At 72.7% G+C, this 55977-nt stretch carries 54 protein-coding genes and 2 pseudogenes (1 of these 56 only partly in view); 19 read left to right on the forward strand and 37 right to left on the reverse strand.

Going from position 1 to position 55977, the window contains the following annotated elements:
• Window positions 1-622: maltotransferase domain-containing protein (locus tag IE239_RS28275; RefSeq protein ID WP_190152243.1), on the reverse strand; the 622-nt coding region annotated here is incomplete at its 3' end.
• Between the two features lie 74 nt (window positions 623-696).
• Complete coding sequence (locus IE239_RS28280) at window positions 697-996, reverse strand: DUF5133 domain-containing protein (protein ID WP_190152244.1); 300 nt, start codon at window positions 994-996, stop codon at window positions 697-699.
• 294 nt (window positions 997-1290) lie between these two features.
• On the opposite strand from IE239_RS28280, the gene IE239_RS28285 reads away from it, so the two are divergent.
• A complete protein-coding gene (locus tag IE239_RS28285) occupies window positions 1291-1803 on the forward strand; it encodes a pep a2 (protein ID WP_190152245.1) in 513 nt (170 codons plus the stop codon).
• Window positions 1800-3956: a glycogen debranching protein GlgX gene (gene glgX, locus IE239_RS28290; RefSeq protein WP_229878360.1), complete on the forward strand. Its 2157-nt coding sequence runs from the start codon at window positions 1800-1802 to the stop codon at window positions 3954-3956. Before IE239_RS28285 ends, glgX begins: the two co-directional genes overlap by 4 nt.
• Window positions 3957-3968: 12 nt before the next feature.
• On the opposite strand, the gene IE239_RS28295 is transcribed toward glgX, so the two are convergent.
• Both IE239_RS28295 and IE239_RS28300 read right to left on the reverse strand, forming a co-directional pair.
• The gene (locus IE239_RS28295; RefSeq protein WP_190152246.1) at window positions 3969-4772 is read right to left on the reverse strand and encodes a VOC family protein; all 804 of its coding nucleotides are present in this window, start codon (window positions 4770-4772) and stop codon (window positions 3969-3971) included.
• Window positions 4773-4987: 215 nt separating this feature from the next.
• A complete protein-coding gene (locus tag IE239_RS28300; RefSeq protein ID WP_190152247.1) occupies window positions 4988-5809 on the reverse strand; it encodes a SigB/SigF/SigG family RNA polymerase sigma factor in 822 nt (273 codons plus the stop codon).
• A 568-nt stretch (window positions 5810-6377) separates the two neighbouring features.
• Here IE239_RS28300 and IE239_RS28305 point away from each other — a divergent pair.
• The gene (locus IE239_RS28305) at window positions 6378-6899 is read left to right on the forward strand and encodes a hypothetical protein (RefSeq protein ID WP_190152248.1); all 522 of its coding nucleotides are present in this window, start codon (window positions 6378-6380) and stop codon (window positions 6897-6899) included.
• A 33-nt stretch (window positions 6900-6932) separates the two neighbouring features.
• Here the strand turns inward: IE239_RS28305 and hemC are convergent, their stop codons facing one another.
• From hemC to IE239_RS28330, 5 genes are all read right to left on the reverse strand, one after another.
• On the reverse strand, window positions 6933-7868 hold the full coding sequence (gene hemC / locus IE239_RS28310; protein WP_190152249.1) for a hydroxymethylbilane synthase: 936 nt from the start codon (window positions 7866-7868) through the stop codon (window positions 6933-6935).
• Between the two features lie 69 nt (window positions 7869-7937).
• Window positions 7938-8402, reverse strand: a complete 465-nt coding sequence (locus IE239_RS28315) for a GNAT family N-acetyltransferase (RefSeq protein WP_190152250.1) — start codon at window positions 8400-8402, stop codon at window positions 7938-7940.
• A 241-nt stretch (window positions 8403-8643) separates the two neighbouring features.
• A complete protein-coding gene (locus IE239_RS28320) occupies window positions 8644-9420 on the reverse strand; it encodes an NPP1 family protein (RefSeq protein WP_190152251.1) in 777 nt (258 codons plus the stop codon).
• A gap of 146 nt (window positions 9421-9566) precedes the next feature.
• A complete protein-coding gene (locus tag IE239_RS28325; protein ID WP_190152252.1) occupies window positions 9567-10547 on the reverse strand; it encodes an ATP-dependent DNA ligase in 981 nt (326 codons plus the stop codon).
• Window positions 10548-10936: 389 nt separating this feature from the next.
• Entirely contained in the window at window positions 10937-11209 is a 273-nt protein-coding gene (locus tag IE239_RS28330; RefSeq protein WP_190152253.1) for a hypothetical protein, read from the reverse strand.
• A gap of 136 nt (window positions 11210-11345) precedes the next feature.
• On the opposite strand from IE239_RS28330, the gene IE239_RS28335 reads away from it, so the two are divergent.
• The 3 genes from IE239_RS28335 (at window position 11346) to IE239_RS28345 (ending at window position 14646) form a co-directional block, all read left to right on the forward strand.
• A complete protein-coding gene (locus IE239_RS28335) occupies window positions 11346-11744 on the forward strand; it encodes a DoxX family protein (protein ID WP_190152254.1) in 399 nt (132 codons plus the stop codon).
• On the forward strand, window positions 11741-12208 hold the full coding sequence (locus IE239_RS28340; protein WP_308435430.1) for a peroxiredoxin: 468 nt from the start codon (window positions 11741-11743) through the stop codon (window positions 12206-12208). Before IE239_RS28335 ends, IE239_RS28340 begins: the two co-directional genes overlap by 4 nt.
• A 98-nt stretch (window positions 12209-12306) precedes the next feature.
• Window positions 12307-14646, forward strand: a complete 2340-nt coding sequence (locus IE239_RS28345; RefSeq protein WP_190152255.1) for a SpoIIE family protein phosphatase — start codon at window positions 12307-12309, stop codon at window positions 14644-14646.
• On the opposite strand, the pseudogene IE239_RS28350 reads toward IE239_RS28345, so the two are convergent.
• Window positions 14647-14825, reverse strand: a pseudogene (locus IE239_RS28350) (cupin domain-containing protein); the annotation flags it as partial.
• 202 nt (window positions 14826-15027) lie between these two features.
• Here IE239_RS28350 and IE239_RS28355 point away from each other — a divergent pair.
• Window positions 15028-16023, forward strand: a complete 996-nt coding sequence (locus IE239_RS28355) for a TauD/TfdA dioxygenase family protein (protein WP_190152257.1) — start codon at window positions 15028-15030, stop codon at window positions 16021-16023.
• A 62-nt stretch (window positions 16024-16085) separates the two neighbouring features.
• Here IE239_RS28355 and IE239_RS28360 read toward each other — a convergent pair whose 3' ends face one another.
• The 11 genes from IE239_RS28360 to IE239_RS28410 all read right to left on the reverse strand — a co-directional run bounded on the left by IE239_RS28360 (window position 16086) and on the right by IE239_RS28410 (window position 27517).
• Window positions 16086-17591, reverse strand: a complete 1506-nt coding sequence (locus tag IE239_RS28360) for a metallophosphoesterase family protein (RefSeq protein ID WP_190152258.1) — start codon at window positions 17589-17591, stop codon at window positions 16086-16088.
• Between the two features lie 266 nt (window positions 17592-17857).
• On the reverse strand, window positions 17858-19048 hold the full coding sequence (locus IE239_RS28365) for a glycoside hydrolase family 64 protein (protein ID WP_190152259.1): 1191 nt from the start codon (window positions 19046-19048) through the stop codon (window positions 17858-17860).
• Between the two features lie 251 nt (window positions 19049-19299).
• Window positions 19300-20055 carry a dienelactone hydrolase family protein gene (locus tag IE239_RS28370; RefSeq protein WP_190152260.1) on the reverse strand — a complete coding sequence of 252 codons (756 nt, stop codon included), beginning with the start codon at window positions 20053-20055 and terminating at the stop codon, window positions 19300-19302.
• A gap of 130 nt (window positions 20056-20185) precedes the next feature.
• Window positions 20186-20806 (reverse strand): L-threonylcarbamoyladenylate synthase, encoded by a 621-nt coding sequence (locus IE239_RS28375; RefSeq protein ID WP_190152261.1) that lies wholly within the window; start codon window positions 20804-20806, stop codon window positions 20186-20188.
• A gap of 337 nt (window positions 20807-21143) precedes the next feature.
• Window positions 21144-22376, reverse strand: coding sequence for a cytochrome P450 family protein (locus IE239_RS28380; RefSeq protein WP_190152262.1), 1233 nt, complete (start codon window positions 22374-22376; stop codon window positions 21144-21146).
• Complete coding sequence (locus tag IE239_RS28385) at window positions 22373-23647, reverse strand: cytochrome P450 family protein (RefSeq protein ID WP_190152263.1); 1275 nt, start codon at window positions 23645-23647, stop codon at window positions 22373-22375. The genes IE239_RS28380 and IE239_RS28385 overlap by 4 nt, the downstream gene beginning before the upstream one ends.
• A complete protein-coding gene (locus IE239_RS28390; protein WP_190152264.1) occupies window positions 23644-24270 on the reverse strand; it encodes a GTP-binding protein in 627 nt (208 codons plus the stop codon). The genes IE239_RS28385 and IE239_RS28390 overlap by 4 nt, the downstream gene beginning before the upstream one ends.
• On the reverse strand, window positions 24239-24604 hold the full coding sequence (locus IE239_RS28395; protein ID WP_190152265.1) for a DUF742 domain-containing protein: 366 nt from the start codon (window positions 24602-24604) through the stop codon (window positions 24239-24241). The genes IE239_RS28390 and IE239_RS28395 overlap by 32 nt, the downstream gene beginning before the upstream one ends.
• Window positions 24601-25023 (reverse strand): roadblock/LC7 domain-containing protein, encoded by a 423-nt coding sequence (locus tag IE239_RS28400; protein WP_190152266.1) that lies wholly within the window; start codon window positions 25021-25023, stop codon window positions 24601-24603. Before IE239_RS28400 ends, IE239_RS28395 begins: the two co-directional genes overlap by 4 nt.
• Window positions 25020-26471 carry an ATP-binding protein gene (locus tag IE239_RS28405; RefSeq protein ID WP_190152267.1) on the reverse strand — a complete coding sequence of 484 codons (1452 nt, stop codon included), beginning with the start codon at window positions 26469-26471 and terminating at the stop codon, window positions 25020-25022. Before IE239_RS28405 ends, IE239_RS28400 begins: the two co-directional genes overlap by 4 nt.
• Before the next feature lie 578 nt (window positions 26472-27049).
• The gene (locus tag IE239_RS28410) at window positions 27050-27517 is read right to left on the reverse strand and encodes a hypothetical protein (protein ID WP_190152268.1); all 468 of its coding nucleotides are present in this window, start codon (window positions 27515-27517) and stop codon (window positions 27050-27052) included.
• A gap of 338 nt (window positions 27518-27855) precedes the next feature.
• Between IE239_RS28410 and IE239_RS28415 the strand changes: the two genes are divergently transcribed.
• Window positions 27856-28050, forward strand: a complete 195-nt coding sequence (locus tag IE239_RS28415; protein ID WP_229878361.1) for a S1 RNA-binding domain-containing protein — start codon at window positions 27856-27858, stop codon at window positions 28048-28050.
• Between the two features lie 8 nt (window positions 28051-28058).
• Window positions 28059-28355 (forward strand): hypothetical protein, encoded by a 297-nt coding sequence (locus IE239_RS28420; RefSeq protein ID WP_373308161.1) that lies wholly within the window; start codon window positions 28059-28061, stop codon window positions 28353-28355.
• 352 nt (window positions 28356-28707) lie between these two features.
• Here IE239_RS28420 and IE239_RS28425 read toward each other — a convergent pair whose 3' ends face one another.
• The 6 genes and pseudogenes from IE239_RS28425 to IE239_RS28450 all read right to left on the reverse strand — a co-directional run bounded on the left by IE239_RS28425 (window position 28708) and on the right by IE239_RS28450 (window position 35016).
• Window positions 28708-29076: an ArsR/SmtB family transcription factor gene (locus IE239_RS28425; protein WP_190152355.1), complete on the reverse strand. Its 369-nt coding sequence runs from the start codon at window positions 29074-29076 to the stop codon at window positions 28708-28710.
• Between the two features lie 211 nt (window positions 29077-29287).
• Window positions 29288-29662, reverse strand: a complete 375-nt coding sequence (locus tag IE239_RS28430) for a hypothetical protein (protein WP_190152270.1) — start codon at window positions 29660-29662, stop codon at window positions 29288-29290.
• Between the two features lie 498 nt (window positions 29663-30160).
• Window positions 30161-32296, reverse strand: a complete 2136-nt coding sequence (locus tag IE239_RS28435) for a beta-galactosidase (protein ID WP_190152271.1) — start codon at window positions 32294-32296, stop codon at window positions 30161-30163.
• A gap of 35 nt (window positions 32297-32331) precedes the next feature.
• Window positions 32332-32850, reverse strand: a pseudogene (locus tag IE239_RS28440) (carbohydrate ABC transporter permease); the annotation flags it as partial.
• Window positions 32851-33070: 220 nt separating this feature from the next.
• Window positions 33071-34213 (reverse strand): LacI family DNA-binding transcriptional regulator, encoded by a 1143-nt coding sequence (locus IE239_RS28445; RefSeq protein WP_190152272.1) that lies wholly within the window; start codon window positions 34211-34213, stop codon window positions 33071-33073.
• Window positions 34214-34431: 218 nt separating this feature from the next.
• Complete coding sequence (locus IE239_RS28450) at window positions 34432-35016, reverse strand: hypothetical protein (RefSeq protein WP_229878362.1); 585 nt, start codon at window positions 35014-35016, stop codon at window positions 34432-34434.
• 194 nt (window positions 35017-35210) lie between these two features.
• On the opposite strand from IE239_RS28450, the gene IE239_RS28455 reads away from it, so the two are divergent.
• Window positions 35211-35663, forward strand: a complete 453-nt coding sequence (locus tag IE239_RS28455; RefSeq protein ID WP_190152273.1) for a flavodoxin family protein — start codon at window positions 35211-35213, stop codon at window positions 35661-35663.
• Between the two features lie 48 nt (window positions 35664-35711).
• Here IE239_RS28455 and IE239_RS28460 read toward each other — a convergent pair whose 3' ends face one another.
• A complete protein-coding gene (locus IE239_RS28460; protein WP_190152274.1) occupies window positions 35712-36185 on the reverse strand; it encodes a hypothetical protein in 474 nt (157 codons plus the stop codon).
• Between the two features lie 163 nt (window positions 36186-36348).
• Window positions 36349-38277: a CASTOR/POLLUX-related putative ion channel gene (locus IE239_RS28465; protein ID WP_190152275.1), complete on the reverse strand. Its 1929-nt coding sequence runs from the start codon at window positions 38275-38277 to the stop codon at window positions 36349-36351.
• A gap of 457 nt (window positions 38278-38734) precedes the next feature.
• Here IE239_RS28465 and IE239_RS28470 point away from each other — a divergent pair, with 457 nt between their 5' ends.
• The gene (locus IE239_RS28470; RefSeq protein WP_190152276.1) at window positions 38735-41002 is read left to right on the forward strand and encodes a M4 family metallopeptidase; all 2268 of its coding nucleotides are present in this window, start codon (window positions 38735-38737) and stop codon (window positions 41000-41002) included.
• Between the two features lie 168 nt (window positions 41003-41170).
• On the opposite strand, the gene IE239_RS28475 is transcribed toward IE239_RS28470, so the two are convergent.
• Entirely contained in the window at window positions 41171-41875 is a 705-nt protein-coding gene (locus IE239_RS28475; protein WP_229878363.1) for a hypothetical protein, read from the reverse strand.
• Between the two features lie 188 nt (window positions 41876-42063).
• On the opposite strand from IE239_RS28475, the gene IE239_RS28480 reads away from it, so the two are divergent.
• The 4 genes from IE239_RS28480 to IE239_RS28495 all read left to right on the forward strand — a co-directional run bounded on the left by IE239_RS28480 (window position 42064) and on the right by IE239_RS28495 (window position 44526).
• A complete protein-coding gene (locus IE239_RS28480) occupies window positions 42064-42336 on the forward strand; it encodes a hypothetical protein (protein ID WP_190152277.1) in 273 nt (90 codons plus the stop codon).
• 92 nt (window positions 42337-42428) lie between these two features.
• Entirely contained in the window at window positions 42429-42758 is a 330-nt protein-coding gene (locus IE239_RS28485; protein WP_190152278.1) for a hypothetical protein, read from the forward strand.
• Between the two features lie 283 nt (window positions 42759-43041).
• Complete coding sequence (locus tag IE239_RS28490) at window positions 43042-43878, forward strand: chitosanase (RefSeq protein ID WP_190152279.1); 837 nt, start codon at window positions 43042-43044, stop codon at window positions 43876-43878.
• Between the two features lie 198 nt (window positions 43879-44076).
• On the forward strand, window positions 44077-44526 hold the full coding sequence (locus IE239_RS28495) for an ATP-binding protein (protein ID WP_229878364.1): 450 nt from the start codon (window positions 44077-44079) through the stop codon (window positions 44524-44526).
• A 110-nt stretch (window positions 44527-44636) separates the two neighbouring features.
• On the opposite strand, the gene IE239_RS28500 is transcribed toward IE239_RS28495, so the two are convergent.
• Window positions 44637-45146: a molybdenum cofactor biosysynthesis protein gene (locus IE239_RS28500; protein ID WP_190152281.1), complete on the reverse strand. Its 510-nt coding sequence runs from the start codon at window positions 45144-45146 to the stop codon at window positions 44637-44639.
• 45 nt (window positions 45147-45191) lie between these two features.
• On the reverse strand, window positions 45192-46517 hold the full coding sequence (locus IE239_RS28505; protein WP_190152282.1) for an alpha/beta fold hydrolase: 1326 nt from the start codon (window positions 46515-46517) through the stop codon (window positions 45192-45194).
• A 340-nt stretch (window positions 46518-46857) separates the two neighbouring features.
• On the opposite strand from IE239_RS28505, the gene IE239_RS28510 reads away from it, so the two are divergent.
• The 4 genes from IE239_RS28510 (at window position 46858) to IE239_RS28525 (ending at window position 51074) form a co-directional block, all read left to right on the forward strand.
• The gene (locus IE239_RS28510; RefSeq protein WP_190152283.1) at window positions 46858-47502 is read left to right on the forward strand and encodes a hypothetical protein; all 645 of its coding nucleotides are present in this window, start codon (window positions 46858-46860) and stop codon (window positions 47500-47502) included.
• A gap of 85 nt (window positions 47503-47587) precedes the next feature.
• Window positions 47588-48655 carry a helix-turn-helix domain-containing protein gene (locus IE239_RS28515; RefSeq protein WP_190152284.1) on the forward strand — a complete coding sequence of 356 codons (1068 nt, stop codon included), beginning with the start codon at window positions 47588-47590 and terminating at the stop codon, window positions 48653-48655.
• A gap of 325 nt (window positions 48656-48980) precedes the next feature.
• On the forward strand, window positions 48981-50531 hold the full coding sequence (locus IE239_RS28520) for an MFS transporter (RefSeq protein ID WP_373308159.1): 1551 nt from the start codon (window positions 48981-48983) through the stop codon (window positions 50529-50531).
• 96 nt (window positions 50532-50627) lie between these two features.
• Window positions 50628-51074: a hypothetical protein gene (locus IE239_RS28525; RefSeq protein WP_190152285.1), complete on the forward strand. Its 447-nt coding sequence runs from the start codon at window positions 50628-50630 to the stop codon at window positions 51072-51074.
• A gap of 155 nt (window positions 51075-51229) precedes the next feature.
• On the opposite strand, the gene IE239_RS28530 is transcribed toward IE239_RS28525, so the two are convergent.
• From IE239_RS28530 to IE239_RS28550, 5 genes are all read right to left on the reverse strand, one after another.
• Window positions 51230-52018 (reverse strand): polysaccharide deacetylase family protein, encoded by a 789-nt coding sequence (locus IE239_RS28530; RefSeq protein ID WP_190152286.1) that lies wholly within the window; start codon window positions 52016-52018, stop codon window positions 51230-51232.
• Window positions 52019-52242: 224 nt separating this feature from the next.
• Complete coding sequence (locus IE239_RS28535; protein WP_190152287.1) at window positions 52243-52818, reverse strand: AMIN-like domain-containing (lipo)protein; 576 nt, start codon at window positions 52816-52818, stop codon at window positions 52243-52245.
• A 145-nt stretch (window positions 52819-52963) separates the two neighbouring features.
• Window positions 52964-54721, reverse strand: coding sequence for an RICIN domain-containing protein (locus tag IE239_RS28540; protein WP_190152288.1), 1758 nt, complete (start codon window positions 54719-54721; stop codon window positions 52964-52966).
• A gap of 42 nt (window positions 54722-54763) precedes the next feature.
• Window positions 54764-55525: a carbohydrate ABC transporter permease gene (locus IE239_RS28545; RefSeq protein ID WP_190152359.1), complete on the reverse strand. Its 762-nt coding sequence runs from the start codon at window positions 55523-55525 to the stop codon at window positions 54764-54766.
• A 56-nt stretch (window positions 55526-55581) separates the two neighbouring features.
• Window positions 55582-55977, reverse strand: the 3' end of a protein-coding gene (locus IE239_RS28550; protein ID WP_190152289.1) for a carbohydrate ABC transporter permease. It continues 567 nt past the right edge of the window; only the last 396 of its 963 coding nucleotides appear in the window; the start codon falls outside the window, past its right edge — the gene reads right to left on this strand; the stop codon is at window positions 55582-55584.

Consider the following 55977-nt stretch of genomic DNA (forward strand, 5'->3'; position numbering starts at 1 on the left):
GGAAGAACTCGTACCAGGCCCCGTACAGGGCCCGCTCCCGCTCCACCAGCAGCGGCAGCGGCTCGGAGGCCGTGACCAGCTCGCGCAGCGGATGCCGGGCCAGGACGGCGTCCACCTCCGGCGCCAGCGCCGCGGCATGGCGCTCCGCCACCGAAGCCGAGTCGTCGAGCAGCTTCTTCGCCGCGTCCCGCAGCAGGGTGCGCTCCGGCCCGCGCGGGGCCCGGGCGGCGGCCCGTTCGTAGAGACGGCCCCCCTCCTCCAGGACCAGACCGAGGTCGATGCCCGCGGGGATCTTGACGTCCGCGTGCCGGCGCCACGTGGCGATCGGATCGCTCCAGGCCTCCACGGTGTACGTCCAGCGGCCCATGGCGTCCAGCGTCACATCGGCCCCCCAGCGGTCCGTGCCGGGGGCGAGCTCGCGCATCGGCGTCCAGGGCCCGCGGTCGCCGTCCGGGTTCTTGAGGACCACGTTGGCGCCGATGACGTCGTGGCCCTCGCGAAACACCGTCGCGGAGATCCGCACCGTCTCCCCGATCACGGCTTTCGCCGGCCGCCGGCCGCACTCCACGCGCGGTTCGACGTCCCGGACCGGGATACGGCCGATCGCCCTGGTGGACTTCACCTTTGCACCTCCGCTGACTGAAATTGGCTTGCTCCGCCCGGAGTTGGGCGAACGATCCGCGTCGGCGCGGGGTGCTAGGTCTCCGCGGGCAGGCGGGGGAGGGACGACGTCACCGACAGCCGCGCGACGCCGCTCCTGCGGCCGGCCCCCCTGCGGTCGCGCAGGCGCCCGTCGGCGGCGGCCCGCAGATACTGCTCGGCGGCGTCCGCGGCCTCCCGCGCACAGCGCTTGCCCATCAGCACGCACAGGGTGTACCCGCAGTCCTCGAAGGCGGCCCGTGCCGAGCGGTCGCCGGGGTGCGCGAGCATGGCCCGCTCCCAGGCACGGTAACCGCGCAGCGTCCTGGCGACTTCGGTCTTCGCTGGTTGCATCATCGCGCTGATCACCTTTCGGGAGTTCACGAGGTACGCCGCTCGAGACGAGCGGGTCGGCCCTTTCCGCAGAGGTGCGAAAACGTCCAACCTCCCGAGGCCTTCACTTATGGTGCACGGCGCATCACCCAACGTCCTGTTGGATCTTGGTTGTGGTTCGCTCGTGTTGCACGAATGGCGTAGCAGCCCCACTGTGGTTGTGACTCTGAAGCGATTACCGCTCACGCTTCGTGTCGGGGACCCCGGCCCGTCGGGCCGAGGAGGAGTGTGAGCCTCGCCGGTGAGGAGCGAACGACGATGAAGACCGCAGTCCCCTGCTACTACCACCTCGACGTGGACGTCAGCCCGGAACGGGTCGGACAGGTCAGGCGCATCCTGGCCGCCCACCTGACGTACTGGGACCTCGAGACGCTCGTGGAGCCCGTCTGTCGCGGGGCCGAGATGCTGCTGAAAGCCATCGACGAGCACGCGAAGGACAAGCACACCTCGATCGAGATGTGGTGGAACGGCCAGCACCTGATCACCGCGGTCGGGGGCGACGACCGCCACCTGCGCCCCGACCTCGACCTGCGCGCCTGCCTGGAGCGCATCGCCGCCATGAGCGACGGCTGGGGCTGCTGTGCCACCGGCACCGGCAGCAAGGTCATCTGGTTCTCCCAGCGGGCCCGCGCCGGAGAGCGTGTGCCCCGTGTGCCGACCGCCCCGTCGCCCAGCCTGCGGGAGGGGCTTCAGGTGCCCCGCAACCTCACGACGGCCGGCGTGGCCGCCGCGTCGGCGGACGAGGAGCGTGTCCTGGAGGCCGCCCGGTGAGTCAGCGCCCCAGCCGTACGCGCCGGAGCGCAGGGGTGCCCGCCTGGAGCGGGCACCCCTACCCGCTGGGCGCCGACTTCGACGGTCAGGGAACCAATTTCGCGTTGTTCAGCGAGGTCGCCGAACGCGTCGAACTCGTCCTCGTGGACGACGACGGCGCCGCCCGGACCGTCCCGCTGACCGAGGTCTACGGCTTCGTCTGGCACGCCTACCTGCCGGGGATCGGGCCGGGGCAGCGCTACGGCTTCCGGGTCCACGGTCCGTGGAACCCGTCCTCCGGCGACCGGTGCAATCCGGCGAAACTGCTCCTGGATCCCTACGCACGCGCCGTCGACGGCCAGATCGACAACCACGCCGCTCTCTTCGAACGGGCCGGCGACCGGCCCGATCCGGCTGACAGTGCCGGACACACCCTGCTCGGCGTGGTCACCGATCCCGCCTTCGACTGGGGCGACGACGAGCCGCTGCGCCGCCCCTACGCCGACACGGTGATCTACGAGGCCCATGTGCGGGGCCTGACCCGCACCCACCCAGACGTCCCGCCCCACCTGCGCGGCACCTACGCCGGGCTCGCCCACCCCGCGGTGACCGGCCACCTGACCTCACTGGGCGTGACGGCGATCGAGCTGATGCCCGTGCACCAGTACGTCCAGGACGGCGTCCTGACCGACCGGGGCCTGTCCAACTACTGGGGCTACAACACCATCGGCTTCTTCGCCCCGCACCAGGCCTATGCCGCCCGGGGCGCCCACGGTGAACAGGTGAGTGAGTTCAAGGCCATGGTGAAGGCGCTGCACGCGGCCGGCCTCGAAGTGATCCTCGACGTGGTCTACAACCACACCGCCGAGGGCAACGAGAAGGGGCCGACCCTCTCCTTCCGCGGCATCGACAACGCCTCCTACTACCGGCTCGTGGACGGCGACTGGGCGCACTACTACGACACCACCGGCACCGGCAACAGCCTGCTGATGAGGCATCCCCACGTCCTGCAGCTGATCATGGACTCGCTGCGGTACTGGGTGACGGAGATGCATGTCGACGGGTTCCGCTTCGACCTCGCGGCCACTCTCGCCCGGCAGTTCCACGAGGTGGACCGGCTCTCCGCGTTCTTCGATCTCATCCAGCAGGACCCGGTGATCAGCCGCGTCAAACTGATCGCGGAGCCCTGGGACGTCGGCGAGGGCGGCTACCACGTGGGCAACTTCCCGCCGCTGTGGTCGGAGTGGAACGGCCGCTACCGCGACGCCGTGCGCGACTTCTGGCGCGCGGAACCCGGTTCGCTCGGCGAGTTCGCCTCCCGCCTGACCGGCTCCGCCGACCTGTACGCGCACCACAGGCGCCGACCGCGCGCCAGCGTCAACTTCGTCACCGCGCACGACGGTTTCACCCTGCGCGACCTCGTGTCGTACAACGACAAACATAACCAGGCCAACGGGGAGGACAACAGCGACGGCGAGAGCGACAACCGGTCGTGGAACTGCGGGGCCGAAGGCCCCACGGAGCGTCCCGAGGTCCTCGCGCTGCGGGCCCGGCAGCAGCGCAACCTGCTCGCCACCCTGCTGTTGTCCCAGGGCATCCCGATGCTGTCGCACGGCGACGAGCTCGGCCGCACCCAGCTCGGCAACAACAACGCCTACTGCCAGGACAACGAAGTGTCCTGGATCGACTGGCGGTTGACCGACGAACAGCGGGCCCTGACCCGCTTCTGCCGCCGCCTCGTCGCTCTGCGCGCCGCTCATCCCGTGCTGCGCCGACGCCGCTTCTTCCGGGGGGAGGCCGACACCAGGGCCGGACAGCCGTTGCCCGACCTGGTGTGGCTGCGGCCGGACGCGGGCGAGATGAGGGCGCGCGACTGGCAGCGTGCCGACGCGCACAGCGTCGGCGTCTTCCTCAACGGCGACGCCATCGCCGAACCGGACCCCCGCGGCCGGCCCGTCGTCGACGACTCGCTCCTGCTGCTGTTCAACGGATTCTGGGAGCCGGTCGTCTTCCGGCTGCCCGACGCGCGCCACGGTGAGCGCTGGACCGTGCGCGTGGACACCGTGGACCCCGACGGCGGCCCCGACGAGAACGAGTACAAGGCCGGCGCTGAGGTGACCCTGGAGGCCCGGAGCCTGCTGGTGCTCTCGCGGCCCCCGCTCGGCCCGCGGTGAGGCGGGCGGCGCTCAGCGCTGCCGGTGCGAGGTCACCGTGAACTGGGCGCCGTCCGGATCCCGCAGCACCGCCTCCCGGGCGCCCTCCATGAGCACGCTGCCGCCGTGCTTCTCCGCCGCCCGGGCGCACGCGGTCACGTCCGCCACCGCGAAGTGGATCTGCCAGTGCGGCCGGATCGTCGGGTCCGGCGCCGCCTCGAGCGCGCCCGACACGATCCGGGCCACCACGTCGCCCCTGCTGCGCAGCACGACCTCGCCTGCCTCGTAGTGGACCTCGCAGCAGCCCGGCCGGTCGGTCGCCCAGTCGAGGATCTCGCCGTAGAAGATGGCGGAGTCGAAGGCGTCGCGGGTGTGCAGCCTGATGAACGCGGGCGCGGCCTGCCGCCAGGCCTCCCAGTTGCCGATCAGCTCGCCCTCCCAGACGCCGAAGGTCGCGCCGTCCCGGTCGGCCAGCAGAGCCGCCCGGCCCGGCGGCAGGGAGATGGGCCCCACGGCCACGGTCCCGCCGCGCTCCCGCGTCCGGGACGCCGCCTCGTCCGCGCTGGGCACGGCGAAGTACGGCGTCCAGGCCACCGCCATCTGCCACATCGATGCGACGGCGGCGATTCCCGCGACCGGCACGCCGCCCACCAGAGCGGTGCGGAAGTGGTCGCCGAGGGCGCCCCGGAGCCACTTCCAGCCCAGCACCGCCCGGTAGAAGTCCTGGGTGGCCTCCAGATCACGGCTGGTCAGGCTCACCCAGCAGGGAGCACCGAAGACGGAGTGCGTGGAGACCGTTCCCCGGGCGCCGGGGGCGGATGTCGGATGATGGTTCATGGCACTCGCGTTCCTGGTCTGTCGGCCGGCCGGCGGGCGGGCGGGGGAGCGGGACTGCCACCAGTGTCCGGCCGCACCTGCCCGGGCCGCCCGCCGAGGACCCGCGTGGTTCGAAGCGGGACGGCACGAGTACCGCGCGGACCAGGGCCGAAACGGCCCGGATCCACCGGGCCGTACGGGTGACCGACGCCCCGGGCGGGCGTCGGAGGCGGGTGTCAGCCGTTCCCGGCCTCGCTCCCGGCCTCGGCCGGGGTCTCGGCGGTGATCTCCTCCCGCAGCCGGGCGAAGCAGCCGCTGAGCAGCCGGGAGACGTGCATCTGGGAGATGCCCAGCTGCTCGGCGATCCGGCTCTGCGTCATGCCCGCGAAGAACCGCAGGTACAGGATGGTCCGTTCGCGCTCCGGGAGGGCCCGCAGACAGGGCGTCACGGCCACGCGGTCGACGACGGTGTCGTAGCCGGGGTCGGGATGCCCGAGGGCGTCCTCGAGCGCGTAGCCGTCGGTGCCGGGCAGCTCGGCTTCCAGCGACAGCGCGGTGAAGCACTCCAGCGCTTCCGCGCCGGTGCGCACCTCGTCCTCGGTGAGCTGCGCGTGCGCGGCTATCTCGGCGGCGGTCGGCGCCCGGCCCGGAGTCGTCTGCGACAGCTCCTTCGCCGCGTGCCGCACCCGGTTGCGCAGGTCCTGGACCCGGCGGGGCACGTGCAGCGTCCACATGTGGTCGCGGAAGTGCCGCTTGATCTCACCGGTGATCGTCGGCACCGCGTACGCCTCGAAGGCGCGGCCGCGGTCGGGGTCGTAGTGGTCGACGGCCTTGACGAGTCCCAGCGCGGCCACCTGGTAGAGGTCCTCCAGCGCCTCGCCGCGCCCGCGGAAGCGGACGGCGATCCGCTCGGACATGGGCAGCCACAGCCGGACCAGTTCGTCCTTGAGCGCCTGGCGCTCGGGACCTGCGGGCAGCTCCGTGAGCCGCACGAAGGCCTCGGTGGTGTCCGGGGCGTCGTCATGGGAGTGCTGCTTCGTTCGGACGGTGGTACGCATCACGCGCGCCTCCCTCAGGAGGGTTGCCGATGAACGGGGGGACACCGTGGGAAACGCGCACTCGGAAGGATTCGGGCCACACCCGGGGCGGCCGGTCGGCAGGTCCCACGGACGTGCCTCCTGTCCGAAGCACTTCCCTGCAGATGCCCGCGGAAGGGTGCTTAGAAACAGTTTCACCCGATTCGTCTCTCGTCGCTCCTCGTGCCGCTCCTCGTGCCTCCGTGACTTGTCCGGACTGTCCGGTAGCCGTCGTACGCGCCCGTCTCCGGGTCGTCGGCGCGCCCGCGCATCCCGTGCCGGGCTTCGGGGCGCTCGCCGTGGCCGCCGCGCCCGGCGTCACCGCGGGATCCTCGCTCCCGGGCCGCCCGGCTCGTTGACGCGGCCCGCGGACGTGATGTGCGGCACGCCCCGCGCAAGCCCTTTCGGGGCCCGTCGGCCGATTGTGCCTGCGCACGGCTTGATCGGCGATCAAAGGGGGTGAATTCCCTGGCCACAGCGCATTCTGCTCATTTGACAGTGCCATCGGCGCACGGATAGGAAGCAGCCGGTAGAAGTCGAGAGGTGGACTGTGCACGAGCCGAACGTGGTCGGGGACTGGCTGGAGTACGACGAGTACGCCGGTCTGCGGGTCCGCGTCCACCGACTGGAACAGAGCGAGCCGCCGCGGGGGCGTGACGACGCCGCGGAGGGGCTGACCTATTTCTGTCTGCGGGTGACCGTGGAGAACCGGGGCGCCGCGCACTCCACGATCCACCTGGAGGACGGTCAGATCGACGTGCGGCTCGGGTCCGACGGCGAGAGCGCGTTCATCGACTGGCGCAACTCGCAGTTCATCGAGGGCTTTGACGTCTATCCGCTGCGCCGGGCGACCGCCGTGCTGTACGCCGCGGGACCGGAGGCGTGCCTCGGCCAGGTGGACGTCCAGATTCAGTTGCGCGTCGACGACGACTGGGCCGCCCGCCGGCTGTGGACGGGCGGCATAGGGCTGTATGAGGGCTCCGGCGCCCCCCAGCCCGGCGCGGCACACGACGGTCTGGCCCGTCAGGTGAGCAACTTCCTGCGCGACCAGGCCGAAGAGGGCACCGCCTGACGGATCCGGCGCCCTCCGGGCCGCGGCGGACGGTCAGTGCGGGATGCCGTCGATGATCTCGCGCGCGCCCTGCCGCAGCAACGCCACCGCCACCGAGGTGCCGAGCGTCGCCGGGTCGAGGCGGCCCGCCCACTCGTGGGCGTTGAGCCGGGTCTTGCCGTCCGGGGTGAACACGCAGGCGCGCAGGGACAGTTCGCCGCTGCGCTCCATCTGCGCGAAGCCCGCGATCGGGCTGTTGCAGTGACCCTGGAGCACATGCAGGAACATGCGTTCCGCCGTGGCCTCCCGGTGCGTGGCCGGATCGCCGAGGCCGCTGACCGCGTCGATGAGGTCGGCGTCGCCCTCGCGGCACTGCAGGGCGAGGATGCCCGCGCCGATCGGCGGCATCATCGTCTCCGGCGACAGCACCTCGGTGATCACGTCCCGCCGGTCGATGCGCTCCAGGCCGGACACCGCGAGCAGCAGCGCGTCCGCCTCGCCGTCCGCGAGCTTCTCCAGTCGCCGGTTGGCGTTCCCGCGGAACGGCACGCACTGCAGATGGGGGTGGGTGGCGGCGAGTTGGGCGATCCGGCGGACCGAGGAGGTCCCGATGCGCGTCCCCGCCGGCAACTCGTCCAGGGTGCGGCCGCCCGGGTGGATCAGGGCGTCGCGGATGTCGTCGCGCCGCAGGAACGCGGCGAACACCGTGCCGGCGGGCAGCGGCCGGTCGGCGGGGACGTCCTTGACGCAGTGCACCGCAAGATCGGCCTCGCCGGCCAGCAGCGCCGCGTCGACCTCCTTGGTGAACGCGCCCTTGCCCTCGACCAGGGACAGATCGCCCATCCACTTGTCGCCGGTCGTCCTGACGGGGACGACCTCGGTGCGCACACCGGGATGCAGGACGGCCAACTCCTTGCGCACCCGCTCCACTTGGGCCAGAGCCATGGGTGAGTCGCGGGAGACGATACGGATGAGTTCCGGAACGGACATGCGGGACACGATAGACCCTCGTGGCCCGCGTCCCGCACCGCTCACGGGTTTCGGCCACCGTTCGGCGACTCAGGGCTCCACTCGCATGCTGAAACGCCGTTTGTCCGCTCCGAGGGCGCCGCGCCGGGCGTAGAAGCGGATCGCGCCCTCGTTCCAGACCGGGGTCTGCCACTGCACCTCGGCCAGCCCCAGGCTCCGGGCCCGGTCCGCCACCGCGTCCATCAGCAGGGCGCCCAGACCCAGGCCGCGATGGTCCGGCGCGAGGAACAGGCAGTCCATGTGGAGATACTCACGGCCCTCCCAGGTGGACAGCGCGGGCGAGCAGGTCGCATAGCCGACGACCTCGCCCTCGGGCAGTTCGGCGACCAGACACCCGAGGAGCGGCGACGGCACGTCGAAGAGGAGCACGGCCAGGCGCTCGGCGAGGTCGGCAACGGGAGGTTCGGCGCGCTCGTACCGCGCGTGCTGCGCGGCCAGTTCCGCCACGCGCGGCAGATCGGACCGCTGGGCGTGCCGCACCCGGGCGGCGCTCACCGGACCTCGCTCCCGGCCGGGCCGGCGCCCTGTGCCGCGCCGGTGGCCCGGTGGCCGCCCGACGGACGGACGGCGCGGGGACGAGGGGCTCCGGTGAGAGGGACCGGGGCCTTCTCCGTCGTCACGGACGGGGGTTCTCGAAGAAGATCCATCCGGTCATCATGCCCCGGAGTCGGCCCCGGACGCCGGTTCCGGGGCCGGACCCTGTCGAGGGGTTCGTGTGTCAGGCCGGTCCGCAGGTCTACGCGTTGGGGTCGAACGTGATCCCGGAGGGCTTCGCGGACGACAGGTTGCCGGCGAAGGAGTCGTCCTTCAGGCCGAAGTGGGCGCTGCCGAAGTCGTACTGGGTCAGCTTGTCCCGCAGGCCCGACGGGTAGCCGTTCCAGCCGACCAGCGGCGGGTACTGCCAGGTGTGCTCGGCGTTCTCCGGCGGCTCGTCGTTGGAGTTGGCGATCCGGAAGCAGTGCGTGCGGATGCCGTCCTTGTGGTAAACCGCCTTCGCGTGGGTGCCTTCGAAGCGCACCGTCGACGCGGCGTGCACGGTGAACGAGCCGTGGTTGGACGTGGACACGTACTGGACCCGGTCGTTCTGCACCCAGACCACGACGTGCTCCCAGTCGTTGCGGTGACCGCCGATGCCGCTGCCCGCCACCGCCTGGTCCTTCTCGAAGTACAGGCTGTACATGTACGCGCACCAGCCGTTGTTGCACTTGTAGCGCGAGTAACTGTTCGTGTTGTCCAGATCGGAGGCGTCGTGACAGGAGCCGTTCAGCGCGCCGGTGGGCTTCAGACCGCCGTTGATCGTGCCGTCGGGACCGATGGCGGGGGTGGAGTAGCACCCGTCCGTGTCGTAGTCGAACGCGGGCTGGTACGTCAGCTCCGCGGCCTCGGCGTTCTGCGGAAGCGCCTGGGGAGGGGCGGCGAAGGCGACCGAGGGGACGGCGACGACCAGCGCGGCGGCGCCGGCGAGACCGGTGAGCCATCTCCTGCGGTGGGCCTTGAACCTGGCTGAGGGCACGGGGAGTTCTCCTCGGGGTGCGGACGCAGCCGAACGGCTGTGGGGGAAAAGGGAGTTCAGCTTCCACGCTTTCGACCGCCACGCCAAGAGGCCGTAGACGTACCGGTGGTGAAGGGCAGCTCAACAGTCGGCCGCCGGGGACCGTCTCAGACGGAAGTGTCCGGAAGGTCGGCCGCCGACTCCTCGGGCGCCAGATCCGGCCGCAGCCGCAGCCAGGACGGCTGGCGCAGCAGCCCCGCCCGGGTGCGGGTGCTGTAGCGGACCTCGCCGACCAGCCGGGGCGTCACCCAGCGTGCGCCGGTGGACGGCGGCACGGCGTCGAAGGGGCACGCCCCGGTCGCGTCGGCCCGCAGCAGCGCCGCCAGCTCGGCCCGCTCGGCCTCGCTCCAGCCGGTGCCCACGCTGCCGACGTAGCGCAGTCCCGTCGCGGCGCGCTGCCCGACGAGGACGGCGCCGGGCAGCCCTGTCAGCCGCCCCTTGCCGGGCAGCCAGCCGCCGACCAGGACGTCCGCGACCCTCATGTTGCGGATCTTGATCCAGGCCCGGGAGCGCGCGCCGGGCTCGTACGCCGAGTCCAGCCGCTTGCACACCAGCCCCTCCAGGCCGTGCGCGCGGGTCGCCTCCAGTGCCTCCCGGCCGTGCCCCACCAAGGCGCTCGGCGTCGACCAGAACGGCCCCTCCAGCGCCAGCGCCTCCAGCCGGGTCCTGCGCCGGGTGTAGGGCAGGGCGAGGAGGGAGCTTCCGGCGAGGTGCATCACGTCGAACAGGACGAGGTGCACGGGAGCCGTCGCGGCCAGCCGTGCCGCCTTGGCCGGGGCCTGGACCAGTCCCATGCGCGACTGCAGCAGCTGGAAGTCGGCCCGGCCCTGTCGGTCCAGGGCGAGCACCTCCCCGTCCAGCACCGCCGGTGTGCCGCCGAGCGCGTCGCCGAGCGGCCGCAGCTCCGGGTAGGCGGCGGTGATGTCCTCGCCCGAGCGGGCGCGCAGGGTGAGCGTCCCGTCGCCGGCGAGGTACACCACGGCACGCTGCCCGTCCTGCTTGGTCTCGTACGCCCAGCGCGCGTCCTGGGCCACGGGCGGGAGGGAGCCGGGGGTGGCGAGCATGGGCGCGACGAGGGGCAGGGGCATGGGTGAGTTGTCGACGCGGCGGCGCTTCGCCACGCGCGCGGGGCGGCCGTTTCCCCTGAACGGCGGCGACGGGCCGCGCCGCGCCGCACCATCGGCGACCGGATCCGTACGCCGCGCACCGAGTCCGAACGTAAGCCGTCCCCGGTCTTTCCCTGTGACGCGCGGCAGAACCGCTCCGGCTCGTACGCGCCGGTCTCTCCGGCGACGGACGTCGACCGTCTGTGGCCGCCCGGGGTCTTCGGGCGCCGGTGGGCCCCGGCAGGCGGTGCGAGCCTGCCGGGACCCGGCCGTCGGGCCGGACGGCACGACGGCATACCGCTCAGTATGATCCGCCGTGCCCCATCCCGGTACCGGTCGGACGTCCCCCGTGCCGTGCCGGGGGCAGGTGCTCAGGAGCGCGTGTGACCGTCGGGCCACTCGTCCTCGTCGAGCGTGTACGCGTCGAGGACGAAGCAGTCCGGCTCGTCGGCGAACCCGGGCAGGAGACGGGCGAGGCGCATGCGCTTCTCGGCCTTCCCGGCCGTGGAGTAGACGCCGAGCAGCTTGACGTCGTCGCCGTCCTGCTCGTCGATGTGGACCGTCTCCCCGTCGAGGTGCACGGTCGCCCCGTTCTCGCCGGCCTCGTTGTGATGAGCGATGTGCCACAGCAGATGGACGATCATCGCCGCAGACTATCCGGCGTCGGCAACCTCGCCCGCGACAGGGAGGGTTGGGCCCTGAGGCCGTCGCGGGACCCCGCCGGGCGGCCCGCTCCTACCGTCCAGTAATGTCGGGCGCCAGTTCATCTGAGGAGGAACCGTGCCCCGGTCCGAACGCTCACCCCTGCTGCTGGCGGGCCTGCTGGCCGCCGCGGGCGCGGCCCACTTCGCCGTGCCGCGCCCGTTCGACGCGATCGTCCCGCGCGTCCTGCCCGGCTCGCCGAGGAACTGGACGTACGCCAGCGGCGTCGCCGAACTGGCGCTCGCCGCGGGCGTGGCCCTGCCCCGGACCCGCAGGGCGGCAGCCCTGGCCACAGCCGCGCTCTTCGTCGGCGTCTTCCCCGCGAACGTCAAGATGGCCTGGGACTGGCGTCACCGCCCCGCCCCGCTCAAGGCCGCCGCCATCGGGCGCCTCCCCCTGCAGGCGCCTCTCGTGCTGTGGGCCCGCAGCGTCGCCGCAGGGGCCGTGACCGCCACGACGACGGAGGGACGGGCATGACCAAGGCTCTGGAGGTCGGCGACCTCGTCGAGGACTTCGCGCTGCCGGACGAGACCGGCGCCGTCCGCAGTCTGACCGGCCTGCTCGCCGACGGGCCGGTCGTCCTCTTCTTCTACCCCGCCGCCCTCACCCCGGGCTGCACCGCGGAGGCCTGCCACTTCCGCGACCTGGCCGCCGAGTTCGCCGCAGTCGGTGCCCGGCCGGTCGGCATCAGCGGGGACCCCGTCGACCGCCAGCAGGAGTTCGCCGGCCGGCACACGCTCGGCATGACCCTGCTGTCCGACGAGGACGGGTCGGTGCGGGAGATGTTCGGCGTGAAGCGCGGCTTCTCCCTTGCCCCCACCAAGCGGGTCACCTTCGTCATCGGGCGCGACCGCACCGTCCTGGAGGTCGTGCGCAGCGAGCTGCGCATGAACACCCACGCCGACCGCGCCCTGGCCGTGCTGCGCGCCTCGCGTCCCTGACGGGCGCGGCGGCCGGTGCCCCCGGCCGCCCGCGCCCGGCGCCCCGAGGCGGCCCGTCGCGGTTGAGGCGCCGGGCCCGAGGGACCATTCTGGACGACATGGAGCAAGTCGTCGCAGCGGCGGTCATCGATGTGCACGGCATCGTGACGGGCTGGAGCGAGGGCGCCCGGCTGCTGACCGGCCATCCGGCCGAGGAGGCCGTGGGCCTGACGGCGGCCGCCCTGCTCGCCGAGGAGCTGCCGCGCGGCGCGCACGGCGAGTGGACCGGCCCGGTCGTCGTGCGTCATCGCGACGGCCGCCCCGTCACGCTCGTCGTGACCGCCTGCCCGGTGCTCGGCCCCGACGGCCGGCGCACCGGGTACACGCTCAGCGCGCAGCGGCCCGCCGCCCGTGAGCCGACCCTGGCCGGGTCGGCCTTCCAGCAGGCCTCCATGTCGATGTCCGTCTTCGACCCCCAGCAGCGCTATCTGTTGCTGAACGAGGTCGCCTGCAAGGTCATGGGCGTCTCCGAGGACGTCCTGCTCGGCCGCCGCTTCCGGGACACCGTCGGGGACGACGAGCCCGCCCGCGGCTTCGACCGCCACCTCCGCCAGGTCGCCGAGACCGGGCGCCCCGTCCGCTACGAGAGCTTCACCGGGGCCCCCGCCCTCAATCGCGAGCATGCCTGGACCACCGAGATGTGGCCCGTGAGGGATGCGTCCGGCGAGGTCGCCGGGGTCGCCCTGGCCGCGTTCGACAGCACCGAGCAGTACCTGGCACGCCAGCGGCTGGCCCTGCTGAACGAGGCCGCGGCCTCCATCGGCACCACCCTCGACATGGTGCGCACCACCGAGGAGGTGGTCGAGCTTCTCGTCCCGCGGTTCGCCGACTTCGTCAGCGTCGACCTGCTGGACTGGGTGCTGGGCGCCGACGAGCCGCCCCCCGTCCCGACCGGCGAGGTCGTGCTGCGCCGGGTCGCCCACGGCTCCCCCCAGGACGGCACCCCGGAGGCCGCCGTCCGCCTCGGCGAGACCGACGTCCATCCGTCCTTCAGCCCGCCCGCCCGCGCCCTGCGGGAGGGCCGTGCCGTCCGCATCCAGGCGGGCGAGCCCGACTTCGTGCGCTGGCTCGCCGAACGCAACGCCCGCGCTCCCGAGGGCCGCCCCTTCCGCAGTGGCGTCCACTCGGTGATCTCGGTGCCCCTGAAGGCCCGCGGCACCACCCTCGGCGTGCTCGTCGGCGTCCGTACCACCCATTCCGACGACTTCGAGGCCGACGACGCCGTCTTCGCCGAGGAACTCGCCAGCCGGGCCGCCGTCTGCATCGACAACGCCCGCCGGTTCGCCCGCGAGCGCACCACCGCCCTGACTCTGCAGAACAGCCTGCTGCCGCGCGGCCTGTCCGGACAGGCCGCCGTCGAGGTCGCCCACCGCTATCTGCCCAGCGGCTCCACGGCCGGGATCGGGGGCGACTGGTTCGACGTCATCCCGCTGTCCGGCAGCCGGGTCGCCCTCGTCGTCGGCGATGTCGTCGGACACGGCATCCCCTCCTCGGCGACCATGGGACGCCTGTGCATGGCCGTGCGCACCCTCGCCGACGTGGACCTGCCGCCGGACGAACTGCTCACCCACCTGGACGACCTCGTCACCCACCTGGCTGCCTACGACGAGGGCGGCGAGGACGTCGCCGAACTGGGAGCCACCTGCCTCTACGCCGTCTACGACCCCGTCGACCGCCGCCTGACCGCCGCCGCCGCGGGCCATCCCGCACCGGCCCTCGTACGGCCCGACGGCACCGCGCAACTGATCGGCATGACCCCCGGCCCCCCGCTGGGCGTCGGGGGACTGCCCTTCGAGGCCGTCGAGCTGGAACTGCCCGAGGGGGCGGTCCTCGCCCTCTACACGGACGGCCTGATCGCGGACCGCGACCGCGACGTCGACCGTGCCGCCGAACTGTGCGACGCCCTCACCGTGCCCGCCGCCTCGCTCGACGCCCTCTGCGACAGCGTCCTGAAGGCGGTCCTGCCCGAAGCGCCCGGCGACGACGTCGCGCTTCTGCTCGCCCGCACCCACGCCCTGGGCGCGGACCGGGTCGCCACCTGGGACGTCGCGCCCGACCCCGCGCTCGTGGCCGCCACCCGGCAGGCGGCCGTCGAGCAGCTCGCCGCATGGGGCATGGAGGAAGCCGCGTTCGTGACCGAACTCGTCGTCAGCGAGCTCGTCACCAACGCCATCCGCTACGGCGCGCCGCCCATCCAGCTGCGCCTGATCCGCGACCGCAGCCTCATCTGCGAGGTCTCCGACGGCAGCTCCACCTCCCCCCATCTGCGCCGCGCCCACGCCTTCGACGAGGGCGGGCGCGGCCTGCTGCTCGTCGCGCAGCTCACCCAGCGCTGGGGGAGCCGGCAGACGGGCCGCGGAAAGACGATCTGGGCGGAGCAGCCGCTGGAGCCCTGGTGATCACTCGAAGGGACAGCCGGGGTCCGGCGCGTCCTCGGAGAACGGCGCGCCCTGCGGGAGCACGTCCAGCAGGTCCAGGACGACCGGCGTGCCGCCCGGGTCGCGGCCGATGTGCACGTTCCCCGGTCCGGCCCGCTCCCGCACGGCGCCGCGGCGGGACGGACGCCGTCGCAGGCGCAGTCCGGCCACGCGGGTGAGGGGCCTCACGGCAGCCGGCCGACCGCGCCCGACGCGGGGTCGAGGGGCGGCCGCTCCGGACGGACACCCGGGCGAAGGCGCGAAGGGCGAAGGCGGTGTCGTCAGGCCGCCGATCCGCTGGCACGATCCTTCTGTCGCCGTGACCCACGACCACGACGAGCAGTGACGACGAGCGGAGAGCGCATGACGACGGACAGCCGGCCGGCCGGCCTCGACGACGCGGCGGCCGAGGAGGCCGCGCGGACGGCCGGAGTACGGGTGCAGCCGGTCGCCGGGCACATCGGCGCGGAGATCGAAGGCGTCGACCTGGCCGCCGGCCTCGACGACGCCCAGGTCGACGCGGTCCGGCGCGCGGTACACCGCTGGAAGGTGGTGTTCTTCCGCGGCCAGCGCCTCGACCACGCCGGGCACGTGGCGTTCGCGCGGCGGTTCGGCGAACCCGTCGTCCTGCGCGGGCGGGGCGGGGCCTCGCCGCCGGACTTCCCCGAGATCGAGACGACCGCCGACCGGCTCGAACTGGGCGGGAAGTTCGGCATGGAGCACGGGGAGTGGCTGCGCCGGCGCCGTCACACCCTGCTGCGCGGCTGGCACTGCGACCACGGCGCCCGCATCGACCCGCCGGCCGCGACGATCCTGCGCGCCGAGACCGTGCCGCCCTACGGCGGTGACACGACCTGGTCCAACCTCGCCGCCGCCTACGCCGGACTCTCCGCGCCGGTACGGGAGTTCGTGTCCGGGCTGCGCGCCGAGCACCGGCTCGGCGTCGGCTACCAGCCCCGCCCCGGGGACGACGCTTACGTCCGCCACCTCCTCGACCGCCAGGTCGCCTCGGTGCATCCGCTGGTGCGCGTCCACCCCGAGACGGGCGAGCGCCTGCTGTACGTCAACGGCTACTACGTCGAGCAGATCACCGACCTCTCACGGGCGGAGAGCCGGGCGATCCTGGACATGCTGCTCGAGGAGGCGACCCGCGCCGAGTACACGGTCCGCTTCCGCTGGGAACCCGGCAGCGTGGCCTTCTGGGACAACCGCGCCACCATCCATCTCGCGCCGGGCGACAACGCGCATCTGGCCTTCCCGCGCACCATGCACCGGGTGATGCTCGCCGGTGAGGTCCCCGTCGGGACGGACGGCAGGCGGTCCGAGGCGGTGACGGGGTCCGAGCCGGGCCGCTGGTGAGGTGCCTCGGCCTCCCGCGCCGGCCCGCAACGCCTCCCGCCCCGCCGCCCCGGCGCAGGCGCTCAGACCAGGGGGATGGTGACCTCGTCCTCGACCGGCGGGTTCAGCTCCTGCGCCAGGTTGCCGGTGGCCGCGTGGCAGCGCAGCCGGACCGACTCCGGCGAGACGTCCAGGCGCAGGAAGCACTTGAAGAACGGCGGGCTGTAGGTGGCCGAGCCGGGCGAGAACAGCTGGGTGTAGATCTTGCGCACCGGCAGCCGGAAGCCTCTGCGGCGCTCCGGGCGGCTGCCGGCGCCCAGCAGAGAGGCGACCAGCCGGATCCGTCGCGTCACGCGCACCTGGGGCCGCGGCGTGCGGGTGGGCGGGATGCCCAGCCGCTCGGCGACGACCGCCTGGGCCTCCTCCTCGGTGAGGGCGAAGAAGCGGCGCAACCGCAGCCGGCGCCCGTAGAGCCTGCTGTAGAAGGCCAGAGAGTCGCCGCGCAGCGGATAGCAGCGGAAGTCGCGTTCCGTGACCCCGGCGACGGAGACGCGGGGAATGGTGTGCGTGGCGTGCATGAACGCGCCGCCGCCGCCCGCGACGACGTACTGCAGCGTCCGGCCGTCGGCGAGCCGCACCGGGTAGCGCTGGTAGTTGTGTATGTCGCCGCCTATCGCCGCCACATAACGGTGTGCGGGCGCGCTGACGATGTCGTCGACGGTGCCGCCGCCCTCGATGGGGCACGGGTGGTGCTCCCCGTCGACGTACAGGGGTGAGCCGGTGATCAGGATCTTCGGGCGCGGTCCCTGGGACACCTCCCTCAGCCACGCGCCCTGTTCGGCGTCCAGGACGCCCAGCAGCCCGGTGTCGATACCGATGATCCGGACCGGGCCGGCGTCGATCGCCCAGTACGGCCCGGGCTGCACGGCCTGTTGGACGGCGTCGCCGCGCAACGCCCTTGCCTGCGTGAGGCGTCGGTCGTCGTCCGGGCGCGGCCGGTGCCACAGCAGGGAGCGCAGCCAGGCGCGACCCGGGGGGCGCGGCGCGGGCTCGGCGGGCGGGGGCGGGGCGTCGCCGCAGAAGACCCGCATGAACGCGCCGAGGTCCTCGTACCAGTCATGGTTGCCCGGTATCGCGTAGATGGGCGCCCGGTAATCGCGGTACGGGCGGAAGAACTTGGTCTCGTAGTCGTCGGCGCTGCCGACCGGGTAGATGACGTCACTGGCCAGGACGGCGAAGGACGTTCCCTGACTGACTCTCAGAAAGCCCGGCACCACGGCGTATTGAGGTTCGTCGCCCTCACCGGTGTCGCCGATGACCATGAAGGAGAACTCGTCCGGTTCGGTGCGCCGGATCACCTTGTCGGCCGGTGCGCCGGCGGACGCACGCTGCGCCACCAGGCGGCCGCGGGTGCGTCCGGTGGGGTCGCCGAACCAGGAGGCGAGCACTCCGTTGCGGGCGGCCCACAGGAGCCTGGGGTTCAGCCACGAGATCTTCTCGACCCTGCCCGGCATGAGCTGTCGGTACGCGCCCTGTTCGGCGTCGCCCCAGCCGGCGCCCGCGGCGGTATCGCGTGAGGAGTCAGACACCGGTGCACCGTAGCAACGATCCACGGAGCGGCGGGAGTCGGGTGACCGGCGACGATGCGGCGTCCGGTGGGCGGGCCCGCGCCCGGTCGCTCCCGCCACGGGAGTTTCGGCCGCCCCGGGCAGCCGGACCGCCACGGTCGGCACCGCGGTGGGCCTCCAGTTCGCGGCGAGCAGCACGAACAGCGGCTCCCTGACGTCGTCCGCACCCCCCGACGGCGACGTCCCGCCCACGGGCTCCCTCCGTGGGCGGGACGTCGCCCCTCAGCTCAGCTCAGCGGGTCGAGCGTCAGGTAGGCCTGGCGCGGAGAGCCGTCGTGGACGAGCGACTCCTGGTGGCCGACGTCGTCGAAGGCGAACGCGTACGCCTTCCCGTCGGCCATCTGCGCGTGGATCTTGCGCGCGTAGTGGTTGGTCACGGCGTCCTGGTAGAAGCCCGCCGTCGTGGTGTCCGGCTGGTCGGGGTTCGCCAGCAGTGTGGAGCGGTTGAAGCCCGCGCACAGGGTCCGCGAGATCGGACCGCGCACGGCGTCGTTGGGGGCGTCCAGCAGCCGGTGACAGCCGAAGACGCTGGACGCGTCCGGCTTCTGGAAGCTGGTGACGACGGCTCCGGCGGCGTCGGTGAAGTTCATGACCCCGCCCGAGACCCGGCCGTAGTACTTCGTGCCCGGCCGGTCGGCGAACGGCGTCACGGTCAGCGTCGTCGTCGCGTACTTCTGCCACACGCGGTTGACGTAGTCGTCCATGACGCCCGCCGGAAGCGCCCCGGTCTCCACCCCGTACAGGGGGGAGAGGGCGCGCAGCACGGTGCCGTCGGAGCCGGTCTGGATCAGGTTCGCCCAGCCCCCGGGCTGCCCGCGCAGGGCGTCGAAGAACCCGGTGTAGCCGCCCGGCTTGAGATGCCCGGTGCTGACCGTGGCGCCGTCGGCGCGCTGCACGCCCACCGCGTACGGCGCGGAGAACATGTCGACCTGGGTGCTGTTGAGCCACAGTCCCGAGTCGTTCAGCGTGTACTCCGACCAGTTGAACAGGATGGAGCGGTTGGGGTCGCTCGGGTTCTGCACGGCCGGCTGCACCAGTCCGCCGGTGGTCAGCCGGAAGTCGAGCTTGCGCCCGTACGAGAAGTAGATCCGGCCGGAGAACCTGGGCATCCGGATCGTGGTCGACTGTCCGGCGGCCGGCCCGGCGATCGACGCGTCCGGCGCCGGGGTCGGCGGGTTTCCCCCGGGCGGCCAGGCGTGGAAGCCGCCGTCGGCGTCCGCCCAGCCCTGGCGGCCCGAGGACAGCTGGGTGCCGAGGTTGTACACGTAGACCGGTTCGCCGCGGCCGGAGTTGTTGGTGATCTTCAGGGGGACGGTGTCCGGGACGGCGGCGCGGGCGGGCGACGGCTGGCCGAGCGTGAGCAGCGCGCCGACGAGGGCGCCCGCTCCGAGCAGTCTGAAGGCGATCCGTGTGAGCACTCTCCACCTCCGTGCGGGTAGACCTGTGGGGGTTGGTCCGTACCTTCGTGAGAGCGCTCTCAACGTTCCCAGTGCGTTGTGCTCATGTCAATAAAGTCGGCGAGGGAGGACGCCGCCCGCGGCCTTTCCGGGCCGCGGGGCGTCGGGTGAGGGCCGCGGGTGGCGCGCGATCCGGCGGACGGTCCAGAAGGTCCGCTTCCGGGGTCCGCTTGTGGGGTCCCCTTGCGTGGGTGCGCTTCAGGACGTCCGCTTCAGAACGTCCGCTTCAACAGGTCCAGCAGTGCGGTCCAGTGCCGCTCCGAAGCCGCCTCGTCGTACGCGGAGGTGTCGGCCTGCGTGTAACCGTGCTCGGCTCCGGTGTAGACCTCGCAGGTGTGCCGGACGCCGGCGGCGGTGAGAGCTTCCTCGAAGCGTGCGATCTGCTCCGGCGGCAGCCCCTGGTCGTTGTCGGCGTGACCGAAGTACACCTCGCAGGCGATGCGCTCGGCGGCCAGATGGGGACTGTCCGGCGCGTCCGTCACGAGACGGCTGCCGTGGAAACCCGCCACCGCCGCGATCCGCTCGGGATGGGCGCCGGCGGTGGCCAACGTGAGCCGGGCGCCCATGCAGTATCCGGTGACCGCGACCGGGCCGCCCGCCACCAGGGGGCTCTCCTGCATCCACCGCAGATACGCGTCGGAGTCCCGGACGATCAGCTCGGGGGTGAGCGCCAGCACCAACGGGTACACCGCCTCGAAGATCTCCGGGCGTGCCCTGGGATCGATGAACTCGGGCAACTCCTGCACCGGGGCGCGCCCGTGACGGTAGAACAGGTTGGGGACCAGCACCGCGTAACCGGCTTCGGCCAGCCGGTCGGCCATCGCCCGCAGATGCGGACGCAGTCCGAACGCGTCCTGGTAGAGCAGCACCCCCGGGCGGGGCGCCCCGTCGCCCGGATGGGCGAGATAGGCGTCGGCGACACCGTCCTCGGTGGGGATGTCCACTGCTGTTCCCTGTACGGCGGTCATGGGGGGAGCCTCTCTGCGCTGTGCACGGCGACGAGCGGTCGATCGGTCCCGGCCGGGCCGGGCGCGTGACGCGGACTCATCGTTTCACGCACCGTTCAACCGGCCGCGAGAACCCCCGGCGCAGGTCCCGCTACTCGAACCGCGAGGTGTCGCCGGCCCCGTACCGCACGATCTGCGCCTCGCCCTCGGAAAAGTCGATCACCGTCGTGGGCTCGGTGCCGCAGTCCCCGGAGTCGAGCACGCCGTCCACCAGATGGTCGAGCGTGTCCTTGATCTCCCAGCCCTGGGTCATCGGCTCGTCCTCGCCGGGCAGCAGCAGGGTGCTGGACAGCAGCGGTTCGCCGAGCTCCGCCAGCAGGGCCTGGGTGACGACGTGGTCCGGGATGCGCACGCCCACCGTCTTCTTCTTCGGATGCTGGAGCATGCGTGGCACCTCCTTCGTCGCCGGGAGGATGAAGGTGTAACTGCCGGGCGTCGACGCCTTGATCGCGCGGAACACGTCCTTGTCGACCCGGACGAACTGGCCGAGCTGCGCGAAGTCCTGGCAGACCAGTGTGAAGTGGTGCCGGTCGTCGAGGTTGCGGATGGCCCGGATGCGGTCGATGCCGTCCTTGCTGCCCAGCCGGCAGCCCAGGGCGTAGCAGGAATCCGTCGGATACGCGATCAGCGCGTCCGCCCGGATGGCGGCCGCGACCTGGGAGATGGTGCGCGGCTGGGGGTTGTCGGGGTGCACGTCGTAGTACTTGGCCATTGGGTGAGCTTATGCCGTGCCGAGGGGCGGACCCGGACACGACCGCCCCGCCGACGCCCGCCGGCCCCGACGGCGCGCTGGGCCGCCGTCCTGCCCGGCGCGCTCACCCCGCACGGCCGTCCCGTCCTGCCCAACCTGCCGAACCCGCCCTGCGCGGACGCGCCCGCCGGACGGAACCCGGTGAGCGGGACTCATCCGTGCGCAGGCGGTTCCGGCAGAGCCCCGAGTGGGCACGGGCAGGGGTACGACGCGCAGGCCCGTCGCCCCGGACGGGACGTCGAGGAGTCGCGGGGTCCGGCGGGGCCGGAGGACCGGCCCCGCCGGACCCCGGGCCCGTTCAGCCGCGCAACCGGACGGGGATCTCACGCCAGCCGCTCGCGATGAACGAGGGCACCTGCCGCAGCTCCCCGGCCGTCGTGTCCAGCCGCAGCTCGGGGAACCGGTCGAACAGCGCGGGAAGCGCCGTGAGCGCCTCCATGCGGGCCAAGGGCGCCCCGATGCACCGGTGCACGCCGATCCCGAAGGCCAGGTGGTCCTCCGCGCCGCGGGCCGCGTCGAACACCTCCGCGTCCGGGCCGTAGTGAGCCGGGTCCGCGTTCGCCGCCGCGTAGGTCGTGATGATGGCGTCGCCGGCCGGGATCGTCACGTCACCGACCTTCAGATCGCTGACGGCGAAGCGCAGCGGCAGCGTGGCGATCGACGGGTACAGCCGCAGCGTCTCGTCCACGACGGCGTCCCAGCCGATCTCGCCCCGGCGCACGGCCGCCAGCTGCTCGGGGCGGCGCAGCAGCGCCACCGCCGCGTTCCCGACGAGGTTCACGGTCGTCTCGAAGCCCGCGCCGATGACCAGCAGCAACGTGTACAGCAGTTCCTCGTCGCTCAGCCGGTCGCCCTCCTCGTCGCGGACCCGGATCAGCTCGGTCGTCAGGTCGTCGCCGGGCTGCTCGCTCTTGTGGGCGATGAGCGAGCCCAGCACCGTGCCGATCTGCTCCTGCACGAACGCCGCGTGCTCCGGACTCGGATCGGAGGTGTCCATGATCGCCGCGATGAGCCGACCGGTGGCCGGCCTCAGCTCCTCCGGGACTCCGAAGAGTTCGCAGATGATCCGCATCGGCAGCGGGTGGGCGAACGCGGCCTTCAGATCCACCGCCTCCTCGCTGTCGCCGCCCTGGTCGAGGGCGTCGAGCAGCTCCGTGGTGATCGCCTCCACGCGCTCGCGCAGTGCCTCGGTACGCCGGTGGGTGAAGCTCGGCGCCACCAGCCGGCGCAGCCGCGCGTGGTCGGCGCCGTAGGTGGAGAGCATGTTGATCACGCCGACCCAGCCCAGGATCCAGCCCCAGGAGGGGTGTTCGCCCAGCTCCGGCCAGTGCCGCCAGTGCCGACGGGGATCCTTGCTGACCTGCGGGTCCAGGATCAGCGCCTTGAGGGTGTCGTACCCGGTGGGCGCCCAGGCCGGGATGCCGCCGGGCAGCTCGACGGGCACGATCGGGCCGAGGGCGCGCAGTCGGGCGCTCTCGGCATGCACATCGGCGCCGAACGGGTCGAGGGCGATGCGGTCGGTCACGGTCACGTACGGACTCCTTGCGAGGTGGAGGAGGCGGCGGAGGCGGCAGTGGAGGCGGTGGCGGGGGAGCGGGGGCTGAAACGGACGGGCAGCGCGCTCAGCGAGCGGTGGAACGGGCCCGGCCGCCAGGCCAGCCGTTCGCGGGGCACCACCGGGTCCAGGTCGGGCAGCCACTGGGTGAGCTGCTCGATCGCCTCGGTGACGAGCAGCAGCGTGTGCTGCTTGACCGGGCAGGCGTGCGCCCCGGCGCCCCACGACAGGTGCGAGGCGTCGGAGGGGTGCGGCCCGGCGGCCGCGTCCTGCTCGGCGAACCGTCCCAGCGCCCCGTACGACACCACGACCGGCACGGCCTCGCGCAGCCACACCCCGTGGAAGGAGACGGGCCGGCGGACGTAGTAGACGCCGTAGTTCGCCAGGGGCGTCTCGTGGTGCAGCACCTCCACCACCGCGTCCATGACCGGACGCGCGCCGCTGGTGAGCGTCGAGTAGTAGGCCGGGTTGCCCAGGATCCTGGACAGGGTGTTCGACAGGAGGTTGGCGGTGGGCTCGTACCCGGCGCCCAGGGTGAGGAACACCTGCCAGGTGACCTCCTCGCGGGTCAGTCCGGCCGGATGGTCCAGCAGATGGCTGGGCAGGTCGTCGCCGCGCCGGCCGGCCTTGGCCGCGATGAGTTCCAGCACGTACTGGGCGTACTGCGCCTCGCCCTCGGCGGCCTGCGCCCCGCCCTCCATCATCTTGCCCAGGCCCTCGTTGAGGCGGTCGCCCTGGCTGTCCGGCAGCCCGAACAGGTCGTTGAGCACCAGCGCGATCAGCGGCCGCGCGAAGTCCGCGACCAGGTCGGCCTCGCCGCGCGGACCGATGCGGCCCGCCAGCAGCCGCACCGCCCGGTGCACGCGCCCGCGCAGGTCGTACGGTTCCACCAGGTCGAAGACGTCGATGAGGGTCGTCCGGTAGCGCAGGTGCTCCGCGCCGTCGGCGAACAGGGCGTTGGGCCGCCACCGCATCATGCCCAGCACCGGCGAGTCGGAGGGGACGGTGGCCTCCCAGGGCCGCGGATCGTGCGAGAACGTCTCCGCGTCGTGCAGCACCTCCAGCGCCGCCCGCCGGTCGGTGACCACGTACGCGGGCACCCCGGGCGCCAACTCGGCCCACCCGACGACCCCTTGGGAGCGCAGGGCGGCGTAGTAGCGGTACGGGTCCGAGGCGAAGCCGTCCTCCCACAGCCGTACGGGCGCGGTGCGGGTGAAGTCGCGCCGGTCGGGGGGATAGGCGCTCACCGGGCCTCCGCCGGGAAGCGTCCGACGAGATGGTCGACCAGCGCGAGCAACGCGTCGACCGAGGAGTTCGCGTCGCGGGCGTCACAGGTCACCATCGGCGTCCCCGGCTCCAGGTCCAGCGCCCGGCGCAGCCGTTCCTCGCCGTAGTGGCGCGGTGCGTCGGGGAAGGCGTTGAAGGCCACCGCGTACGGCAGCCCGCTCTCCTCGACCAGCCCCAGCACGTCGAACGACGCGTCGAGCCGGCGGCTGTCGACCAGGACGAGGGCCCCCAGCGCCCCGTGGGCGATGTCGTCCCACAGCGACCGGAAGCGCTCCTGTCCGGGCGTGCCGAACAGGTACAGCACGATGTCGCCGGGGAGGCTGATGCGGCCGAAGTCGATGGCGACGGTGGTCGTGGACTTCTCCCGTACGCCGGCCAGGTCGTCCACCCGCGCGGACGCCTCGGACAGGGGTTCCTCGGTGTGCAGCGGCCGGATCTCCGACACAGAGTCGATGAGGGTCGTCTTGCCCACCCCGAACGGCCCCGCGACCAGGATCTTCACCAGGTCGCGGTCGGTGTCGGGCAGGTGGACGGCGCCGGTCGCGCCGGCGCTAAGGGCGGAGCTTGAGGGCGCGGAGGCCATCGGCCACTCTTTTCAGCAGGTCGGGGTCGTACCGTTCGGCGGGCGGAATGGGCGCGCGGGCGAGGACCAGGTCCCGGTCGACGAGGTCGGCCGCCAGCACGCGCACGGCGGAGACCGGCAGCCGGAGCAGCGCCGCCGCCTCCACCACGGCGAGCGACCCGTCCTCCAGGGTGTCCAGCAGGGCGAGTTCGGCGGCAGGGAGGCCGGCGGGCGGCGGCTCGCCGCTGCGGGCGAGCACCGACAGCCGCTCCAGGTGCGGGCGGCTGGGCCGGGCCACACCACCGGTCGACAGGTACGCGGGAACCAGGGGGCGGCCGGCCGGACGGCGGGTCATGCCGCGGGAGTGTCGTCGGCTCCTCGGGGCGCGGCCGCCATGGCCTTCTCGCCCAGTCGCGCCACCTGGGAGTGCAGCCGGTGCGCCAGCAGGTCCAGTCGCACCTCCGCGTCGCCGTACGCGGCCACGCAGGTGCCGTGGTCGGTCGGCACGATCAGCACGTACCCGTGGTCCGACTCGATGACGATCTGCCGTACCTCGGCGCGCTCCCGGTCGGCGAACGCGGCCGCCGCCGTGCGGCAGGCGCCCTGCACGGTGCTGGTGATGGCGGCCACGCGCTCGGCCGAGGGCTGGGACAGGGCGTCGGTGTACCCCGTCACGAGACCGTCCCGGGTCAGCATGACGGCGGCCAGCACGTGCGGCACCTGCAGGATCGGCTCCAGCACCCATGCCGTGTCGCCCGTGTTGCGGCTGGTCATCTGGCCGCGCCCCCTTCGTCGTGGATCTGGTCGGTGTCGTCGTACTGGTCGAAGTCGTCGGCTGCCGCGTCCGGGCGGACGCTCTCGCCGGGCTGGCGGGCGGCGGCGCGCGCCGCCGCGGTGCCTGACTGCAGAGCGCCGAGGGCGGCCGCGGCCTCCTCCGGGCGCCGCGCGGCACCGGGCGCCGGGGCCTGTGCCGGGGCGGGCGCCGCCGCCCTGGTGCGGCGACGGCGTTGCGGCAGTCCGTCGGCGTCCTCCTGCGGCTCCTGGTGCCCCGGCGGCGCCTCCGGGGCGCCGGCGTCCGGCCCGTAGGCGTGGGCGGGAGCGTGCGCGGGGACGGGTGCGGCGGGCCGGCCGGGTGCGGTCCTGCGGCTGGTGCGTGTCGTGCGCGGGGCGCTCGCGGCCGGTGGCCGGTCGGCCGGGTCGAGCCGGCTGAGCAGGTGGCTGTCGACCCGCAGCACCGCGCGCACGCCGCCGTAGGGGGACGCCGAGGAGACGTCCACGCTCAGGTCGAACTGCCTGGTCAGTCTGCCGATCGCGGCGAGGCCCATCCGCGGTGGGTCGCCGAGGTCGGTGAGCAGGATGGGATCGTCGCCGGCCACCAGCCGCTGGGCGCGGTCCCGTTCGTCGAGCGTCATGCCCAGACCCGCGTCGTCGACGGTGACGCACACCCCGTGATGGACGTGCTCCAGGCTGACGACGACCTCGGTGTCGGGAGCCGAGTGCCGGAGCGCGTTGTCGAGCAGTTCGGCGACGATGACGGCAACCGGCTCGACGGCGTGGGAGACCAGGGCGGTTCCGGGTTCGAGGTGATTGTGGACCTGGACCCGGTGGTAGCCCGCGAGCCGCGCCTGACCGCCGGTCACCGCGTCCACCAGGTGCGACTCCTCGCGCGCCAGCCCGACCCACGCGCCGCACACCACGGCCGCGACCTGCGCGCGGCGCAGCGACTGCTCGTTCTCGTGGTCCAGCCGGAACAGGGTCTGCGCCAACTCCGGTTCGTCGTAACGCTGTTGGAGGCCACGCAAGGCGTCCTGCAGCCGGTACAGGGCAGCCTGGATCTCCCGGACGGCGCCCCGCATGCCGGCCTGCGCCGCGGCGTCGATCCGGGTGCGCTGGGCGGCCGCCTCGGACTGCAACGCCAGCACCACGTTCTCCAGGGCGATGCCCAGCGGGGTGCCGACGGTGAGCGGCTGGAGGGGCCCCGGCACGGACAGGTGCGGGTGGGCCACCTGGCGGGCGGCGGCCGGCACGCGCCGTGCCGCCAGATGCTCGACCTCGGCCGTGAACGCCCGTGCGGTGCCGTCGAGTCGGGTGCGCAGGGCGGCGATCTCCGCGAGCTGCCGGTGCTGTCGCCGCCGTGATCGCACCAGCCCGCCGCCCAAGGCGAACGCGGACAGGGTGCCGGCGGCCAGCGCGCCGGCCACGAGGTCCGGTACTTCGATCATGGATTCGGTTCCAGTGGAGGTCGGGTGACGTCGCGGCGTTCAGGGCAGGGGCGGTCCGACGGGCCTCGGACCGGGCACTCGCAGCACAGTACACACCGTCATCGATCGATCCCGCACGGTCGAGCGGGACTTCGCTCCGAAAGTGCCAGGTATCTGTTCACTTCTGCCCCGACTGTCGGAATTGCCTTACGCCGCAAGCGAATTGGACGACCGCCTCGGCATGCGCACCAGGGCATCCGGTCAGCCGCCGTCCCCTGGACGCCGACCGACCGGCGACAGACCGGGAGCCGAGCCGCCCGACGCGGCCCGTCGGTGAGTGATCGCCCGGGTGCCGTCGCGGCCGCGGGCGGCCACCGGTGCCGACGGTCGGGGAACTCGGCGTGGACGGGACGGACCCGCGGCAGCCGCCGAAGGCGGGCAGAGCCGTCCTCCCGGGCGGGAGGCCCGGAAGCGGCGGCGGCATGGGCGTCGGTCGGGCCGGCCGCCCGGTCAGCGCCTCGCCCGGAGGAAGGACGTGGACGGCGCTCCACGGCCGACTCGGCGCGGCGAAGGCCGGCGTGCCCGGCGCGCCGGACGGGTCACACCCCGATCGCCGGCGACAGCACGGCCAGCGTGCCGTTGGCCTGCCGCAGCGCCAGTTCCAGCGTTCCGGGCGGGTGCAGGGCGCCCGTCCCGTCCGGCGGCACCAGCCACTCGACGAAGCGGGCGGCCCGGTAAGGGGGAGGCACCGCCACCCACGAGCCCCGGCCCGCGCGCCGCAGCCCCGCCCCGATCCACCGGCTGCCGGGGTCGGGCGGGAGGAAGAAGCCCACCCGGTGCGCGGCGGTGTCGACGAGCGTCGGCCCCGGCACGGGGAGCGAGGCCTGCCACAGCAGGTCCAGGGCGAGCAGGCCCAGCCGGTCCGGCACGCTGAGCACGTCCCAGTAGCGGCCCGCCTCCAGCAACGCCACCCCGTCGCCCTGGTCCCACTCCCGCTTGCACAGCCGCGGGTCCGTCGCGGCGGCGGAGAGCCACTCCACGCCGCGCATCCACATCGCATCGCTCATGTCGGCTCCGTGTGACGTCCGCCGGTGGCCGCATGCCGACCGGGCGTATGCATGCTGGTAGATATTTCTAGGTGGCGGAAGGGGTGGCGAACCCTGGCGTTTCGCCCTGTTTCGTTCGAGGCCCGCGCCACTGTTCGGCTCCGTCGGCACCCCGGCCCGCTCCGCCCGGCGCACGGCAGCGCGTCGCCCGGCTCGGCGAGGAGCTGCCGTGCGCCGCCTCGGCGCTGTTCTCGTACAGCTGCGGCGAACGGACGTGCAGCCCTGCGTGACCGCTGTAGAAGGTCGTTTTCCCGCGCTGGGCCTCTCGTCGAGCTGAACGAGTGACGTCGGCGGGAAGGGTGATCGTGCCGTTCGGTGTCTTCGTCCGCATCGAAGACCGAGAGGACGGCTTTGAGGGGCTCGTGCACACCGACGAGCTGGATCAATCGCCGCAGGACGTCATCGAGGTCGGCGACGCTCTCACCGTGAAGATCACGGATGTCGATCTCGTACGGCGCCGCATTGCCCTGTCGCAGAGGCAGGCCGACCGGTGACGACGTGGATGCAGTGCTTCTGGGACGAGGAAGCCATCTGGTTCTGCTTCGAGGTCGACGCCGGCGGCTGGGTGACCCGACAGGTCGAGCTCCAGGGTTCCGAGCTGACCCCGATCGCGGCTGCGTCCCTGGACGAATGGCAGCGTGCCCAGCAGGCAGGGGGTCTGGCCGAGTACGAAAGAACGTTCGGGTTCACCGCTGAACTCCCGCTCTCGCAGTGGGAGGGGCACGAACCCCATCAACTGACCGCGCAAGAATTCGAGGCGGTCTGGGATGCCGCCCGTCGTGCGATCACAGCCCGCTGACCCGGTTGACCAAGGGCGGAATACTGAGACCCTGACGGCAGTACGTCAGATCGACTGAGGAAAGCTGCTTGTCAATTCGTGGCAGCTTCGGGAGTACCGGGCATCCATCCATGCAGCCGACTCCGGAAACTGACACCGGCCCTCGCGCCCGGTTCGGCCGCGGAGCATCACCCTGCGCTACATGTCCGTTTGCCGCAGCTATACGAGAACAGGGCCGTCTCGAGGGCGGCTGGGGCGCGGCAGCCCGAAGGGCCCGGACGGTGCGCACGATCACGACCGCCCGGGCTCTTCGCCTTCCTCTTGACTTGAGGTCCCCGCGCGCTTCACCGGGCGGTCCCCGCCCGCGCTCCTGTCAGCCCGGCCCGGCACCGCGCTGCGGTACCGGCAGCGGCGGTTCGGCCTGGCGCAGCTCGGCCAGCAACTCGTTCTGGCCCGTGAGGAGTTCGGTGAGGATGCGACGGGCGGCGCGCAGCAGTTCGGCCACGTCACCGCCTGCCAGCGCGTAGCTGACCGTCGATCCCTCCCGGATCGAGACGACGATCCCCGAGCGCCGCAGCACGGCCAACTGCTGTGACAGACTGGACGGTTCGATCTCGATCTCGGTGAGCAGGTCCCGCACGGCGACGGGGCCGCCCTGCAGCAGTTCGAGGACCCTGATGCGTACCGGGTGCCCGAGCATGCGGAAGAACTCGGCCTTGGCCTGGTAGAGGGGAACCTGCATGGTCAATCGCTCGCTCCCTGCCGCGTTCGGTGCGTGGTCCTCGCTGGCACGGCGGCCCGCCCAGCCGGCCGTAAGCCGCCGCGCGCGCGTGCTTCGTCCCGATCCTGACGGCTACCGGCTCCGCACACCCTTGTGATGCGCTGATCTGGATGTGTCGAGATGAAGAAATCTTCACATCCAGGGCATGCGAAGTCCCGGACCGTCAGGTCCTCTACACCTCGAGCTCGGCCTCGATCCGCTTCAGCTGGTGGCGGGCCATGGCCAGGTTGGACCGGCTGCGGTCCAGCACCAGGTAGATGAACAGCCCGCTGCCGCTCCGGCCCTTGAGCAGCCGGATGAGGTGGTACTGGGTCGCGAGCGTGATCAGGATGTCCTCGATCTCCCCTTTCAGGCCCAGGTGTTCCATGGTGCGGACCTTGGCGCGGATCACATCGGTGTTGCCGGCCGCGGCGACGTTCAGGTCGAGGTCCTTGCCGCCGCCGAGCGTGCCGAGTGCCATACCGCTGGTGTAGTCCACGACGGCGACCCCCAGCGCCCCCTCCACCGCGGTCATCGTCTCCTTCAAAGAGATCTCCACATTCGCCATGGCGCTGCTCCCGCCGGTTGCACGGGCCCGGTCTCCTCCGGCCCCGCTGGTCCCCCGACCGTACGGAGACCATCCCCCGGGAGGGTGACGTGCTCCGGGACTGGCGCAAGGAACTCCGTAACGCGGATGTTCAGGCTTCTTTTTGATCGCGCACATCCGGAATCCGACCGGATCGAGGAAGCCGAAGGGGAGAACGTCGCCGGGGCGGCCGTCGGGTCGACGGCCGCCCCGGCGGGTGCCGCGCGCCCCACGCGACGTGCCGCGCCTCTCGGTCTGCCGGACGGGCTTCCAGTCCTGTGAACCGTCCGCGACGGCGTTCTGCAAGGACCCGGTCACCGGCGTGCTGCCCCCGGATCCCGCCGACGACACCGCCGCGGACTCGCACGGTCAGATCCTCGTGCACAGGACCTGGAACGGGAACAGCAGGCTCGGTGTTCTGCTCCGCGCAGCCCTTCTCGGGGGACGGCCACCACGCCGATGTGCGCGGCAGGTGGGGAATCAGGCGACGAGGACGCGTACGTCCCACGGGCCCAGGCCGATTGCGGCGCCGGAGGGGACGGCCGCGCCGGTCAGCACGTCGGAGAGGTCCGTCGGAGCGGCGACGCTCACCTGTTGCCAGCTCCAGTTGTGGACGATGTGCACACGGCGTCCGTCCGGCGCGGTCGCGGTCGTGGCGGTGACCGTGGAGGGAAGGTTCCGCCAGGCGTGCCGCGTGACCGGCGCGAGCCACTCCGCCAGCGCCCGGCCGAGATCACGCCCCGGCGCGGTGCCCACACACGTCACCCGGCCCGCGCCGTGCCGGCGGGTGGTGACCGCGGGCCAGCGCCCGAAGTGCGGGTGGTCGTACGTGACGAGCGCCTCGGCGTCCGTCACGGTCAGGCCGTCGGCCCAGCGGGTGGCCGTCGCACCCTCCGGTACGTCGAGCGGGCCCCCGGACGCCGACCGCACGGGCACCTCGCCGACGAGATTGCTGAACTCGTCGTAGCGGACGCCCGCCACGTCGGTCAGCCGGCCCGGGGCCGCTTCCTGCCGGGCCCGCGCCTCCTGGTCGGCGTAGCCGGTGCGCGGGCCGAGGACGAGGTGCCCGCCGGCCTCGGCATAGGCCGCGAACCAGTCGAGGGTCGAGTCGGCCGCGAGGTACAGCGCCGGCACCACGAGCACGGGATGACGGCGGACGGCCTCCTCGGCCGTCAGCCCCTCCCGCTCCCCGTGCGGGTCGTGCAGCTGTCGGGCGTGCACGATGCGCACCTGCCGGCCGGCGTCGAACGCGCCCCGGTAGAAGGAGTCGAAGAAGCGGTGGTAGGCGGCCGGGTCGGGTTCGCCGTCCGGCCCGGCGAGCGGCGGGTAGTTCTGCATCAGCCACTTGCTCGGCGTCGAGTACACCATCGTCAGGTCCGCGTCCGGCTCGAGCCCGGCCACCAGGTCGCCCGCCTTCTCGAACTCTGCTCCCAGCCGCGCCAGTTCACGGTAGGTGCGACCGGGCCGGCCGGTGTGCGGCAGGACGCCGCCCCAGTAGGTCTCGGCGCCGAAGTGCAGGGTGTTCCAGTGCCAGTACTCGATCATGCGGGCCCCGCGCGCGACGAGCGCCCACGCCGCCTGTCGCCACTGGCCGTCGTAGGCGGGCCGGTTGTCCCAGGGGAAGCCGATGGAGCCCGCGTCGGTCTCGGTGACCAGGAACGGCTCCTGCCGCGAGGAGAACATCCAGTCGGCGGTCTGGTACAGCGACCACACGCCCGCGGTCTGCCACTTCTGTTCGTGGCCGTCGGGCGTGGGATCGGGCAGCAGCAGGGCGTCCTGCATGCCGTAGTACGGGTTCCCGGAGGCGATGTCGAGGCAGTCGGTCAGCTCGTCGTCCTCCACGGCGGGCCGGGTGTAGGAGATGCAGGTGGTGACGAACTGCTCGGGCCGGGCGTACTCACGGGCGATCCCGGCCTGCCATCCGATGAACTCCGTGACCTGACGGGCCTGGAACGCGCGCCAGGCGACGTCGTACTGCGGCTGCGCGTTGCCGTCGGGCGTCCACAGGTCGGCCCAGGTCGACAGCCGGTGCGACCAGTACACCAGCCCCCATTCGCGGTTGAGGGTCTCGACGTCGCCGTACCGCTCGCGCAGATGGTCCACGAAGCGCTGGAAGACGCCGTGGTTGTGCAGGAGTTCGTTGCCGGGTTCGTTGTCGACCTGGAAGCCGATCACGGCCGGGTGGCCGGCGTACCGGGCGATGATCTTGCGGATGACCCGCTCGGCGTGGAAGCGGAAGGCGGGGTGGGTGAAGTCCACCTCCTGCCGGGCGCCCCAGCCGATGCGCTCACCGGTGCGCCGCTCGCCCGCGATCTCGGGGTACTGACGGGCCAGCCACGGCGGCACCGCGTAGGTCGGCGTGCCGAGGACGACGGAGATGCCCCGCTCGTGCGCGCCGTCGAGGACCGGCTGGAGCCAGTCGAGGTCGAAGCGTCCGTTCTCCGGCTCCCACGTCGACCACACCGACTCGCCGACCCGGATGACGCTGACGTGGGCGTCGGCCATCAGGTCGAGGTCGGTCTCGAGCCGGTCGTCGGGCCGTTCGGCGCCGTAGCGGGGCCGGTATTCGTGGTAGTACGCGGCGCCGAACAGGACGCGGGCAGGCAGAGCCGCCATGAGGGAAACCTCCGGGAGGGCGAGGGGGGAAGGGGTCACTGCTTGACGCCGCCGGCGGCCAGACCGCTCTGCCAGTAGCGCTGGAGCAGCAGGAACGCCACGACGAGCGGCACGATCGAGATGAGGGAGCCGGTCACGACCAGGGCGAGCATGTCGCTGCTGGAGCCCGCCCCGCCGTTCTGCGCCTGGGCGGCCCAGGAGGACAGACCGACGGTGACCGGGTACAGGTCCGGGTCGTTCAGCATGATCAGCGGCAGGAAGTAGTTGTTCCAGGTCGCCACCAAAGTGAACAGCAGGACGGTCACCAGGCCGGGCGCCAGCAGCCGCAGGGCGATCCGGAGGAAGATCCGGGCCTCGCCCGCACCGTCCAGGCGGGCGGCCTCCAGCAAACTGTCCGGGACGGCGTCCTGCGCGTAGACGCGCATCAGGTAGAGGCCGAACGGGTTGACCAGGGAGGGCAGGAGACGTGAAGGGGTGCTGAGGCATGGCGAACTCCCGCCGGAGGCGATGGGCCACGGCACGCCGGACGGCCGTGCGCGGGCATGGTGGAGGAAGGCGTGAGCGCGAGGACCGGGGCGCAAGGGCCACAGCGGTCGAGGCGGTCGGGGCGATGAAGAGGATGCGGGGTCTGCGACCCGGCTGGGGGACTGCCGCGGTCGGCGGCGGTCAGGTGCGGCTCGGGCGAAGAGACGGTGACCGGGGCGCGGACGATGCTGCGGCTGGTTCCCGGCTCACGTGGCGCGGGCCGGCGTGCGGGCCGGCCGGTCCTGCTGGTCAGTTCGGTGTCGGGCGGCCTCCGTTCGCGTGGGGCGCAGTGGGCGCGGCGCTTCGGGACCGGGAGGCGGCGGCCCGCCCGCGAACCGGGGCCGTCCGGTTCGGCGGGGGCGCGGTCGACGCGCGGACGACGAGGTCGACCGGTGGGTCGCTCGCCGGCAGCGGGATCGCGTCCGGGTTCTCGATGGCGTGCACGAGTCGCTTGAGGCCCTCCTGCGCCACGGCGTCGAACCGTTGCGGCACCGTGGTCAGCGGAGGGGTCACATAGGCGGCGACCGGTACGTCGTCGAAACCGACGACGCTGACGTCGTGCGGCACCCGTCGCCCCGCCTCCGCCAGCGCGCGCATGAGACCGATCGCCATGTCGTCGTTGGCGGCGAACACGGCGGTGACGTCGCCGTCCGCGGCCAGCTCACGGCCGGCCGCGTGACCGGACGCGGCCGACCAGTCGCCCTCGACGACCGGCGGCACCGTCCTGCCGTGGGCGGTCAGCGTCGTCCGCCAGCCGTCCAACCGGTCCCGGGCGGCGTACCAGGCCTGCGGACCCGCGAGGTGATGGACCGTCGCGTGGCCGAGGTCCAGCAGGTGTTCGGTCGCCGCCCGGGCCATCAGGTCGGCTCCGTCGCCCGCCGTCAGCACGGTGGGCGCGACCACGGGCGACGGTGCGCCGAGCACCAGGACCGGGACGTCGACGCGCAGGGCGGTGTCGCCGCCCGCCGCCAGCTCGTCGATCGGCTCCGAGACGACGATGCCGTCCACGCCCTGGTCCAGGAGCGAGTCCACGGCGCCCGCGATGCCCGCGGGATCGCCTTCCATCGTGTTGACCACCCGCAGCGCGTATCCCGTGTCCCGGACGACCCGCTCGACACCCATGAGCAGGGAGGCGGGGCCGTACAGGGCGGTGCCGAGCGTCACCACGCCGATCGAGCGGGTACGCCCGGAGGCCAGGGCCCGGGCGGCGTTGTTGCGCCGGTAGCCGAGCTCTTCGGCGGCTTCTAGGACGCGTCGGCGCACATCGGCGGAGACGTACTGCTCGTCGTTGAAGACCCGCGACACCGTCTTCTGCGAGACGCCGGCCAGACGGGCCACATCCACGCTGCGCGGAGCCGGGGAGGCCCCGCCCCGCCCTGTTCCTCGCGTCATGGTCTCTCCCGGTGGCCGTGCGTTCCCACGATGGTGCCAGACGTCCGTTCAGGGCGTCCGCGTCAGGCATCCGCATCAGACGTCCTCCGCATGACTGCGCAGTCATGTCTGCGCTGACATGTCTACGCAGTCATAAGGTGGGCGTCAAGAGGTGGAACCGCATCCGTGACATCGGTCGGCGGTAAGGCGGCCGGCGGTAAGGCGGCCGGCCCGGGAGGTCAGTTCTTCGGCAGGCACTTCTCGAGGGCGTCGATGAGGCGGTCCAGCGCCGGTTCGTCCGCGGAGCGGTCCGTCGTGATCGTGCGGCCGTCGAACCGCAGCGTGTACCGGAACCTGTCCGCGGCGCCCTCGTCCAGCGAGGACGCGGGGACGTCGGCGAGTGCCGGATCCGCGAGCAGGGCGCGCAGCCGCGCGAACTGGGCGGCGGTCGTGCGGTGCACGCCGGACGCTCCCCGGTCGGTGGTGCGGACGGTGCCGTCGCCCCGCAGGACCACCTCGCGGTGCACCCCGGCGAAGCCTCCGCTGATCGTCATCGTCACGAGCTTCCGGCTCTGCCCGGTGACGGTGTCCGAGGGGCTCGCGCCCGCCGGGTCCGAGGCACTCGGGGGGACGGAGACGGAGGCGACGGGCGGGGAGGGGACGGGCGAGACGGACGACGACGGGGCGTCGGAGACCGTCACACCGGCGGTGGCCTCGTCCGTCGACTCCGCGGCCTTCCCGTCGTCCCCGGAGGAGCAGCCGGCCAGCGCCAGCGCCAGTGCGGCCGCGGCCACGCACACGATCGCCGAGCTCCGAGTGTGCACGTAGTCCTCCCTGGGCCTGAGTGCCGTGTGCCTCTGAGTACCCGTCATGCGGCGCCGCCATGCCCGCTCCGGGCGCAGGGGCTCCGTCGCCCGCGCACCGCGGGCATGGGGGCGGCGCGGCCGCCCCGAGCCCCGCCCGGGTGACGGCTGTGTCGCTTGCGGCCGGGGCGGGGGAGCGGGCAGGGTTCCGTTCCGTGGCCACCTTGCTGATCGTTCATCACACCCCCTCGCCGCACTGCCAGGCACTCTTCGAGGCGGTCGTCTCGGGCGCGACGGCCCCGGACATCGCGGGCGTCCGCGTAGAGCGCCGCGCGGCTCTCGCCGCGACCGCCTCGGACGTCCTGGCCGCCGACGCCTTTGTGCTGGGCACTCCCGCCAACCTCGGCTACATGTCCGGCGCGCTCAAGCACTTCTTCGACCAGGTCTACTACCCGTGCCTAGACGCCACCCGCGGCCGCCCCTTCGGTTACTACGTGCACGGCGGGAACGACGTCACGGGCGCGATGCGCGCCATCGAGACCGTCACCACGGGCCTGGGCTGGCGGAGCGCGGCCGAGCCCGTCACCGTCATCGGCGAGCCGGGCAGAAGCGACCTGGAAGCCTGCTGGGAACTGGGGGCGACGCTGGCGGCCGGTGTCATGGACTGACCCGCGCCGGGCCGAGCGCCGGTTCCGGCCCCGCCCGGGCGGCCGGGATCAGTTCCAGAGCGAGAACGTCACGACCCGCCCGGAGTGCGCAGGCCTGTCCTTCGGATAGAAGAGCGTGATCCGGCTGTAGTGCTGCACATGGGGGCGCTTCTTCCACGGCTGCGGGCGGTCCAGCTTCACCACGACCGAGTACCGGTGGAAGTGCCCGGCCGCACAGTACGGAACACAGTCGTTGACGACGTTGACCCCTGTGGCACGCGCCGAGCGGGCACCCCAGCTGCGCCAGTGCAGCGACACGAGACGGCTGTTGCCGTCGCCGCAGGCCAGGATGAAGCGGGCGGGCCGCACCTTGGCGTGTCCGAAGCAGTCGACCAGGACCGGCGGAGGGGCGGGCCGCGCCGCGACGGGCCGCGCCGTCGGCGGCGACGAGGCCGGCGCGGCCGAGACCGAGGCCGAACCGACGCCGGCCGTGAGGCCCAGCGCCGCACAGATCGTGACCACTGTTCGCGTCGTGTGTCGCATGTCCGCTCCCGCCCGTCCGGACAGTGGCGCGCCGGTGTGCCGCGTCCCGCCGGGATCCTCCTCCGACGCTACGACGACGAGCGGAAGGCGACCACTCGAACGGCCCGCAGCCGCTTGGTGCGGCGGCTGCCGCGACCGTCGGCCACGACGGCGATGCGCACCGCTACGGGACGTCCGCCCCGGCCTCCCTGCGCGTTTCCGGCCCGCCGGCGCCCTCGGCGGGGCCGTCCGTGACGATGACGACGATGTCGTCCGTGCCGCTCCAGACCCGTGTGCAGGTCTTGGCCGGATTGAGTCTGACCTGGTGGCCGGCGGGATCGGTGGGGTCGTGACAGCGGTAGCCGATCGCGCACTCCCCCCGCTCGCGCGCCGCCGCCACGACCGTCGCGAAGGAGGCGGCCCGGTCCACCGGAACATAGCGATGTGCCGGACGCAGCCGCAGGGCGCTGCCGCCGGCGGCGAACAGCTCCTCGAACACCGCGGCCAGGCGGCCGTTCTGCGCGACCTGCGCCATGAGCAGCCCCGTCAGCCGGCCGCCGACGACCGCCTCCGAGCCCGGGCCGAGCGGGGCCAGGGCGTGGTTGCGCTCGTCGGCGAGTTCCGCGACCACCGGCGTCCCGATTCCCGACTCCTGCGCCAGCGACCGCAGGACGAGCAGGACGACCAGCGTGCGGTCGTCGGGCCGGCCGGCGCGTTCCCCGCCCTCCGGCCCCAGCACGATGACGCGGTCGTAGGAATCCGGCGCGAGCGCGCGCAGCGACGGGGGGTCGGTCGCGTCGGCGGTGCCGAAGGTCACGGCAAGGCCGCCGGTGCGCTTCGCGGTCCTGCGTGGCTCCGGCAGCGGCGGGGTCGGCGGCGCCTGCTCCGCCGGGTCGGCGACGACATGGAGCACCGAGCCCGGCCGGGCGCCGCGGCGGAAGTGGTCGATCAGGTGAGGCGCACGACGGTTCCAGCCCAGCAGCAGGAAACGTGACGGTTCGTCCACGGCGACGTCGCGCCCGGCCATCGCCGACGGGTCCACGAGATCCCGTCCGTCCTCCCACCGCAGAGGGGCGTCGTCGCGTGCGACGACCAGGAGGCGGTCCCCCGGGGCGAGCACGGTGTGCGGGGGAGGATTGAGCCGGGGAGTGCCGTCGGCTCGCACCAGCCCGGCCACCGCGCCCGTCGCGCAGTCGAGCAGGACGTCGCCGAAACGACGTCCCGCCGGTTCGGGCGGGGCGACGAGGTAGAACTCGTCGCCGTCGAAGTCGAGGAGTTCGCGCAGCACCGGTGTGAGGCCCGGGTGGAGCGCGGACTGCGCGATCAGCCCCGCGGCCGTCCGGTCGGACTCCAGCACCTCGCCTCGCGGGCCCGCGGCCAGCCGCGCCGCCGCCCGGTACCGCTCGTCGCGGACGCAGGCGACCACGGGCGGGCCCGGGTGGGCGCCGAGTACCGCCCGCAGGGCCAGCAGGGTCCGTACCGTCTCGGCGTCCCCCTCGCTCTTGGGGCCGGGCAGCACCAGCACCGAGTGCGCGGATCCCGGACTGACCAGCTTGAGTGCGTCGGGGTCGGCCGTGGAGCCGCTGCGGCAGATCAGCCGCGTCGTGCCGGTGGGGCCGAGCGCGGCGGCGAGCGCCTCCTCCATCTCCGTCTTGTCCCGGTCGGCGAGCACCACCACCGCGCCCCAGCGCTGATGGGCGCGCGCCGCGACCAGCTCGCCGACCACCGTGAACACCTGTTCCGACCAGCCGAGGACCACCGAGTGGCCCGTCTCCACCACCATGGAGCGCCCTCGGCGCAGCTCGGTGATCCGGTCGGTGAGGCCGGAGGTGATCAGGCCGATCAGGGTCGACACGTAGAGCAGGGCCACCAGGCCCAGCAGCAGGGACAGCAGTATCCGCAGCGGAGCGCCGCTCACCGCGCCCAGGCGCAGGGTCTCCGTGCTGACCCGCCACACCGCGGCCAGCCGGCCTGCCATCGAACGGGGCGAGGAGGGGTCCGTCCACACCATCGCCGCGCTCGCCGGGACGACGATGCCCAGGCACGTCACGGCGAGCCAGCCGACCAGCCTGCCGGTGCTGGCGGCCAGCGTGTTGTCGAAGCGGTAGCGCATCCGGTCGCGTAACGAAACCGGACCTCGCCGCTGTCCTTCCACCGCGCCCCCTGTCTTCCACCGTGTTCCGCCGCCGATTCCCGTCGACGTCTGAACTCGCAGGGTGCTGTCCGGCGTGCCGCGACACGCCGTGCGGGCGGCAGCATTCATCCTTTCGGGGCGGTGGGCTCGCCGTCCCGCGGCTGAAAATGTGCGTCGAGCAGGCGGAATCCCCAGAGGGCCATGGTCATTTCCAGCCGAACTCTTGGCAGTCACATGACAAAACTGTGCACCGAGTGCCACCCTGCTGCCGAAGTTCACCATTCCTTCACTCCCGCATCATTGCGGCGCACCGTCCGGCCACCCCCCACCTCCTTCCACCCGCCTGTCGTGCAGCGCTCCGGACCGGCCCACCCCCGCCGGTCCGCCCCACCCCGGTCCCCCTCACGGGCCGACCGTCGCACAGAAGGAGAACCCCTTGCCCCGGCGACACATCCCCACCCTCCGGCGCAGACGCGCCGCCGCCCTCGCACTGACGACCGCCTGCACCCTGCTGACCCTGGGCGCTCCCACGGGAGCCACCGCGGCCCCCGCCGACCCGGGCCCCTCCCGGATCACCGCCGTGCCGCGCGCCGGCGCCGCCGCGACGCCCCTGTCGCCGGCCCGCCGTGCCTCGCTGATCAAGGCGGCGCAGACCGCCGCCGGCGCCACAGCCCGGCGGCTCGCCCTCGGCGCGCAGGAAAAACTGCTCGTCAAGGATGTCGTCCAGGACGCGGACGGCACCACCCACACCCGCTACGAGCGCACCTACGCCGGGCTCCCGGTACTGGGCGGCGACATGGTCGTCCACTCCGCCGACGGCCGGACCACCGTCTCCCGGGCGACCGCGGCCACCGTCAGGGTCGCCTCCCTCACCCCGAAGCTCCCGGCCTCGAGCGCCGCCGGTCAGGCACTGGCCGCCGCGAAGAGCGCCGACGTCGCCGGCGCCTCGACCGGGCGCGCCCCGCGCCTCGTCGTCTGGGCCGCGGCGGGCCGGCCCGTCCTCGCCTGGGAGACCGTCGTCGACGGCGTCCAGGACGACGGCACGCCCAGCGAGCTCCAGGTGGTCACCGACGCGACCACGGGCAAGCGGATCCTCGCCGCCGAGAAGGTCCACACCGGCACCGGCACCGGCCAGTACGTCGGCACGGTTCCCGTCGGCAGCACCCTGGCGGGATCCACGTACCAGCTCACCGACCCCGACCGCGCCGGCCACAAGACCTACGACCTGAACCAGGGCACCTCGGGCACCGGGACCCTCTTCACGGACGACAACGATGTCTGGGGCACCGGTCTGCCCGCCAACCGCCAGACCGCCGGCGTCGACGTGGCCTTCGGCGCCGCGGCGACCTGGGACTACTACAAGGAGGAGTTCGGCCGCAACGGCATCCGCAACGACGGCGTCGCCGCCTACAGCCGCGCTCACTACGGCAACAACTACGTCAACGCCTTCTGGCAGGACAGCTGCTTCTGCATGACCTACGGCGACGGATCGGGCAACACCCACCCGCTGACCGCCCTCGACGTGGCCGCCCACGAGATGAGCCACGGCGTCACCGCCGCCACCGCCAACCTGACCTACTCGGGCGAGTCCGGCGGCCTCAACGAGGCGACCTCCGACATCTTCGCCGCCGCCGTCGAGTTCCACGAGAACCTCGCCGCCGACCCCGGCGACTACCTCGTCGGCGAGAAGATCGACATCAACGGCAACGGCACCCCGCTGCGTTACATGGACAAGCCCTCCAAGGACGGCTCCTCCCGCGACAGCTGGAGCTCCGGCCTGGGCGGCATCGACGTCCACTACTCGTCGGGCCCCGCGAACCACTTCTTCTACCTCCTCTCCGAGGGCAGCGGAGCCAAGACGGTCAACGGCGTGTCCTACGACAGCCCGACCTCCGACGGCCGGCCCGTCACCGGCATCGGCATCGAGAACGCCGCCGCCATCTGGTACCGGGCGCTGACGACGTACATGACCTCGTCGACCGACTACGCGGGCGCGCGCACCGCCACCCTCCAGGCGGCGAGCGACCTGTTCGGGGCGTACAGCCCCACCTACCTCGCCGTCGCCGACGCGTGGGCAGCCATCAACGTGGGCAACCGCATAGCCCTCGGCGTCAACGTCGCCCCCATCGCCGACCAGACCAGCGGGGTCGGCCAGGCGGTGAGCCTCCAGGTGGACGCCTACACCACCAACTCCGGGGCGGGCCTCACCTATGAGGCGACCGGACTGCCCGACGGACTGAGCATCAGCCCGAGCGGACTGATCTCCGGAACGCCGACTTCCCTCGGCAACAGCGACGTCTCCGTCAAGGTGACCGACGCCACCGGCGCGTCCGTCACGGACACCTTCGCCTGGCGGATCGCGTACATCTACGCCAACAGCTCCCGCGTCGACATCCCGGACAACGGCGCCGCAGTCGAGTCCCCGGTCACCATCACGGGCCGCGACGGCAACGCCTCCGCCACCACCTCCGTCTACGTCAACATCGTCCACACCTACCGCGGCGACCTGACCGTCGACCTCGTCGGTCCGAACGGGACCGTCTACTCCCTGCTCAACCGCAGCGGCGGCTCCGCCGACAACGTCGACCAGACCTTCACGGTCGACGCCTCCGCGCAGCCCCTCGACGGCACCTGGAAACTGCGCGTCCAGGACCGCGCGTCGATCGACGTCGGCTACATCCAGCGCTGGCAGCTCACCCCCTGACCGACCCGGATCACACCGCCGCCCGGGTCTCCTCGGACCCGGGCGGCGGTGCGTGCCGTGCGGGCCACGGAGACCACTGACAGGGCACGCCGGAGCAGGCCGCCGACGGCTCACCAGACCGGCACGATCGGGCGGGCGGCGGTGGGGGAGGACAAGGGGCGACGGGTCTCAGTGCCGCCGGGGCGCGGGAACGGCTCCGGCCACGAGCTGCGCCAAGGGCGTGCCGCGCGCCCACAACCGCAGCCGGGGACCGTCGATCAGACAGGTGTGGCCCTCTCGCGCCGCCCAGACCTCGTCCCGGTGCGTGAACGTGCCGCGGTGCACGACCAGACGCAGCGGCGGACCGTCCCGTCCCCGTGGCCGCGCCCGGGCCCGGCAGGAGCAGGCCGCCTCCTCGTCGGGGAGCGGTTCGGCCACGGGACGGAACGCCACGTCGAGCGTCCGGCCCCGGCCGTCGCGGGCGACGAGGTGGGGGGCGTCGTGCCGTGCGGGCGACGACACCCGCCAGCCGTCCCGCCGGAGCATCCTGGCCACGGCGAGCACCAGCGCGGGCATGTCCAGCTCCGCCAGCTCCTGGGCCGTGTAGTACCCGCCTCGCAGCCGGGCGGGCCGACGCGAGCGGCGGCGTACGACCGCGCACACGACCGCGAGCGGCGCCAGGGCCAGCGCACCCGCGGGCCGGCCGAGGGCACGGCAGAGCAGGGCCAGTCCCGCGAGGCTCGCGCCCGCGAGGGCGAGCAGGACGGTCAGGGCGGGCAACACCTCGCGCAGCCGGGGCCCGTAGCGGCCCGACGCACGCAGCTCACGCACGGTCCGGCGGCGGCGCGCCCACGCCGACTCGCGGGCCCGCGCACGCTCCCGTCCACGTGCCATCAGGGCCGGCCCCCCTACCCTCCGCACAACGACGTGCAGGGGGTGGATACCCGGCCCGTCTGGGTATTGCGCCCGAAAGACCCTTTTCCGCCACGTCTTGGCCGAAGACCGCCCGGCCGGTCCGCCGCCGCCCCTTCTGGCCCCCGGGCGACGGGCCGTTGTCAGTGGGGGGTGACAAGCTGCCGGTCATGGACGAGGTCGAGTTCTTGCGGGGCCGGGTCTACGGAGCCGACCACGAGGACGCGGGCCCCCGCCCGGAGCGCGCGTACGCGCAACTGGTGGGCGGTCCGCTGGACGGGCTGCTGCTGGACGTCACGGAGCGAACGGAGGAGGAGCTGCGCGAGGTGGCGCTGATCACGGAGATAGGCCGCTACGGGCCGGGCGGCCACGCTCTGTACGCCCGGCGCGAAGGCGACGGCGGCCGTCTCGACTGGCTCGGCGACGCCCCGGGCGTCCCCTGAGGCGAGCGCCACCGTGACCGTCGCGCTCGGCGGGATTCCGGCCCGGCACCGGAACGATGGCTTCCATCGCCCGTGAATGATCAAATGTGCGAATGCCGACAGGATCCGCCCCCGCCCCGCCCGTGACCGCCGCGCCGACGACTCGTCATGGCTGGCACAAGCTCCTCATCGGACTCTTCCTGCTCGGGCGCGTGGCGCGCGTCCCGGCGGCGGTCGACGCCTCCACGGGCGGCACGCCGTCCGGCTGGTGGCTCGTGGTGTGGGAGGTGCTCGCCCTCGTGCTGGCCGCCTTCGCCGTGAGCGAGTGGGAGATCCTCGCGGCGACGTCCTGGCGCATGTCCGTGTCCCAGTGGATCTGCCTGGTTCTCTTCCATGTCGGTCTGATCGGTTTCCTGACCTCCGTCCTCTTTCAGCTCCTCTAGCTTCCAGCTCCTCTGGCTTCCAGCGCCTTTCGTCGCGCCCGGCAGCCTGCCTGCGTCGCGCCCGGCAGTCCTCCGCCGCTGGGGAGTGCCCTCCGCCGTTCCCGGCCGCCTCGGTCCGGAGAGCGGCGGGCGCAGGGCGGGCAAGGTGGGCAGGGCGGGCGAATCATTCGTTCGATCGTACGAACATGGCTTCGGCAGGGTTACTTCTGCATCCTGAGCTTGATAGGAAACTTTCCTGTCAGTTGCCCGCAGAAACACCCCCCACTCCTCACCTGGAGCCACTGTGGTGCACACATCCCGGCCGGCCGGCGGTCCCACCCCCGCCACGCGCCGCCTCTTCCTCGCTCTCACCGGCGCCGTGGCTGCCGCCCCGCTCCTCGGCGCCCCGCAGGCCATGGCGGCCCCCGCCGCGAAGGGCCTCGACGACCCGGCGAAGAAGGAGATCGCCATGAAACTGGTGTCGAGCGCGGAGAACTCCTCGCTCGACTGGAAGGCCCAGTACCAGTACATCGAGGACATCGGCGACGGGCGCGGCTACACCGCCGGCATCATCGGATTCTGCTCGGGCACCGGCGACATGCTCGATCTCGTGGAGCTCTACACCGACCGCGCCCCCGGCAACGTCCTCGCGAAGTACCTGCCCGCCCTGCGGGCGGTCGACGGCACCGACTCGCATGCGGGCCTCGACCCGGACTACCCCGGGGACTGGCGCAAGGCAGCCCGGGACGGCGCTTTCCAGCAGGCGCAGAACGACGAACGCGACCGGGTCTACTTCGACCCCGCGGTCCGCCAGGGCAAGACCGACGGACTGCGCGCCCTGGGCCAGTTCGCCTACTACGACGCCCTCGTCATGCACGGCGACGGCACCGACCCCACGGGCTTCCGCAGCATCCGCAAGCGCGCGCTCGCCAAGGCGAAGCCGCCGGCTCAGGGCGGCGGCGAGACGGCGTACCTGAACGCCTTCCTCGACGCCCGCGTCTGGGCCATGAAACAGGAGGAGGCGCACAGCGACACCAGCCGCGTCGACACCGCCCAGCGCGTCTTCCTGCGCAAGGGCAACCTCGACCTCGAACCGCCGCTGGACTGGAAGGTGTACGGGGACAGCTACCACCTCGGCTGACGGCGAGAGGTGTCGCGAACACCTCCGTGCTCCTGTCCCGACTTCGCCCCGGCCCGCCCCGCGCCCACCGCGACGGCCGGCCGGGGCGCCGGGCGGGGCCGCGACGGCCGGCCGCGTGCGTGAGGCGGCTGGGGCGTAGGTGGTGGGCCAGCGGGTAGCCGGGAGGATATGAACGGGGTAGCAACGAAGGCGGTCCGGATGGCACCTGTCCCGCCCGACCAGGGATCCTCCTCGCCCGACGGGGCCCCTGCCGAGACGACGGTGGCCCTGGACGGCAAAGACGGCTGCATCGCCCGGGCGCGGCAGTTGACCGGCGAGTTCCTCACCCATGTCCAGCGCAGGGAGGGCCTGACCGTGTCCGCCCGGGCCATGGATCTCTCCCAGCTCGTGGTGAGCGAGCTGGTGACCAACGCCCTCAGACACGCGCCCGGGCCGGTTCTGCTCCAGTTGCGCATCGCCGGCGCCGCCGTGGAGATCGTCGTCTGGGACAGCGACCCGGTGCTTCCGGCCCCCCGCGCACCGGACCCGACGCGGGTGGGCCAGCACGGCCTGGAGATCGTCAGGGCCGTGGCCGATGCCTTCGCCGTCACCCGGGAGCCGATCGGCAAGCGCATCGTCGCCCGACTGGGCCTGACGGAGGGGCGCTGAACGCGTCCCGGCGGCGCCCTGTCCGATGAGGACGGCCTTCTGGGCGGAGCACGCGGAACTCGTCGTCCTCCGGGGCGTCAGGTGCACCGGGAACGAACGACCGGGGCGGCTCACCCCAGGAGAGGATGCGCGTCGACGACGCCGAACGCCGTCCTGCCCAGGACGAGCACCCCGTCGGACAGCGGCGTGCAGCGCACGCCCCCTTTTCCGCGCAGCGCCCGCTGCGCACCGGGCCCCACGGTGACGTCCATCCACGCGCAGGGGCGCGCCGGGCGGTTCACGGCGAAGGACACCGGGCCCGCCGGACCGTTGAGCACGATCGTCGAGCCCACCAGGGAGTCGATGTCGACGCCGCGCAGCAGGACGTTCCGGCGGGTGTGCCGCAGACCGACGGCCGGGTCGATGTGCCGGGGCAGGTGCTCCGCGGCCATGAAGGTCACCGAGGCGTCCTTGTGCGCCGGGCGGCCGTAGTACCGGTCGCCGACCAGACCGAGACCGCGGCGCACCCGCACGGACGGCGTCGACTCGTCCTGCGGGCCGTCCGCCGGGCCGTCCGCCGGGCGCCCCGCGAGCCGGTGCGACGGCGAGACCAGCAGTTCCACGATCTCGATCTCGGTCATGGGCGCACTGTAGTCCGGGCGCCGAGCGTGCTCGCCCGACTCGTGTCAGGGCCGCAGCGCGAGCGTGGAGCAGTTGGACGCGGCGGGCTTGCCGTCGAGCCGGTCGGCCAGCCAGGCGATCGCCTCGCCCTGGTCCACGAGGAGCGGTGCGAAGTGGTTGATCAGCGCCCGGCCCACACCGGGCAGGATCACCGGCTTGTACGTGACGTCGGCGCCCTTGGCGCACCACGCGACGGCCAGGGCCCGGGCCTGCACGTGCGGCACCAGGTCGTCGGCGGTGCCGGTCGCCACCCGCACCGGCGACGCCGGCCGACGGGTCCCGATGCGCTGGTCGGCCAGGAACGCCTTGAGCGCCGGTTCCGAGGCGACGACATCGCTGAGGGAACGTCCGTCCGTGGTCCAGGCCGTGCTGCGGGCCGAGTTGTAGGAGAGCAGGGCGTCGCCCACGCACATCGTCGACAGGTCCTTGAGAGCGGCCCGGCCGGCCGCGTTGAGGTGGGCTTCGGCGATGGGCACGAGCGCCGGGTCGGACTGCAGGAAGCCGTTCACCGACCAGCCCAGCGCGCCGGCCAGGTCGCTGCCGTCGATGGCCTCGGTGACGGCGACCAGGTCGGCGGGCGGGGCTCCGGCGTAGGTGCCGGCGAGCACGATGTCGGGAGCGTAGGAGGGTTGCAGTTCGGCGGCGGCCGCGGTGGCTCCGCCGCCCTGGCTGTAGCCGAAGAGCGCCACCCGTGAGCCGGCGGTGAGCGAGGCGCCGTCGAGGGAGCGGGCCGCGCGGACGGCGTCCAGGACGGCATGGGCCTCGTCGACCCGGTTGACATAGGTGTGCAGCCGGTCCGTCGAGCCGAGGCCCGCGTAGTCGGTGACCACGACGGCGACGCCCCGGGCGAGGAGCCGGTAGATCGCCAGGTCCTCGTAACCGACGGACAGGGTCTGCCCGTTGACCACGAGCGGGTGTTCGAGGCCGAGGGAGGCGGCGCACTGGTCGCCCTGGCCCAGCGTGCCGGGGGCCAGGGCGACCAGCGGCCGCGCCCCCCTGCCCCTCCAGCGGGCCGACGGTTCGATGTAGGCGCCGGTGACCGCCATGGGCCGGCCGGCGGAGTCGGTGGACTTGTACATCAGGCGGGTCGCCGTGCCGGGCAGCGGTCCTTCGACGCCCGGCAGGCTCAACGCGAGGGGAAGAGGCTCGGAGCGCACCAGCGCTCCGTCGGCCGCGGGCAGCGTGGCGGGCGGATCGTAGAACGGGGGGATGGTGACGCCGCGGGAGACCACGGCGTCCGACGTGAGCAAGGCGTGGGCGGGTACGGCGGTGACGCCGAGGCAGACGGCAGCGGTGACGGCTGCCGCCAGCAGGCGGGTGGGGGCGGGCATGGCGGACCTCCGGAGAGGGGAGGGCCGAGCCTTCGTCTGCGGCTCGGACGGCGGACGGTCCGGTGGGGTGCGGACCGTGACGACCGAGCGGTACGAGGCCGCGGTCGCCCACCGCCGCCCGTACCGCTCTTAGACGATCTGTCAGGACGGTAGCGAGGGCAGGGTTACCAGGGGTAGCGGCCGTCAGGTTACGTTTCGGTAATATGACTGACCGGTAGTAAGTCCGAACACTGCGCCGCGACGATCACGCTCATGACCCAGATCGTTCAGAAGCGGACCATCAGCGGCAGTTCCCGTCAAAACAAGCCCCCGCGGTCGTCTGTCGCTAGCGTCCCGAGCCATGAACACCGACCGCGCGCGCGGCCCGCGACTGGGCGACGCCGCTCCACCGAGCCACCCCCCTGTGCCGCCGCCCGGCACCCATCACTCGCCGACCCAGACGGTGACCGCCGGCGACAACAACAAGATCACGCAGAAGAACACCTCGCTGAAGTTCTCGATCCCGGTCGTCGGGCCCCTGCTCAGCCTGGCGTACGGCCATCCGCTGGTGGCCGGTCTCATGGCCGTCGTGCTCGTCGGGGGAGGGGGCGCGGCGGTGAGCGCGGCCCTGCCCGACTCGACTCCCTCGCCGTCGACTTCGCTCGTGCGCGGCTTCGTGATGCAACGCTCCGACGGTCAGAAGGCCGCCGTCGGCTACGACTTCACCCACTCGCCGCCCGTGGTCGCCGACTCCGGCACGGACGCCCTCTACGTCCAGAGCGGCTTCCTGATGTCCACCGACGGCAAGCTGGCCGAGTGGAGCACCTCGGAGGTGCCCACGGCGGAGGGCTGCCGCAAGGCCGTCTCGGAACACCCGACGCGCGAGGCCTCCGTGGCCGTCACGTACGTGATGTGCTACCTCGACCGCAACGGAGACCCCGGCTACATCTCCATCACCGGCACCGACGACAAGTCGGTCACGATCGACACCGCCCACCTGGGCTGACCCGCGCCGAGGGGCCGATCTCTCGCCCGGTCCGACCGGCCCACCGCCCGACCGACCCGTCCACGCGGTGTGGTTGACTGCCTCCGTGCTGCACGAGTCGGTCTTCCGCACCACGGACCTGCCGGTGGGCGCCCGCTTCGAGGCGTGGACGGAGCGCATGGGCCAGACCCACGCCCCCATGCAGCTCGTCAGCGACCGCACCGCGGACTACCGGGGCCACCAACGCGTGATCGGGCTGGGCGACGTGACCGTGTGGCCGGCCACCTTCGATCAACTGGTCTTCCGCCGGACGCCGAAGCTCATCCGCCGGTCCGACCCCGAGTCCTACCACCTGTCCCTGCTGCTGAAGGGCGAGGGAGCCGCCGACTGGGGCAGGCAGCGGACCGCCTACCGGGTCCACGACTTCCACACCAACTCCTCCTCCCGGGCCGGTGAGATGCTCACCGGCTCCGACCCCGTCACCATCGTGGGCGTCGAGGTTCCACGCGCTCTCGTGGCCGTGCCGGCACACCGCGCGGACCGCGTCCTGGGCAGCCTCATCTCGGGGCGGGAGGGAGTCGGCGCCCTGCTGGCGCAGTTCCTCCTGCACCTGGTCTCGGACACCTCCGTCTACGAGCCGTCCGACGCGCCCCGGCTGGGCACCGTCGTCACGGACCTGGTCACGGCCGCCTTCGCGCACGCCGTCGACGCCGACCTGCGGCTGCCGCCGGAGACGCAGAGCCGCACACTCACTCTCCGCGTCAAGGCGTTCATCCGCCGGCACCTCGACGACCCCGACCTGACCCCCGCCGGGATCGCCGCCGCGCACCACATCTCCCGCAGCTATCTGTACCGGCTGTTCCAGGCCGAAGGCCTCACGGTCGCCTCCTACATCCGCCACCAGCGACTGGCCAACGCCCGCCGGGAGCTCGCCGACCCCCGCCTGCGCGCCCTGCCCATCCACGCCGTGGCCGCCCGCTGGGGCTTCCCGCGCGCCGCCGAGTTCACCCGGGCCTTCCGCACGGCCTACGGCCTCCCGCCCAGCGAACTGCGCGAACAGGCACTCGCCGAGAGATGCGACGCGGCCTCGCCCGGCACCGTGGTGGACGCTGTGCCAAGCGGTCGTGGACGGTCCGCCAACGACATCCCGGGCGCCTCTCCCGCATCCTGGTGATCACCGCGGTACACACCCGCGCAGTCCAGCCGTGCCAGGACGACAGGGGAGCCCTGGCACGGCACGGGCACAGTGCCGCCCCGTCGCACACGGTGCCTGCACCGTCCCGTCGCACACCGTCCCTTCGACGCCTTCCGCGTCGTCCTGGACGCCTCACGTCCTCCTTGTACGGCGTCGCTCTTCTCCCGCCGCCGGCGAGGTCGCCCGTGGCTGATCGAGTGGTGACGGTCCGGCGGCGGGCGTACCGTCGAACGGTGGACCCGACAGTGGACAGAACCGTTCGCTGACCTCTCCCGAGGGCCCGCCTCCGCGCGGGCTACACGCCATGAGCAGCGTTCCCCAGCCCACCTCAGCGCCCCGGACCACCACCCGACAGGGCGGTGGGGGAAACGCCATGGCGCTGCTGGTCATCGCCTCGTGTCAGCTGATGGTGGTCCTGGACATCACCATCGTGAACATCGCCCTGCCGCACATCCAGCGCTCCCTGGACTTCTCCACCACGAGCCTGGCCTGGGTGGTGAATGCCTACACGCTCACCTTCGGCGGACTGCTGCTGCTCGGCGGCCGGACCGGCGACATCCTGGGCCGACGGCGGATGTTCGTCTGCGGGGTGCTGCTCTTCGTGCTCGCCTCCCTGCTCGGCGGACTCGCCCAGAACGAGGCCCAGCTCCTCGCCGCACGCGCCCTGCAGGGCGTCGGCGGCGCCATCGCCTCCCCGACCGCGCTCTCCCTCGTCAGCACCACCTTCCGCGAAGGGCCCGAACGCAACCGGGCCTTCGGGGTGTTCGCCGCCGTCTCGGCAGGCGGCGGCGCGATCGGCCTGCTCGCGGGCGGGATGCTCGTCGAGTGGCTGAACTGGCGCTGGGTGCTGTTCGTCAACGTCCCGATCGGGCTGCTGATCGCCCTCGCCGCACCCCGCTGGATCAAGGAGTCCGAACGGCATCCCGGGCACTTCGACATCACCGGCGCGCTGACCTCCACGGTGGGCATGGTGCTGCTGGTGTACGGGTTCATCAGAGCGGCGCAGGAGGGGTGGCGGGACCCTGTCACCCTCGCCTCGTTCGCCGCGGCCGTCGTCGTCCTCGCGCTGTTCGTCCTGGTCGAGAGGCGTTCGAGGCAGCCGATCACACCGCTCCACATGTTCGCCGACCGCAACCGGGCCGGCACGTACGGCATCATGCTGTGTCTGGCCGCCGCGATCTTCGGCATGTTCTTCTTCCTCACGCTCTTCGTGCAGAACGTGCTCGGCTTCAGCCCGCTCGCGGCGGGGTTCGCCTTCCTGCCGGTCAGCGCGGTGATCGCGGTCGGCGCCGGGCTGGCCTCACGGTTTCTGCCCCGGTACGGCCCGAAGCCCTTCATGGTGGCGGGCGCGGTGCTGGCGGCAGGAGGCCTGTCCTGGCTGACCCTGGCGGACGTGCACTCCACGTACGCGGGCAGCGTCCTCGGCCCGATGCTCGTGTTCAGCCTCGGCATGGGCATGGAGTTCGTCTCCCTCACGCTGATGGCGCTGTCCAACGTCTCCCCACGGGAGACCGGCGCGGCCTCCGGACTGCTCAACGCCACCCAGCAGGTGGGCGGTTCGCTCGGCCTGTCCATCCTGGTCACCATGTACGGCACGGCCAGCCGCAACGAGGCGGGCCGGCAGATCCCCGACTTCCTGGCGCAGGCGACCCCGGCCGAGCGTCTGCGCTTCCGGCGCACCGGCCTGCTCCCCGCACCCTGGTCCGACGAGATCCTCACCGCGGGCGTCACGGCGGCCTTCGTCATGGCGGCGATCTTCACGGTGCTGGCCGCGCTGATCGCGGTCCTGGTGATCCAGGTCCGCCCCTCGGACCTGGAACGCCTCAAGGGCGGCTCGTCCCCCGGCGGAGTCTGAGCGCCGACCCGGGCGATCACCTGCCCGTCGTCCTGCCGCGCGTCACTCTCACTCACGCCGCCACGGGGGTTTGCCGCCGGAGTGAGGGGCAACGCGATGTCCATGACTGAACCGAACAGGAAGACGAACGAAGAGTCCGAGGCGAAGCAGGCGACGGCCGCCAAGGCCCGACGCTCCGCTGCCAAGGCCACCGCTCCGGCCTCCCGGGCCGCGAAGGGCGCCGCGACGAAGACGACCGACGCCGCTTCCGCCGCCAGGAACGGAGTCGAGCGCACGGCCGAGGCGACGTCCGGGGCCGTGCAGAGCGCGGCCCAGGGCGCCGTACGGGGCGTCGAGGCGAGCCGTCAGGCGATCGTGACGACGTCGGGTCATGTCGCCGCGACCGCCAGGACGGCGTGGACGGTCATCGCCCACCGGAAGCTGGTCGCCGCCGGTGCCGCCGCCGGTCTCTCGGCGCTGACCGCTGCCTCCTACGCCGTGGGCCGCCGTTCCGGCCGTCACACGCACGGCCCGCTCACCCGGCTCACCGGCGGCCGTATCTGACCCTGCGGTCGCCTCGGCAGGACGGCCCCCGGCGCACCGCGCCGGGGGCCGGGCCGTACGGGGCCGGTGCCGAGGGCGGGGCCGGGCGCGGCGTCGTCCCCGTCATCGACGAGGCTGCGGCGTGCGCCGTCCGCGGCGGGGCCTTCCGGTCTCGCTCAGCGCACCGGGAAGCCGAAGGAGTAGCCCTGCTGCTTCAGCCACGGAAGCACCTCGCGCAGGGCGGCCACGGTCTCGGACCGGTCGCCGCCCGCGTCGTGGAAGAGGATGGTCGGGCCGTTGCCGACCTCGCTCTTGACGGTGGCGACGATGGCGGCGGAGCCCGGCTTCTCGAAGTCCTTGGTGTCGACGTTCCAGCCCAGCGGCCGCATCCCGCGTGAGGCGGCGAGTTCACGGCTGTAGGGGGTGAAGGCGCCGCCCGGCGCCCGGTAGTACATCGGCCGGACGCCTCCGGAGGCCTCGGTGATCATGCGTTCGGCGTCCAGGATCTGCTGCGACTGGTACGCGTCGGGCTTCTTGTCCATCGAGGTGTCGTGCGACACGGTGTGGTCGCACAGCCGGTGACCGTCCGCCACCACTGCCCTGACCAGGTCCGGGTGGGCCTTGGCCTGCGTGCCCACCATGCAGAACGTCGCCTTCACGCCGTTCTCCCGCAGCACCTTCAGCACCTCCGGCGTCCATGTCGGGTCCGGCCCGTCGTCCACGGTGATGTTGACGCCCCGGGCGCCGTGGTCGGAGGCGTGGACGATGTCCACCGACACCTTCTTCACCGGGACCGAGCCGGGCCTGCCCGGGGAGGGGCTCGCCGACACGCCCGCCCCTGCCTGCGCACCGGTGGCGGGACCGGCCTGCGCGGTCCACACCGAGGTGACGGCCGCCACCGTCGTCACTCCGATCGCCGCCGCGAATACCCGGCCGTACCAACCCCGCCCGCCATGCCGCGCCATGTCTGCCCTGTCCTCGTCGAGTCCGTGTCTCCCGTGCAGTTGTCAGGACGACGAACGGACGCCGAGGGATCCGCCTGTTACCGATTGCGGACACTTCCGCGGGAGTTCGGGGACGTACGAGGGGCGAGCACGGCGAACGCGGCCGCTCGCGACGCCGCCCCGGAGAGGCCCGACGTCGCGGTGCGGGCGCGCCGCCGCGTACCGCAGAGCGGTGCCCGCGGGTGTCACCAGGTGTGCGCGACGTCCACCACCAGATGGCCGGCCTGGCGCAGCACCCGGAAGGGCAGGTGTGCGCGCACGCCGAGCCCGAACTGCGTGACGCCCTCGAAGCTTCCGGCGTAGCGGGTGTCCCGGAAGGTGCGGTATCCGGTGAGGTCCACGCCCGGCAGGGGCTGCGCGACCCGCCCCGGGTAGGTGGAGGCGCCGGTGTCGACGTCGTAGGCGGGGGCGTGGACCCGGACTTCCAGGATCGCCCCGCCGCCGACGGGGATGGGGCGGCCCGAGCCGTCCTGGTAGAGCTGGTCGACGTACCCGACGGAGAAGCCGAGTCGGTCGGCGCTCGCGCCGGGCACGTCGACGACGAACCGGTCGTAGCAGTCGTGGCGGCCGGTGCGCACGTTCGTCACCGGCGCGGTCGTGGCGGCCGGGTACGACTCGTCCAGGCTGCCCCAGCCGGTGGGGCACACGACGGCGGCGGTGCGTGCCGCGGCGGCCGGTGCGGCCACCGCGGGCGCCGCGGACGCGCCGAGCGCGGCGGTGAGCAGGGTGGCGGTGGCCCAGACGGTTCTGCTTCGCATCATGGTCTCCCCCGAGGGATGTGCGTGTCGGACATCTACTGAGACAACCGGAACGCCCCGCGGGTTGCACCGTTTTTCGCCTCGGGATGCCCGAACGTGTCCGTGCCCCCGGCCGCCGGCATCGGCCGGGGACACGGGCGTCCGGGGATCAGCGCGAGGTCAGCTTCCAGAGGTGGTCCGCCGTGCCGTTGTCGGTCCACTGCAGGACCTGTGCGCCGGACGACGTGCTCATGCCGCTGACGCCCAGCAGGAGCCCGCTGTTGTAGTTGGCGATCTTGTAGTACCCGTCACGGGCCGGCAGGACCTGCCAGAGGTGGTCGGCCGTGCCGTTGTCGCCCCAGATCAGGGCGGCGCCCCCGGCCGCGGTGCTCGCCCCGTCGATGCCCAGCAGCAGTCCGCTCTTCTGGTTGACGATCTTGTAGAGGCCGGAACCCGCGGACGTCAGCGTCCAGTTCTGGTCCGTGCCCGTGGTGGAGGCCGACTGGACGACCGAAGTGCCCTGCGCCGTGCCCGCGTTCTGCGTGCCCAGCGCGAGACCGCTGTTCTTGTTGGTCATCTGGTAGCGGCCGGCCAGGGAGGCGTTCGTGCCGTTCGGGGTGATCACCAGGTGGTAGCCGTCGGCGGGGTTCATCGTGACGGGCACGGTGACCGAGCCGTTGCTCACGGTGTAGTCGGCGTCCGAGACGGTGATCGGGCCGGGGGAGGCGGTGGTGCGGCCGGTGTGCGGGCTGTACTCGAGCTTCACGTGGACGCTGCCGCCGAAGGCCGGCAGGGAGGAGAGGCCGTTCACGGTCACGGCGCAGGACCCGGTGCAGCCGCCGGCGACGACGCTGATCCGGTTGCCCGCGCCGTCGAGGGAGGCGAGACCGTCGATGCCGGTCTGGGCGGGGGGCGTGGTGACGAGCATGTTGCCCGACATGTCGCCGTACCACTTGTACGTCCAGTAGGCGCCGTTGGGGGAGCCGCCCGTGTCGGTGAGGGTGTCGCCGAGGGTGCCGTAGTGGTTCCAGAAGGCGAGCTCCGCGTCGCGCACCCCGGCCCGCTCGAACTTGGCGGCGTAGCCGACGAGGGCTCCGGAGTTGCCCATCTCGTCGGGGGTGCCGTACTCCTCGATCGCGATCGGGCGCGGGCTGATGCCGAGGCTCGACTCCAGTGAGCGGTAGGCGGCGACATGGGCGGCGATGCCGGCGCTTCCTCCCAGCTCGTGCCAGGCGATGACGTCGGGGACCGTGCCGCTCGCCTTGGCGGCGGTGAGGAACGAGCTCATCCGGGACTGGTTCCAGGACGAGTGGCTGGGCCCCTGGATGGGCGTCCTGGTGTCCTTGGCGCGTACCTCCTTGTAGGTGCGTGCCCAACCGGCGTCGAACGCACCGGCCTTCGCGGTGTCCCAGGTCCAGTCGGGCTCGTTCCACAGCTCGTACGCGCTCACGTTCGTCGCGCCCGAGGACTGCACGGAGGCGATCTGTTTGTCGACCGCGGACAGCCAGTCGGTCCAGCTCACCCACCTGTAGGGGAAGTTCGGGTACCAGTCCGGCATGCGTACGACGACCTTGGCGCCGGCGCGGGCCGCCTTCGGCGCGACGACCAGGGCGTCCCCGGCGGGCCTGGGCTCGCCGTTGGGCAGCTGGGAGCCGCCCGGGGCCATCTGCACGAAGGTGTTCGGCTTCAGGGCGGCGACCAGGCCGTCGGTGGGGGTGGCGTTGTCCGCGAGGCCGTAGAGGCCGCCGCTCGCGACATGGGTGACCGGACGCAGGGTCCGGGCGGCGTCGACGACCAGCGTGGTGGCGGCGGTGGGCGCCGCGCCGGCGGGGGCCGCCGTGGTCAGCGCGCCGGCGGACAGCGCGGCCACGGCGACGGTGGCGGTGACGGTGAGGCGTGCGGGCAGGGTCACTCTGCTGCGGCTCATGAAGGGAGTTCTCCTCACGGAGGGAGGGACGGGGGGACAGGGTCAGTCCTTGACCGCGCCGGCGGTGACGCCCGCGGCCACATAACGCTGGGCCAGTACCAGCAGGACCGCTGCGGGGACGGAGGCGACGACGGCGGTGGCCATGATCGCGTTCCACTCCTGGTTGTTGTTGCCGATGTACTTGTAGATGCCGAGGGTGATCGGCCTCAGGTCGCCGCCGCCGTCCAGGGTGGTGGCGAAGACGAAGTCGGACCAGGCCCACAGGAACGAGAAGAGGGAGACGGTGACTACGGCGTTGCGGCTGACCGGAAGCACCACCGACCAGAAGGTGCGCAAGGACCCCGCCCCGTCGATGCGGGCGGCGGAGACGAGTTCGCCGGGGATGCCCGACATGAACGCGGTGAAGATCATGACGCCGAACGGCACCGCGATGGTGGAGTCCGCGATGATCAGTCCCCACCAGGAGTCGAGCAGACCGAGGTCCAGGAAGACGCCGTAGAAGCCCATCGCCATGACGATGCCGGGGATCATCTGCGCGACGAGCAGGAACAGTCCGAGGGCGCCGCCGCCGAGCGGGCGGAGCTTCGCCAGCGCGTAGCCGGCCGGGGCGGCGAGCACCAGGGTGAGGACGACCGTGCCCAGGCCGATGAGGAGACTGGTGCCCAGGTAGGGAAGCTGGTCGTCGAGGACGGCGCGGTAGCCCTCGAAGGTCGGGTGCAGCGGGAAGAGGTCGGGCGGGGACTTGCGCATGTCCCGCTGCGGGGTGAGGGACACGTTCAGCATCCAGTACACCGGGAACAGCATCAGCGCGGTCAGGACCAGCCCGATCACGGTGTGACGGCGGGACGACGCGGGGGATGTCACGCTTCCTGCCTCCTCTGGACACGGATGTACAGCAGGCCGAAGACGAGCGCGATGAGGATGAGGATGTTCCCGACCGCGGCGCCGGGGCCGAACCTGGGCAGCAGCGTGCCGAAGCCCAGCTGGTAGGACCAGGTGGCCAGCGTCGAGGAGGAGTCCCCCGGCCCGCCCTTGGTCATGATCCATATCAGGTCGAACACCTTGAGGGTGTAGACCAGCCCGAGGAGCAGCGTGATCGCCGACACCGGTCGCAGCAGCGGGACGGTGATGCGGCGGAACTGCTGCCAGGCGCCCGCTCCGTCCAGCGCCGCCGCCTCGTACAGCTCGGCCGGGACGTTCTGCAGGCCGCTGTAGAGGATGACCAGGTTGAACGGGATGCCGATCCAGATGTTGGC

It is taken from the genome of Streptomyces humidus (assembly GCF_014649655.1).
Lineage (GTDB): Bacteria > Actinomycetota > Actinomycetes > Streptomycetales > Streptomycetaceae > Streptomyces > Streptomyces humidus.

What these genes read in the sequence shown, in the direction of transcription:
- IE239_RS28280 (WP_190152244.1), bottom strand. Translation starts at nt 996, where the DNA reads ATGATGCAACCAGCGAAGACCGAAGTCGCCAGGACGCTGCGCGGTTAC.
- IE239_RS28390 (WP_190152264.1), bottom strand. Translation starts at nt 24,270, where the DNA reads ATGGCCTCCGCGCCCTCAAGCTCCGCCCTTAGCGCCGGCGCGACCGGC.
- IE239_RS28435 (WP_190152271.1), bottom strand. Translation starts at nt 32,296, where the DNA reads ATGGCGGCTCTGCCTGCCCGCGTCCTGTTCGGCGCCGCGTACTACCAC.
- IE239_RS28425 (WP_190152355.1), bottom strand. Translation starts at nt 29,076, where the DNA reads ATGCAGGTTCCCCTCTACCAGGCCAAGGCCGAGTTCTTCCGCATGCTC.
- IE239_RS28480 (WP_190152277.1), top strand. Translation starts at nt 42,064, where the DNA reads ATGGACGAGGTCGAGTTCTTGCGGGGCCGGGTCTACGGAGCCGACCAC.
- IE239_RS28540 (WP_190152288.1), bottom strand. Translation starts at nt 54,721, where the DNA reads ATGAGCCGCAGCAGAGTGACCCTGCCCGCACGCCTCACCGTCACCGCC.
- IE239_RS28530 (WP_190152286.1), bottom strand. Translation starts at nt 52,018, where the DNA reads ATGGCGCGGCATGGCGGGCGGGGTTGGTACGGCCGGGTATTCGCGGCG.
- IE239_RS28445 (WP_190152272.1), bottom strand. Translation starts at nt 34,213, where the DNA reads ATGACGCGAGGAACAGGGCGGGGCGGGGCCTCCCCGGCTCCGCGCAGC.
- IE239_RS28330 (WP_190152253.1), bottom strand. Translation starts at nt 11,209, where the DNA reads ATGATCGTCCATCTGCTGTGGCACATCGCTCATCACAACGAGGCCGGC.
- IE239_RS28500 (WP_190152281.1), bottom strand. Translation starts at nt 45,146, where the DNA reads ATGACCGAGATCGAGATCGTGGAACTGCTGGTCTCGCCGTCGCACCGG.
- IE239_RS28460 (WP_190152274.1), bottom strand. Translation starts at nt 36,185, where the DNA reads ATGCGACACACGACGCGAACAGTGGTCACGATCTGTGCGGCGCTGGGC.
- IE239_RS28535 (WP_190152287.1), bottom strand. Translation starts at nt 52,818, where the DNA reads ATGATGCGAAGCAGAACCGTCTGGGCCACCGCCACCCTGCTCACCGCC.
- IE239_RS28370 (WP_190152260.1), bottom strand. Translation starts at nt 20,055, where the DNA reads ATGACCGCCGTACAGGGAACAGCAGTGGACATCCCCACCGAGGACGGT.
- IE239_RS28340 (WP_308435430.1), top strand. Translation starts at nt 11,741, where the DNA reads ATGACCAAGGCTCTGGAGGTCGGCGACCTCGTCGAGGACTTCGCGCTG.
- IE239_RS28485 (WP_190152278.1), top strand. Translation starts at nt 42,429, where the DNA reads ATGCCGACAGGATCCGCCCCCGCCCCGCCCGTGACCGCCGCGCCGACG.
- IE239_RS28430 (WP_190152270.1), bottom strand. Translation starts at nt 29,662, where the DNA reads ATGGCGAATGTGGAGATCTCTTTGAAGGAGACGATGACCGCGGTGGAG.
- IE239_RS28285 (WP_190152245.1), top strand. Translation starts at nt 1,291, where the DNA reads ATGAAGACCGCAGTCCCCTGCTACTACCACCTCGACGTGGACGTCAGC.
- IE239_RS28395 (WP_190152265.1), bottom strand. Translation starts at nt 24,604, where the DNA reads ATGACCCGCCGTCCGGCCGGCCGCCCCCTGGTTCCCGCGTACCTGTCG.
- IE239_RS28465 (WP_190152275.1), bottom strand. Translation starts at nt 38,277, where the DNA reads ATGCGCTACCGCTTCGACAACACGCTGGCCGCCAGCACCGGCAGGCTG.
- IE239_RS28375 (WP_190152261.1), bottom strand. Translation starts at nt 20,806, where the DNA reads ATGGCCAAGTACTACGACGTGCACCCCGACAACCCCCAGCCGCGCACC.
- IE239_RS28355 (WP_190152257.1), top strand. Translation starts at nt 15,028, where the DNA reads ATGACGACGGACAGCCGGCCGGCCGGCCTCGACGACGCGGCGGCCGAG.
- IE239_RS28510 (WP_190152283.1), top strand. Translation starts at nt 46,858, where the DNA reads ATGAACACCGACCGCGCGCGCGGCCCGCGACTGGGCGACGCCGCTCCA.
- IE239_RS28410 (WP_190152268.1), bottom strand. Translation starts at nt 27,517, where the DNA reads ATGAGCGATGCGATGTGGATGCGCGGCGTGGAGTGGCTCTCCGCCGCC.
- IE239_RS28325 (WP_190152252.1), bottom strand. Translation starts at nt 10,547, where the DNA reads ATGCCCCTGCCCCTCGTCGCGCCCATGCTCGCCACCCCCGGCTCCCTC.
- IE239_RS28345 (WP_190152255.1), top strand. Translation starts at nt 12,307, where the DNA reads ATGGAGCAAGTCGTCGCAGCGGCGGTCATCGATGTGCACGGCATCGTG.
- hemC (WP_190152249.1), bottom strand. Translation starts at nt 7,868, where the DNA reads ATGTCCGTTCCGGAACTCATCCGTATCGTCTCCCGCGACTCACCCATG.
- IE239_RS28475 (WP_229878363.1), bottom strand. Translation starts at nt 41,875, where the DNA reads ATGGCACGTGGACGGGAGCGTGCGCGGGCCCGCGAGTCGGCGTGGGCG.
- IE239_RS28300 (WP_190152247.1), bottom strand. Translation starts at nt 5,809, where the DNA reads ATGCGTACCACCGTCCGAACGAAGCAGCACTCCCATGACGACGCCCCG.
- IE239_RS28420 (WP_373308161.1), top strand. Translation starts at nt 28,059, where the DNA reads ATGCAGTGCTTCTGGGACGAGGAAGCCATCTGGTTCTGCTTCGAGGTC.
- IE239_RS28405 (WP_190152267.1), bottom strand. Translation starts at nt 26,471, where the DNA reads ATGATCGAAGTACCGGACCTCGTGGCCGGCGCGCTGGCCGCCGGCACC.
- IE239_RS28400 (WP_190152266.1), bottom strand. Translation starts at nt 25,023, where the DNA reads ATGACCAGCCGCAACACGGGCGACACGGCATGGGTGCTGGAGCCGATC.
- IE239_RS28525 (WP_190152285.1), top strand. Translation starts at nt 50,628, where the DNA reads ATGTCCATGACTGAACCGAACAGGAAGACGAACGAAGAGTCCGAGGCG.
- IE239_RS28505 (WP_190152282.1), bottom strand. Translation starts at nt 46,517, where the DNA reads ATGCCCGCCCCCACCCGCCTGCTGGCGGCAGCCGTCACCGCTGCCGTC.
- IE239_RS28495 (WP_229878364.1), top strand. Translation starts at nt 44,077, where the DNA reads ATGGCACCTGTCCCGCCCGACCAGGGATCCTCCTCGCCCGACGGGGCC.
- IE239_RS28295 (WP_190152246.1), bottom strand. Translation starts at nt 4,772, where the DNA reads ATGAACCATCATCCGACATCCGCCCCCGGCGCCCGGGGAACGGTCTCC.
- IE239_RS28545 (WP_190152359.1), bottom strand. Translation starts at nt 55,525, where the DNA reads ATGCTGTTCCCGGTGTACTGGATGCTGAACGTGTCCCTCACCCCGCAG.
- IE239_RS28520 (WP_373308159.1), top strand. Translation starts at nt 48,981, where the DNA reads ATGAGCAGCGTTCCCCAGCCCACCTCAGCGCCCCGGACCACCACCCGA.